57 protein-coding genes (2 of these 57 only partly in view) are annotated in these 53,856 nt (G+C 68.7%); 34 read left to right on the top strand and 23 right to left on the bottom strand.

The genetic code is table 11. The annotated features are described in order from the left end of the window. Positions 1–936: the 5' portion of a sodium:calcium antiporter gene (locus tag LOS8367_RS03795; RefSeq protein ID WP_085895121.1), read on the bottom strand. It extends 93 nt beyond the left edge of the window; 936 of the gene's 1,029 nt are visible here — the first part of the coding sequence; the start codon lies at positions 934–936; its stop codon lies off the left edge, out of view. A 60-nt stretch (positions 937–996) separates the two neighbouring features. Continuing rightward, positions 997–1,830 (bottom strand): 2,3,4,5-tetrahydropyridine-2,6-dicarboxylate N-succinyltransferase, encoded by an 834-nt coding sequence (gene dapD / locus LOS8367_RS03790; protein WP_085895120.1) that lies wholly within the window; start codon positions 1,828–1,830, stop codon positions 997–999. Between the two features lie 90 nt (positions 1,831–1,920). Here dapD and LOS8367_RS03785 point away from each other — a divergent pair, with 90 nt between their 5' ends. Further along, positions 1,921–2,772 (top strand): LOG family protein, encoded by an 852-nt coding sequence (locus tag LOS8367_RS03785; protein ID WP_085895119.1) that lies wholly within the window; start codon positions 1,921–1,923, stop codon positions 2,770–2,772. Positions 2,773–2,902: 130 nt separating this feature from the next. Here LOS8367_RS03785 and LOS8367_RS03780 read toward each other — a convergent pair whose 3' ends face one another. The 4 genes from LOS8367_RS03780 to LOS8367_RS03765 form a co-directional block, all read right to left on the bottom strand. Next, positions 2,903–3,115 (bottom strand): hypervirulence associated TUDOR domain-containing protein, encoded by a 213-nt coding sequence (locus tag LOS8367_RS03780; protein WP_085895118.1) that lies wholly within the window; start codon positions 3,113–3,115, stop codon positions 2,903–2,905. A gap of 59 nt (positions 3,116–3,174) precedes the next feature. Continuing rightward, entirely contained in the window at positions 3,175–3,975 is an 801-nt protein-coding gene (locus tag LOS8367_RS03775) for a hypothetical protein (RefSeq protein ID WP_085895117.1), read from the bottom strand. 36 nt (positions 3,976–4,011) lie between these two features. After that, positions 4,012–5,187 (bottom strand): dual-specificity RNA methyltransferase RlmN, encoded by a 1,176-nt coding sequence (gene rlmN / locus LOS8367_RS03770; RefSeq protein ID WP_085895116.1) that lies wholly within the window; start codon positions 5,185–5,187, stop codon positions 4,012–4,014. A gap of 111 nt (positions 5,188–5,298) precedes the next feature. Continuing rightward, complete coding sequence (locus tag LOS8367_RS03765) at positions 5,299–5,838, bottom strand: invasion associated locus B family protein (protein ID WP_085895115.1); 540 nt, start codon at positions 5,836–5,838, stop codon at positions 5,299–5,301. Between the two features lie 224 nt (positions 5,839–6,062). Between LOS8367_RS03765 and LOS8367_RS03760 the strand changes: the two genes are divergently transcribed. Further along, positions 6,063–7,100, top strand: a complete 1,038-nt coding sequence (locus LOS8367_RS03760) for an asparaginase (RefSeq protein WP_106534978.1) — start codon at positions 6,063–6,065, stop codon at positions 7,098–7,100. A 122-nt stretch (positions 7,101–7,222) separates the two neighbouring features. On the opposite strand, the gene LOS8367_RS03755 is transcribed toward LOS8367_RS03760, so the two are convergent. Together LOS8367_RS03755 and serB are read right to left on the bottom strand one after the other, a co-directional pair. Further along, a complete protein-coding gene (locus LOS8367_RS03755) occupies positions 7,223–7,549 on the bottom strand; it encodes a YciI family protein (protein ID WP_085895114.1) in 327 nt (108 codons plus the stop codon). Positions 7,550–7,695: 146 nt separating this feature from the next. Then, positions 7,696–8,568 carry a phosphoserine phosphatase SerB gene (gene serB / locus LOS8367_RS03750; RefSeq protein WP_085895113.1) on the bottom strand — a complete coding sequence of 291 codons (873 nt, stop codon included), beginning with the start codon at positions 8,566–8,568 and terminating at the stop codon, positions 7,696–7,698. 159 nt (positions 8,569–8,727) lie between these two features. On the opposite strand from serB, the gene LOS8367_RS03745 reads away from it, so the two are divergent. From LOS8367_RS03745 to LOS8367_RS03720, 6 genes are all read left to right on the top strand, one after another. After that, on the top strand, positions 8,728–9,882 hold the full coding sequence (locus tag LOS8367_RS03745; RefSeq protein ID WP_085895112.1) for a phosphoserine transaminase: 1,155 nt from the start codon (positions 8,728–8,730) through the stop codon (positions 9,880–9,882). Positions 9,883–9,967: 85 nt separating this feature from the next. Beyond that, positions 9,968–11,563 carry a phosphoglycerate dehydrogenase gene (gene serA, locus LOS8367_RS03740; RefSeq protein WP_085895111.1) on the top strand — a complete coding sequence of 532 codons (1,596 nt, stop codon included), beginning with the start codon at positions 9,968–9,970 and terminating at the stop codon, positions 11,561–11,563. A gap of 208 nt (positions 11,564–11,771) precedes the next feature. Next, positions 11,772–12,824 (top strand): tRNA 2-selenouridine(34) synthase MnmH, encoded by a 1,053-nt coding sequence (gene mnmH / locus LOS8367_RS03735; protein WP_085895110.1) that lies wholly within the window; start codon positions 11,772–11,774, stop codon positions 12,822–12,824. Between the two features lie 50 nt (positions 12,825–12,874). Then, on the top strand, positions 12,875–13,477 hold the full coding sequence (gene pncA / locus LOS8367_RS03730) for a bifunctional nicotinamidase/pyrazinamidase (RefSeq protein ID WP_085895109.1): 603 nt from the start codon (positions 12,875–12,877) through the stop codon (positions 13,475–13,477). Beyond that, positions 13,474–14,763 carry a nicotinate phosphoribosyltransferase gene (gene pncB, locus LOS8367_RS03725; RefSeq protein ID WP_085895108.1) on the top strand — a complete coding sequence of 430 codons (1,290 nt, stop codon included), beginning with the start codon at positions 13,474–13,476 and terminating at the stop codon, positions 14,761–14,763. Before pncA ends, pncB begins: the two co-directional genes overlap by 4 nt. Positions 14,764–14,771: 8 nt before the next feature. Further along, complete coding sequence (locus LOS8367_RS03720; RefSeq protein WP_085895107.1) at positions 14,772–15,011, top strand: Lrp/AsnC ligand binding domain-containing protein; 240 nt, start codon at positions 14,772–14,774, stop codon at positions 15,009–15,011. Between the two features lie 12 nt (positions 15,012–15,023). Here the strand turns inward: LOS8367_RS03720 and arfB are convergent, their stop codons facing one another. The 4 genes from arfB to LOS8367_RS03700 form a co-directional block, all read right to left on the bottom strand. Continuing rightward, the gene (gene arfB / locus LOS8367_RS03715; protein WP_085895106.1) at positions 15,024–15,434 is read right to left on the bottom strand and encodes an alternative ribosome rescue aminoacyl-tRNA hydrolase ArfB; all 411 of its coding nucleotides are present in this window, start codon (positions 15,432–15,434) and stop codon (positions 15,024–15,026) included. Positions 15,435–15,776: 342 nt separating this feature from the next. Next, positions 15,777–16,625 carry an esterase-like activity of phytase family protein gene (locus tag LOS8367_RS03710; RefSeq protein ID WP_242665491.1) on the bottom strand — a complete coding sequence of 283 codons (849 nt, stop codon included), beginning with the start codon at positions 16,623–16,625 and terminating at the stop codon, positions 15,777–15,779. A 4-nt stretch (positions 16,626–16,629) separates the two neighbouring features. Continuing rightward, entirely contained in the window at positions 16,630–17,547 is a 918-nt protein-coding gene (mepA, locus tag LOS8367_RS03705) for a penicillin-insensitive murein endopeptidase (RefSeq protein ID WP_106534979.1), read from the bottom strand. Further along, on the bottom strand, positions 17,544–18,905 hold the full coding sequence (locus LOS8367_RS03700) for an MFS transporter (protein ID WP_085895105.1): 1,362 nt from the start codon (positions 18,903–18,905) through the stop codon (positions 17,544–17,546). Before LOS8367_RS03700 ends, mepA begins: the two co-directional genes overlap by 4 nt. A 315-nt stretch (positions 18,906–19,220) precedes the next feature. Here LOS8367_RS03700 and LOS8367_RS19365 point away from each other — a divergent pair, with 315 nt between their 5' ends. After that, the gene (locus tag LOS8367_RS19365; RefSeq protein WP_021692379.1) at positions 19,221–19,352 is read left to right on the top strand and encodes a hypothetical protein; all 132 of its coding nucleotides are present in this window, start codon (positions 19,221–19,223) and stop codon (positions 19,350–19,352) included. A 46-nt stretch (positions 19,353–19,398) separates the two neighbouring features. Here LOS8367_RS19365 and LOS8367_RS03695 read toward each other — a convergent pair whose 3' ends face one another. After that, entirely contained in the window at positions 19,399–19,971 is a 573-nt protein-coding gene (locus tag LOS8367_RS03695; RefSeq protein ID WP_085895104.1) for an acyl-CoA thioesterase, read from the bottom strand. Between the two features lie 167 nt (positions 19,972–20,138). On the opposite strand from LOS8367_RS03695, the gene LOS8367_RS03690 reads away from it, so the two are divergent. The 7 genes from LOS8367_RS03690 (at position 20,139) to LOS8367_RS03660 (ending at position 27,600) form a co-directional block, all read left to right on the top strand. After that, on the top strand, positions 20,139–20,426 hold the full coding sequence (locus tag LOS8367_RS03690) for a YggT family protein (RefSeq protein WP_085895103.1): 288 nt from the start codon (positions 20,139–20,141) through the stop codon (positions 20,424–20,426). A gap of 106 nt (positions 20,427–20,532) precedes the next feature. After that, the gene (recQ, locus tag LOS8367_RS03685; RefSeq protein ID WP_085895102.1) at positions 20,533–22,581 is read left to right on the top strand and encodes a DNA helicase RecQ; all 2,049 of its coding nucleotides are present in this window, start codon (positions 20,533–20,535) and stop codon (positions 22,579–22,581) included. A gap of 79 nt (positions 22,582–22,660) precedes the next feature. After that, entirely contained in the window at positions 22,661–23,224 is a 564-nt protein-coding gene (locus LOS8367_RS03680; RefSeq protein ID WP_165761378.1) for a putative glycolipid-binding domain-containing protein, read from the top strand. 80 nt (positions 23,225–23,304) lie between these two features. Beyond that, a complete protein-coding gene (locus tag LOS8367_RS03675; protein WP_085895100.1) occupies positions 23,305–23,817 on the top strand; it encodes a 2Fe-2S iron-sulfur cluster-binding protein in 513 nt (170 codons plus the stop codon). Continuing rightward, a complete protein-coding gene (locus LOS8367_RS03670; RefSeq protein WP_085895099.1) occupies positions 23,814–24,797 on the top strand; it encodes an FAD binding domain-containing protein in 984 nt (327 codons plus the stop codon). Before LOS8367_RS03675 ends, LOS8367_RS03670 begins: the two co-directional genes overlap by 4 nt. Next, entirely contained in the window at positions 24,794–27,007 is a 2,214-nt protein-coding gene (locus LOS8367_RS03665) for a xanthine dehydrogenase family protein molybdopterin-binding subunit (RefSeq protein ID WP_085895098.1), read from the top strand. Before LOS8367_RS03670 ends, LOS8367_RS03665 begins: the two co-directional genes overlap by 4 nt. 140 nt (positions 27,008–27,147) lie before the next feature. Then, positions 27,148–27,600 (top strand): c-type cytochrome, encoded by a 453-nt coding sequence (locus LOS8367_RS03660; RefSeq protein WP_085895097.1) that lies wholly within the window; start codon positions 27,148–27,150, stop codon positions 27,598–27,600. Positions 27,601–27,606: 6 nt separating this feature from the next. Here LOS8367_RS03660 and idi read toward each other — a convergent pair whose 3' ends face one another. The 4 genes from idi to LOS8367_RS03640 form a co-directional block, all read right to left on the bottom strand. Then, entirely contained in the window at positions 27,607–28,131 is a 525-nt protein-coding gene (idi, locus tag LOS8367_RS03655; protein WP_085895096.1) for an isopentenyl-diphosphate Delta-isomerase, read from the bottom strand. Positions 28,132–28,189: 58 nt separating this feature from the next. Further along, complete coding sequence (locus tag LOS8367_RS03650; RefSeq protein ID WP_085895095.1) at positions 28,190–28,507, bottom strand: hypothetical protein; 318 nt, start codon at positions 28,505–28,507, stop codon at positions 28,190–28,192. Positions 28,508–28,574: 67 nt separating this feature from the next. Beyond that, positions 28,575–31,139, bottom strand: coding sequence for an HWE histidine kinase domain-containing protein (locus tag LOS8367_RS03645; protein ID WP_085895094.1), 2,565 nt, complete (start codon positions 31,137–31,139; stop codon positions 28,575–28,577). Continuing rightward, entirely contained in the window at positions 31,140–31,724 is a 585-nt protein-coding gene (locus LOS8367_RS03640) for a heme oxygenase-like domain-containing protein (protein ID WP_133056281.1), read from the bottom strand. A 170-nt stretch (positions 31,725–31,894) separates the two neighbouring features. Between LOS8367_RS03640 and LOS8367_RS03635 the strand changes: the two genes are divergently transcribed. From LOS8367_RS03635 to LOS8367_RS03605, 7 genes are all read left to right on the top strand, one after another. Further along, on the top strand, positions 31,895–32,551 hold the full coding sequence (locus LOS8367_RS03635) for an ABC transporter ATP-binding protein (protein ID WP_085895092.1): 657 nt from the start codon (positions 31,895–31,897) through the stop codon (positions 32,549–32,551). Continuing rightward, positions 32,548–34,929 carry an FtsX-like permease family protein gene (locus LOS8367_RS03630; protein WP_085895091.1) on the top strand — a complete coding sequence of 794 codons (2,382 nt, stop codon included), beginning with the start codon at positions 32,548–32,550 and terminating at the stop codon, positions 34,927–34,929. The genes LOS8367_RS03635 and LOS8367_RS03630 overlap by 4 nt, the downstream gene beginning before the upstream one ends. Further along, a complete protein-coding gene (locus LOS8367_RS03625; protein WP_085895090.1) occupies positions 34,919–35,953 on the top strand; it encodes a lipocalin-like domain-containing protein in 1,035 nt (344 codons plus the stop codon). Before LOS8367_RS03630 ends, LOS8367_RS03625 begins: the two co-directional genes overlap by 11 nt. After that, complete coding sequence (locus LOS8367_RS03620) at positions 35,946–36,500, top strand: pyridoxamine 5'-phosphate oxidase family protein (protein WP_085895089.1); 555 nt, start codon at positions 35,946–35,948, stop codon at positions 36,498–36,500. Before LOS8367_RS03625 ends, LOS8367_RS03620 begins: the two co-directional genes overlap by 8 nt. Positions 36,501–36,549: 49 nt before the next feature. Continuing rightward, complete coding sequence (gene selD, locus LOS8367_RS03615; protein WP_085895088.1) at positions 36,550–38,703, top strand: selenide, water dikinase SelD; 2,154 nt, start codon at positions 36,550–36,552, stop codon at positions 38,701–38,703. Positions 38,704–38,831: 128 nt separating this feature from the next. Then, on the top strand, positions 38,832–39,704 hold the full coding sequence (trhO, locus tag LOS8367_RS03610; RefSeq protein ID WP_085895453.1) for an oxygen-dependent tRNA uridine(34) hydroxylase TrhO: 873 nt from the start codon (positions 38,832–38,834) through the stop codon (positions 39,702–39,704). A 41-nt stretch (positions 39,705–39,745) separates the two neighbouring features. Further along, positions 39,746–40,852: an AbrB family transcriptional regulator gene (locus LOS8367_RS03605; protein WP_242665490.1), complete on the top strand. Its 1,107-nt coding sequence runs from the start codon at positions 39,746–39,748 to the stop codon at positions 40,850–40,852. On the opposite strand, the gene LOS8367_RS03600 is transcribed toward LOS8367_RS03605, so the two are convergent. Beyond that, on the bottom strand, positions 40,816–41,463 hold the full coding sequence (locus LOS8367_RS03600; protein ID WP_085895452.1) for a carbonic anhydrase: 648 nt from the start codon (positions 41,461–41,463) through the stop codon (positions 40,816–40,818). The two genes, LOS8367_RS03605 and LOS8367_RS03600, sit on opposite strands and share 37 nt — an antisense overlap. 112 nt (positions 41,464–41,575) lie before the next feature. Between LOS8367_RS03600 and LOS8367_RS03595 the strand changes: the two genes are divergently transcribed. From LOS8367_RS03595 to LOS8367_RS03585, 3 genes are all read left to right on the top strand, one after another. Next, positions 41,576–41,968, top strand: a complete 393-nt coding sequence (locus LOS8367_RS03595; RefSeq protein WP_133056280.1) for a hypothetical protein — start codon at positions 41,576–41,578, stop codon at positions 41,966–41,968. Positions 41,969–42,050: 82 nt separating this feature from the next. Beyond that, entirely contained in the window at positions 42,051–43,445 is a 1,395-nt protein-coding gene (locus LOS8367_RS03590; protein ID WP_085895085.1) for a leucyl aminopeptidase family protein, read from the top strand. Positions 43,446–43,450: 5 nt separating this feature from the next. Continuing rightward, a complete protein-coding gene (locus LOS8367_RS03585) occupies positions 43,451–44,266 on the top strand; it encodes a C40 family peptidase (RefSeq protein WP_085895084.1) in 816 nt (271 codons plus the stop codon). Between the two features lie 3 nt (positions 44,267–44,269). On the opposite strand, the gene LOS8367_RS03580 is transcribed toward LOS8367_RS03585, so the two are convergent. Beyond that, positions 44,270–44,611 carry a DUF2794 domain-containing protein gene (locus LOS8367_RS03580; RefSeq protein WP_085895083.1) on the bottom strand — a complete coding sequence of 114 codons (342 nt, stop codon included), beginning with the start codon at positions 44,609–44,611 and terminating at the stop codon, positions 44,270–44,272. Positions 44,612–44,914: 303 nt separating this feature from the next. After that, positions 44,915–45,196 (bottom strand): I78 family peptidase inhibitor, encoded by a 282-nt coding sequence (locus tag LOS8367_RS03575; RefSeq protein WP_085895082.1) that lies wholly within the window; start codon positions 45,194–45,196, stop codon positions 44,915–44,917. A 129-nt stretch (positions 45,197–45,325) separates the two neighbouring features. Between LOS8367_RS03575 and LOS8367_RS03570 the strand changes: the two genes are divergently transcribed. Together LOS8367_RS03570 and LOS8367_RS03565 are read left to right on the top strand one after the other, a co-directional pair. Continuing rightward, positions 45,326–46,456 (top strand): S-(hydroxymethyl)glutathione dehydrogenase/class III alcohol dehydrogenase, encoded by a 1,131-nt coding sequence (locus tag LOS8367_RS03570; RefSeq protein ID WP_085895081.1) that lies wholly within the window; start codon positions 45,326–45,328, stop codon positions 46,454–46,456. A gap of 111 nt (positions 46,457–46,567) precedes the next feature. Then, complete coding sequence (locus LOS8367_RS03565; protein ID WP_085895080.1) at positions 46,568–47,299, top strand: NYN domain-containing protein; 732 nt, start codon at positions 46,568–46,570, stop codon at positions 47,297–47,299. On the opposite strand, the gene LOS8367_RS03560 is transcribed toward LOS8367_RS03565, so the two are convergent. Next, positions 47,296–47,913, bottom strand: coding sequence for a TetR/AcrR family transcriptional regulator (locus LOS8367_RS03560; RefSeq protein ID WP_085895079.1), 618 nt, complete (start codon positions 47,911–47,913; stop codon positions 47,296–47,298). The two genes, LOS8367_RS03565 and LOS8367_RS03560, sit on opposite strands and share 4 nt — an antisense overlap. 125 nt (positions 47,914–48,038) lie before the next feature. On the opposite strand from LOS8367_RS03560, the gene mbfA reads away from it, so the two are divergent. From mbfA to LOS8367_RS03530, 6 genes are read left to right on the top strand one after another with little or no spacing between them, the layout of a single operon-like run. Next, complete coding sequence (mbfA, locus tag LOS8367_RS03555) at positions 48,039–49,016, top strand: iron exporter MbfA (protein WP_085895078.1); 978 nt, start codon at positions 48,039–48,041, stop codon at positions 49,014–49,016. Positions 49,017–49,075: 59 nt separating this feature from the next. Further along, entirely contained in the window at positions 49,076–49,783 is a 708-nt protein-coding gene (locus tag LOS8367_RS03550; RefSeq protein WP_085895077.1) for a nitroreductase family protein, read from the top strand. Then, positions 49,780–50,610: an S-formylglutathione hydrolase gene (gene fghA / locus LOS8367_RS03545; RefSeq protein ID WP_085895076.1), complete on the top strand. Its 831-nt coding sequence runs from the start codon at positions 49,780–49,782 to the stop codon at positions 50,608–50,610. Before LOS8367_RS03550 ends, fghA begins: the two co-directional genes overlap by 4 nt. Further along, entirely contained in the window at positions 50,607–51,065 is a 459-nt protein-coding gene (locus tag LOS8367_RS03540) for a YaiI/YqxD family protein (protein WP_207569214.1), read from the top strand. Before fghA ends, LOS8367_RS03540 begins: the two co-directional genes overlap by 4 nt. After that, positions 51,062–51,682 carry an HAD family hydrolase gene (locus LOS8367_RS03535; RefSeq protein WP_085895075.1) on the top strand — a complete coding sequence of 207 codons (621 nt, stop codon included), beginning with the start codon at positions 51,062–51,064 and terminating at the stop codon, positions 51,680–51,682. The genes LOS8367_RS03540 and LOS8367_RS03535 overlap by 4 nt, the downstream gene beginning before the upstream one ends. Continuing rightward, on the top strand, positions 51,679–52,578 hold the full coding sequence (locus LOS8367_RS03530) for an ornithine cyclodeaminase family protein (protein WP_085895074.1): 900 nt from the start codon (positions 51,679–51,681) through the stop codon (positions 52,576–52,578). The genes LOS8367_RS03535 and LOS8367_RS03530 overlap by 4 nt, the downstream gene beginning before the upstream one ends. Before the next feature lie 84 nt (positions 52,579–52,662). Here LOS8367_RS03530 and LOS8367_RS03525 read toward each other — a convergent pair whose 3' ends face one another. Together LOS8367_RS03525 and era are read right to left on the bottom strand one after the other, a co-directional pair. Continuing rightward, complete coding sequence (locus LOS8367_RS03525; RefSeq protein ID WP_085895073.1) at positions 52,663–53,001, bottom strand: DUF1491 family protein; 339 nt, start codon at positions 52,999–53,001, stop codon at positions 52,663–52,665. After that, positions 52,994–53,856, bottom strand: the 3' portion of a protein-coding gene (era, locus tag LOS8367_RS03520) for a GTPase Era (RefSeq protein WP_085895072.1). 169 nt of this gene lie beyond the right edge of the window; only the last 863 of its 1,032 coding nucleotides appear in the window; its start codon lies off the right edge, out of view — the gene reads right to left on this strand; it ends in the stop codon at positions 52,994–52,996. Before era ends, LOS8367_RS03525 begins: the two co-directional genes overlap by 8 nt.

Raw genomic sequence — 53,856 nt, 5'->3', positions numbered from 1 at the left:
GGCGATCAGGCCGGCCAGCAGGATCCCGGTCATCAGCAACCCGGTGCCGAGCCAGTAGAGATCGGTGGTGCCCACCGCGTGGTAGAGCGACCCTTCGCGGAAACTCAGATCGGAGGCCACGAGGAACAGCGTGTCGAAGGTGTTGCCGCCGATGATGCCGCCCACCGCGAGCTGCAAGGCGCCGCGCCGCACCGCGACGATCGTGGTGACGAACTCGGGCAGCGAGGTGACGACGGCGGTGATCAGCGACCCGACCAGGCTGGACCGCAGGCCGAAGCGTTCGATGAAGGCGCCGCCGACCTGGCTGATGACCCAGCCGCCGAGGCCCATCACCGCGACCAGCGCCGCGAAACGCAGCGCTGGCCCGGTGACGGAGCGGTTTGCCTCCTCCTCGTCCTCGGGCTCGTCGGTGCGGGTTTCGGAGGTCATCACCGGACGCCACATCGGGTGCTCCGACACCTGGGCCGAGAGCCGCACCCCGTAGAGATAGGCGAGGAACAGCGCCACCGAGACCGGGTGCACCCCGAGATAGGAGACGTCGGGCCCGGCGATGGCGCAAAGCGGCAGGCTGAGCAGGACCATCAGCATCACCGCCTGGATCAGGTTGGCGGGCTCGGCCGCTGCGTGCTCGAGATTGGCACGGCGATAGATCAGGTCGGCGATGGCGAGGAACAGGGTCTGCGCCGCGATCCCTCCGACCGCGTTCGAGAAGGCGAAGGAGGCGTCGCCATCCAGCGCGGCGTTGACCGAGACCACCACCCCTGCCAGCGAGGTTGCGCCGCCGAGGATGATGCCGCCGGCCATCGCCTCGCCCATGGAGGTGCGGTCGGCGATGATGTCGGCGAGCCGCGTGGCGCGGATCGATGAATAGATGACGGCCGCCCCCGCGAGAGCGAAGACGGCCAGCAGATAGGGCAGGGGCAGGTTCTGGATCATGCCTTCCCAAGGGTCGCGGCGGCGGCACGGTTCCACCCCACCGCCGCCGCGACCCCGGGATCAGTCGCGCAGCAACTCGTTGATGCCGGTTTTGGAGCGGGTCTGGGCATCGACCTTCTTGACGATCACGGCGCAGTAGAGGTTCACGCCGCCCTTCGAGGGCAGCGAGCCCGAGACCACGACCGAATAGGGTGGGATCTCGCCATAGGTGACCTCGCCGGTCTCGCGGTCGAAGATCTTGGTCGACTTGCCGATATAGACGCCCATGCCCAGCACCGAGCCCTCGCGCACGATGCAGCCCTCGACCACCTCGGAGCGCGCGCCGATGAAGCAGTTGTCCTCGATGATGGTCGGGTCGGCCTGCAGCGGCTCGAGCACGCCGCCGATGCCGACGCCGCCCGACAGGTGCACGTTCTTACCGATCTGCGCGCAGGAGCCGACCGTGGCCCAGGTGTCGACCATCGTGCCCGAATCGACATAGGCGCCGAGGTTCACGAAGGAGGGCATCAGCACAACGCCCGGCGCGATATAGGCGGATTTGCGGACCACGGCGTTGGGCACGGCGCGAAAGCCCGCATCGCGCCAGCGGTTCTCGCCCCAGCCGGCGAACTTGCTGTCGACCTTGTCCCACCAGCCGCCGCCCTGCGGACCGCCGGGCTGCATTTCCATGTCCTTGATGCGGAAGCCCAGGAGCACCGCCTTCTTGGCCCACTGGTTCACGTGCCAGTCGTCGCCGCGCTTTTCGGCAACCCGCAGCGTGCCCGAATCCAGCGCGTCGAGCGTGTCGAGGATGGCTTCGCGGGTCTCGCCGCCGGTCGCGGGGGTGATCGTGTCGCGCGCCTCCCAGGCGGCCTCGATCGCGGTTTCGAGCTGGGCAGTGTTCGTATCGGCCATGGGACGGGCTCCGGTTTGTGATGCGGCTCGGGGGCGGCTATAGACCGGATGCGGCAATCGGCGCAACGCGCCCCGGGGTAAGGGAACGGCATGACCAAGGACAGACGACACCTGATGCGCGACAGCCAGGAGGACCAGCGCACCGCAGGACAGGTGCCCCAGACGCCGCAGACCATGTCGCCCTCCTACCGCCTGGCCTTTGCCGACGAGCAGTTCCTGCTGCGCGACGACCTTCGCCCGGTGCGCTGGCAGCTCGAACTTCTGAAGCCCGAGCTGCTGATGAACGAGGCCGGGGTGAACTCGACCGTGGTGCTGTTCGGCGGCGCCCGCATTCCCGAGCCCGCGAAGAAGCACACCGCCCGCACCGAGACGCTGGCGGAACTGTCGGCCTTCTACGAGGAGGCGCGGCTATTCGCGCGCCGGGTCACCGAGTGGTCCCTGCAATCGGGCGGCACCGAGAACGTCATCGTCACGGGCGGCGGCCCCGGCGTGATGGAGGCGGGCAATCGCGGCGCGCAGGAGGCGGGGGGCCGTTCGGTCGGCCTCAACATCGTGCTGCCGCATGAGCAGGCGCCGAACCCCTATGTGACGCCGGAGCTAGCGTTCAACTTCCACTACTTCGCAATCCGCAAGATGCATTTCCTGATGCGCGCCAAGGCGGTCTGCGTGTTCCCCGGCGGCTTCGGCACGCTTGACGAGCTGTTCGAGGCGCTGACGTTGATCCAGACCGGGCGGATGAAGCGGGTGCCGTTCCTGCTGTTCGGCCGCGCCTTCTGGGAGAAGATCGTCGACTGGCAGGCGCTGGCCGATGCCGGCACCATCGCCGACGAGGACCTGCAGCTGTTCAAGTTCGTGGAAACCGCCGAAGAGGCCTTCGAGGCAATGCGCACATGGACCCATGCTGGCGAGCGTCGCGAACACATCCCGGGCCGGGACGAGTAGGAGCCAGCCGCAGGATTTGCGTATTTGAAGAAAGATGAAAGGGTGCGGCGCTCCCGGGGATAGGGCAGGGCCCCCCAAGTCCATCTTTCCGAAAATACGCATGGCGCCGCACCGGCCATGCGCGCGCCCCTCAGGCTTTGGAGACCTCGGAGTGGCCCTTGAGCACCTCGTCGCCATCCTCCTGCTCGATCAGGTAGGCGGGGTCGTCCTCGCTGGCGTTCCGGGTGATCTCGGCCCCCGAGATCGTCCTGGTGATCTTCTGATGGTAGACCTTGGTAATCTTGCCGGTCCCGGTGCCGTTGCCCCAGTTCCACTTCACCTTGTCGCCTTCGGAATAGCTCATGGCCGTGCCTCCTGTCGCGGATGCACGGCCAACGGCCCGGCGATAGGGATGTTCCCGCGTCAGGCGGTCGCGCGGCGCACCGGTTGCTGCCCGCCTTGGGCCCGCGCCTGCGCCGCCGCCTGCGACAGCATGCGCAATTCGGCCTGATTGCGGCCGATCCGCATGCGCAGCGCCTCGGGCAGCTCTTCCGGCGTCTTGCCCTGCGCCTGCGCGGCCAGCTCGCGGGTCTGCGCCATCAGCGCCGTGGCGCGCATCTCGCGATTGGCCTTGGAGCGAGCCGGGACGAGGAACAGCGGTGTCAGCGTCTTCAACTCGGGCTTTTCGGCCACCAGCGCGTCATAGCCCTCTTGGTCCTTGATCGCCGTGATCTCGTGGTGGAAACCGATCTGACCGGGCAGCAGCAGATAGGCCTGCAGGTTGCGGCTGGCATTGCGCAGCCGCAGCACCGAATGCTCCACATGCATTTTGAGCGCGTAGGAGGCCACCGGCTTGAGCGGGTCGAACTCCTTGGGCAGGGTCTTCTGCGGCATCCCCAGAAGCCGCGCCATCGCCTTGAGCACGTCGAGGGTCGATTTCACGCCGAGCGCCTTCAGGAATCGCTCGCCGGAGGTTTTCGACGCGCTCTCGTTCTTCTCGAGCCCGTCGCCGCGGGCCACGTAGAAGGAGATGCCGTTGGCAAGCGGGATCGCTCCGGTCTGGGTCACCGGGCCGGTGAACTTGCCCTCCTGCGCGCCTGCCTCCCAAGCGTAGACGTCGCGCCAGACCGCCTTGGCGATCACCGGGTCGGAGAGAATCGCCTCGCGCAGGCTCCCCTCCACCGCCGCCACCTCGAACTCGATCCCGTTGAGCTTGATCTGCACTGCTCTCTCCCCTCGTGGCGCGGTGTGTCCGGCGCCTTATCCCTGAACTTCGGCCGCGATCTCGGCGCGGCTCTTGCGGGCGCGCTCGGTCGCGGATTTGAGCTGGCCGCAAGCGGCCATGATGTCCTCGCCGCGCGGCGTGCGGATCGGGCTGGCATAGCCCGCCTTGTAGATGATGTCTGCGAAGGCGCGGATCCGGTTGTTGGACGAGCGCTCATAGGGCGAGCCGGGCCATTCGTTGAAGGGGATCAGGTTGATCTTGGCCGGGATGCCCTCGATCAGCGTCACCAGCCGCCGCGCATCCTCGTCGCTGTCATTCACGTCCTTGAGCATCACGTATTCGAAGGTGATGCGTTCGGAGTTCGACAGCTTGGGATAGGCGCGGAGCGCCTCCAGAAGCTTCTCAATGTTCCATTTCTTGTTGATCGGCACCAGCTTGTCGCGCACCTCGTCGGTGGTGGCGTGGAAGCTGACCGCGAGCATGCAGCCGATCTCTTCGGCAGTGCGGGCGATCTCGGGCACGACGCCGGAGGTCGACAGGGTGATCCGGCGGCGCGACAGGGCGATGCCCTCGCCATCCATGGCGATCTTCATCGCATCGCGCACGCCCTCGAAATTGTAGAGCGGCTCGCCCATGCCCATCAGCACGATGTTCGACAGAAGCCGCCGCTCTTCCTTGGGCACGCCGGGGCGCGGCCACTCGGCAAGGTCGTCGCGCACCAGCATCACCTGGCCAATGATCTCGCCGGGCGTCAGGTTGCGCACCAGCTTCTGGGTGCCGGTGTGGCAGAACGAGCAGGTCAGGGTGCAGCCCACCTGGGACGAGATGCACAGCGTGCCGCGCTCGTCCTCGGGGATGTAGACGGTCTCGACCTCGTGCCCCCCGGCAATCCGGACGAGGTATTTACGGGTGCCGTCAGTCGAAACCTGCTTCGAGACGATTTCGGGCAGCCCGATGGTGAAGTTGGCGGCCAGAAGCTCGCGATAGGGTTTGGCGAGGTTGGTCATCTCGTCGAAGCTGCGCACGCCCCAGTGATAGATCCACTGCCAGATCTGGTTCACCCGCATCTTCGCCTGTTTCTCGGGCGTGCCCGCCGCGATCAGCGCATCGCGCATCGCCTCGCGGCGCATGCCGACGAGGTTTGGCAGGCCTTCGGCGGCCTTGCGCGGGATGGTCATCACGTCCTGGGTGATCGGGGCGGTTGCGGTCATCGGGGTACCTCGGGGCCGGGGGTGCCCGGCTCATATGGGAAAGCGGGCCCGGTCATCAAGGAAAACCGGCCCCGCTTCTGTATATCATGCCATGCCCCGAAGGGCGCGGAATCAGCTGGTGCAGCGTTTCGCCGCCTCGTCCACCGCGGCGGTGAAGCCCAGGAGCGAGAAGGTGTCCTTGGTCTGGGTGCCACGGCCCGACACGCCGGTCAGCGTCGCCTCGGCACCGCGCTTCAGCGCCGCGACGATGGCCGCGTCGTCCTGCGGCGTCGCGGGCCAGGCCCAGTCGCCCTCGGTGAAGAGCTGGAAGTCCTGCCCGCCCACCTCGAGCGTCACGGTGGAGCCGGAGGCGAAGGGGTAACCACCGGTGAAGGTCACCTGCCCGTTCACGCCCTGCGCCGGACGGTAAAACACGAAGAGCAGCGTTTCGCCGCGATTCACGGTGACCGGCTGGCCATCCTTGGTGTTGAGCTGGCTCTTGGGGGCCGAGACGCCGAAGCACTCGACGGGATCGGTTTCCTGAAACACGCTCCAATCGGTTTCCGCGGCGACGCGGTTCGACGCCTCCTGCGCGACGGCGCTCGTGGCGGCGGCGCCGATGAGCGCACCTGCCGTCAGGGACCCGAACGCGCGGAAAAGTCGTGACATCATTTAGCAGCCTCCAGCTGTCTGGCCTCGTGGATGCCCCCGGCGCCTTTTCGACTGGAAGGGGCGGGTTCAACTCGATAGCCAGAGGCTTATCAAGATTCCCGTCCCGTGGGAAAGCCCCGCGCGGTCACATGTCTGCGCGGATCTCCGCCCAAACAGGGGCGCGGTCCTCCGCGGCCGGAACCGTGGCGTATTTGTCACGGGGTGGCTCATGGCCGGAGGACCAAATGCTTGGTACGGAACTGATCGACCACGAAATCGACAACCCTGCGCGGAACGACGCGGTCCTGGTGGAGGTCACGCGCGGCGACCGCGTCGAGAGCGTGCATCGCGGTCATGCGGTGATCTGCGACGCCGACGGCGAGGTGACGTGGTCGCTGGGCGACCCGCAGGCGATTATCTATCCGCGCTCGTCGTGCAAGATGATCCAGGCGCTGCCGCTGATCGAAAGCGGCGCGGCGAAGGCGGCGGGGCTGGGGCCGCGCGAACTGGCGCTGGCCTGCGCCAGCCATCAGGGCGCGGCGATCCATTCCGGGCCGATCTCGGAATGGCTGACGCGCCAGGGATTCGCGGATGAGGATTACCGCTGCGGCGCCGAGACGCCGCGCGACAAGCCGACTCGCGAAGCGCTGATCCGCGCCCATGGCGCGCCCCGGCAGATTCACAACAATTGTTCCGGCAAGCATGCAGGCTTTCTCACCCTGAACCGCCATCTCCGGGGCGGCCCGGATTACGAGCTGCCCGATCACCCGGTGCAGCAGGCGGTGCGCGCCGCCTTCGAGGAGGTGACCGGCGAGCCGAGCCCGTTCTACGGCATCGACGGTTGCTCGGCGCCGAACTTCGCCACGTCGATGACCGGGCTGGCGCGCGCCATGGCGCGATTTGCCGCCGCACGGCCCGATGGCGATGCCCGCGAGCGCGCAATGGTGCGGCTGCGCGAGGCGATGGTCGCGCATCCCGAACTGGTGGCGGGCGAGGGCCGCGCCTGCACCGAGCTGATGCGCGCGATGGACGGCGTGGCGATCAAGACCGGGGCCGAGGGGGTCTTCGTGGCGATTCTCCCGGCGCAGCGGCTCGGGGTCGCGGTGAAGATCACCGACGGCACCACACGGGCCAGCGAATGCGCCGTCGCGGCGCTGCTGGTGCGGCTCGGCGTGCTCGATCCCGCGCATCCGGCCACGGTCAGGCGGATGCGGCCGATGCTCAGGAACTGGCGCGGCACCGAGGTCGGCGCGATCCGCCCTGCGCCCGCGCTGCTTGGCTGACCCAGATCCCCCGGCGACAGCCCAAGGGGCCGTCGCCGGCAACTTTGTTTCAGAAATACGCAAACCCCGGCGGTCGAACCGCGCGCGGCCGGCCCCGTACAGCGCCGGGCCGGTCGCAAGGCTCACATCTGCATCGCCTCGCAGACCTCGATGCTGCCCCCGTCGAGCACCATCGGGCAGTCCTTCGCCATCGCGATCGCCTCGTCGATATCGGTGGCATTGACCAGCGTGTAGCCGAAGACCGGGTTCGGTCCGCCGTCATGGGCGACGCCGTCACGGCTGACCGTATGCGATTTGCCGGCCGGCGCGCCCTCGTCGGCGATATGGTCGCGGATGCCGTCCATCCAGCTTTGCCAGCGCGCCATCTCGGCGTTGCGGGCCTCGTCTGTCTCCGGCTGCCGCATGTCGCTGCCGCCGTGATAGATATACATGAAACGCTTGTCGGCCATGGCCGTGTCTCCCCCCTTGTGGTGGCTGCTGCCCGCCGATTTCGACGCCAGTTCCTGCCTCGCCCCCCAAGTCTCCGACGAGACGGCGATTCGAGCAAGATCAAAACGTGAACTAGGGCTGTGCGCTCGAGCGGAGAACCGTGCCCTCAGGCAGAGAACTCGGCGCGGCGATACCCTTGGATATAGAGCAGCGCCGTCAGGTCGCCGTGGTTCACCCGGACCTCGCATTGTTCGGCCACCACCGGCTTGGCGTGCAGCGCCACCCCGGTCCCGGCAAGGCCCAGCATGCCGAGATCATTGGCCCCGTCGCCTACGGCGATCACGTCCTCGGGGGTGATCCCGAGCCGTTCTGTGATCTCGTGCAGCGCCTGCACCTTGGCCTCGCGCCCGAGAATCGGGCGGGCCACATCGCCGGTGAGCTTGCCGCCTGCGGCAAGCAGCGTGTTGGCGCGATGCTCGTGGAAGCCCAGCGCCTCGGCCACCACTTCGGTAAAGGCCGTGAAGCCGCCGGAGACCAGTGCCGCGTGGCCGCCATGGGCCTTCATCGTCGCGATCAACTCGCGGCCGCCCGGCATGTGGGTGATACGGCTTTCCAGCACCCGGGCGATCACCGCCTCGTCGAGACCTTCAAGCAGGCCCACGCGCTCGATCAGCGCGCCTTCGAAATCGAGCTCGCCATTCATCGCCCGCTTGGTGATCTCGGCCACGCGCGCGCCGACGCCGGCCTCGGCGGCCAGTTCGTCGATGCATTCCTGCTGGATCATCGTGCTGTCCATGTCGGCGAGCAGCATCTTCTTGCGGCGGCCCTCGGTCTTCTGGAGCACCAGATCGACGCGCGACTGCTGCAGATCGGCCCAGACGTCCCAGCGATTGTCCGGCACCGCCGGGAGGCCGAACTCCACCGCCTCGCCTGGCGACAGCCAGTCGAGCGCGCTGCCGCCCCAGGCGCTGCGCAGGTTCTCGGCGAGAATCGGGTCGAGCTTGGTGCCGGGGGCGGAGAGGAGGAGCGCGGTGAACATGGGGAAAAGTTTCCGATAGTGGCGCGGGATGGCCCGCTTGCGACGTTTGGCGCTGCCTTAACGGCAATTTCCCCGTTGTGAAAGCGCATGAGGAGGCGTATCTGCGGCGGCGGGACACCTCTCCCCAACGAGAGGCGCTTATCTGCAAGGATACCAGCAATGGTCAAAACGACTCCGGACACCCGTCCGTCGAATCCGCGTTTTTCCTCCGGCCCCTGTGCCAAACCCCCCCATTGGAGCCTCGAGAAGCTCGCCGACGCGCCGCTCGGCCGCTCGCACCGCGCCGCCATCGGCAAGTCGAAGCTCGCCGCCGCGATCGAAGAAACGCGCGAGCTCCTCGGCATCCCCGCCGACTACCGGATCGGTATCGTGCCCGCCTCGGACACCGGCGCCGTCGAGATGGCGATGTGGTCGATGCTCGGCGCCCGCAAGGCCACGATGGTCGCCTGGGAAAGCTTCGGCGCGGGCTGGGTCACGGATGTCGTGAAACAGCTCAAGATCGACGCCGAGGTGAAGGCCGCCGAGTACGGCCAGATCGTCGACATGGCCTCGCTCGATTACGACACCGACGTCGTCTTTACCTGGAACGGCACTACCTCGGGTGTGCGCGTGGCCTCGGGCGACGCGATCCCGGCCGATCGCGCGGGCCTGACCATCTGCGACGCCACCTCGGCCGCCTTCGCGCAAGACCTGCCCTGGGACAAGCTCGATGTCATCACCTTCTCCTGGCAGAAGGTGATGGGCGGCGAGGCCGCGCATGGCATGCTGATCCTGAGCCCCCGCGCCGTCGAGCGGCTGGAGAGCTACACCCCCGCCTGGCCGCTGCCGAAGATCTTCCGCATGACCAAGGGCGGCAAGCTGATCGAGGGCATCTTCAAGGGCGAGACGATCAACACGCCGTCGATGCTCTGTGTCGAGGATTACCTCGTCGCGCTGGCCTGGGGCCGCGAGGTCGGCGGGCTGGAGGGGCTGAAGGCCCGCGCCGACGCCAATGCCAAAGTCATCTGGGATTTCTGCGACGCGCGTCCCTGGATCGCCAACCTCGCCGAGGACCCGGCCACCCGCTCGAACACCTCGGTCTGCTTGAAGTTCACCGATGAGCGCATCAAGGACGGGGCCGCCTTTGCCAAGGCCGTGGCCAAGCGGCTCGAGAAGGAGGGCGTGGCCCTCGACATCGGCGCCTATCGCGACGCGCCCGCGGGCCTGCGCATCTGGTGCGGCGCCACGGTCGAGACCGCCGATCTCGAAGCGTTGATGCCCTGGCTCGACTGGGCCTTCGAGGCCGAGATCGCGGCGCAGGCCGAAGCCGCCTGATCCCCTCCGGGGCGCGCGCGCGACGGCGCGCCCCGCTCCCCCATTTTCCCGGACGCCACCCGTCCGACCGCCACAGGAGCATTCCATGCCCAAGGTTCTCATCTCCGACGCCCTCTCCGACGCCGCCGTGCAGATCTTCCGCGATCGCGGCATCGAGGTCGATTTCCAGCCGAAGCTCGGCAAGGACAAGGAAAAGCTGGCCGAGATCATCGGCAATTACGATGGCCTCGCGATCCGTTCGGCCACCAAGGCCACCGAGAAGCTGATCGAGGCCGCGACCAACCTCAAGGTCATCGGCCGCGCCGGTATCGGCGTCGACAACGTCGACATCCCGGCCGCGTCGAAGAAGGGCATCATCGTGATGAACACGCCCTTCGGCAACTCGATCACCACCGCCGAGCACGCGATCTCGATGCTGATGGCCGTGGCGCGCCAGATCCCCGAGGCCAATGCCTCGACCCATGCGGGCAAGTGGGAGAAGTCGCGCTTCATGGGCGTCGAGGTCACCGGCAAGACGCTGGGCGTGATCGGCGCGGGCAATATCGGCTCGATCGTGATCGACCGCGCGCATGGCCTCAAGATGAAGGTCGTGGCCTATGACCCCTTCCTGTCGGAAGAGCGCGCCACCGAGATCGGCGTCGAGAAGCTGGAGCTGGACGAGCTGCTCAAGCGCGCCGACTTCATCACGCTGCACGTGCCGCTGACCGACCAGACGAAGAACATCCTGTCCAAGGAGAACATCGCCAAGCTCAAGCCCGGCGTGCGCATCGTCAACTGCGCCCGCGGCGGTCTCGTCGACGAGGCGGCTCTGGCCGAGGCGATCACCGAAGGCCGCGTCGCCGGCGCTGCCTTCGACGTCTTCGCCGAGGAGCCAGCGACGAATTCGCCGCTGTTCAACCTGCCCAACGTCGTCGTCACCCCGCATCTGGGGGCCGCCACCACCGAGGCGCAGGAGAACGTGGCGCTGCAGGTGGCCGAGCAGATGTCGGACTACCTGCTGACCGGTGCCGTCACCAACGCGATCAACATGCCCTCGATCACCGCCGAGGAGGCGAAGATCATGGGCCCGTGGATCGGTCTTTCGGGCCATCTGGGCAACTTCATCGGCCAGATGACCGATGAGCCGATCAAGGCGATCAACATCCTCTATGACGGTGTCGTCTCGGAGATGAACCTCGCCGCGCTGAACTCGGCGCTGGTCGCGGGCATCATGCGCAAGGTGAACCCGGACGTGAACATGGTCTCGGCCCCGGTGATCGCCAAGGAGCGCGGCATCCAGATCTCGACTACCAAGCAGGACCAGTCCGGCACCTTCGAGGGCTACGTCAAGGTCACGGTCGTCACCGAGAAGCGCGAGCGCTCGGTCGCGGGTACGGTGTTCTCGGACGGCAAGCCGCGCTTCATCCAGATCAAGGGCATCAACATCGACGCCGAGATCGGCCGCCACATGGTCTACACCACCAACCAGGACGTGCCGGGCATCATCGGCGTGCTGGGCACCATGATGGGCGAGAACGGCGTCAACATCGCCAACTTCACCCTCGGCCGGAACCAGCGCGCGGGCGAAGCCATCGCCATCCTCTACGCCGACGAGGCGGTCTCCGAGGAGGTGCTGCAGAAGCTGCGCGACACCGGCAAGTTCCAGCAGGTCAAGGCGCTGACCTTCGACGTCGAAGAATAATCCGCCCGCGAGGGACGGGGCAGGGGGCCGCGGTTGCACGCCGCGGCCCCTTCGTCGTTCCCGGCCCTGGCGTTTCGAATTGCGTATTTGAAGAAAGATGAAAGGGGAGGCGCGCTCCTTGGTTCATCTTTCTCCAAATACGCAGATCCCGCCCTCGCAGTCGGCGCGCCGCTTCCCGCCTGAACGCGAGGGCTGTAGAGAGACCCGCATGAGCACCCGCTTCGACACCATCCCCGCCTTTCTCGATCACGGCTTCGACGACGTGATCGACGTGCGCAGCCCCGCCGAGTTCGCCGAGGACCACGTGCCCGGCGCGATCAGCCTGCCGGTGCTGTCCAATGCCGAGCGGGCCGAAGTCGGCACGATCTACAAGCAGGTCTCGCCCTTCGACGCGCGCAAGAGCGGCGCGGCGATCGTGGCGCGCAACGCCGCCGCGCATATCGCGGGGCCGCTGGCGGACCGAGAATATCGCTGGAAGCCCTTGGTCTATTGCTGGCGCGGCGGGCAGCGGTCGAACTCCTTCGCCTCGATCCTGACCCAGATCGGCTGGCGCGCCGAGGTGGTCGAGGGCGGCTACCAGACATGGCGCAGGCTGGTGCACGAAGCGCTCTACGAGACGGCGCTGCCGCACCGGTTGGTGCTGCTCGACGGCTTCACCGGAACCGCCAAGACCGCGTTGTTGCCGCTGGTCGAGGCACGAGGCGGGCAGGTGCTCGACCTCGAGGGGCTGGCCAACCATCGCGGCTCGCTCCTCGGGGGCGATCCGGACGAGCAGCCGGCGCAGAAGGGTTTCGAGAGCGCGCTGGCGGCGCGTCTGGCCCGGCTCGACCCCGAACGCCCGGTGCTGGTCGAGGCCGAAAGCTCCAAGATCGGCCGCATCACCCTGCCGCCATCGCTCTGGGCGCTGATGACCCGCGCGCCGCGCATCGAGATCACCGCGCCGATCGGAGCGCGCGCCGAATTCCTCGCGCGGCAATACGAGGATGTCAGCGCCGACCCCGCGCGGCTGTCGCATCTGCTCGACCAACTACGCGCGCATCGCGGTCACGCGGTGGTCGATGGCTGGCAGAAGCTGCTGGCCGAGAGCCGCATGGTCGAACTGTCGGCGGCGCTGATGGTCGAGCATTACGACCCCGCCTATGCCCGCTCCCGGGCCGCGCATGCGCCGGTCTTCGCCGCCCATGTCGAGGCTGGGACGCTCGACGCCGAGGGGCTGGCACGCGCGGCCGACGCGATCGCGGCGGCGATGCGCGACATTTGACGCTGGGCGGCGGGGGGCTTACCTCGGATGAAAGACCGGAGGAAAAGCCCATGCGCCCCGCCAACGAGGCATTGATCGTCATCGACATGCAGAACGACTTCTGCCCCGGCGGCGCGCTGGCCGTGGCCGAGGGCGACACCGTCGTTCCCGGCATCAACGCGCTGATGGACGAGTTCCGTGCCGTGGTGCTGACGCAGGACTGGCATCCGGTCGATCACCTCTCCTTCGCGAGCCAGCACGAGGGCGCGGCGCCGATGTCGATGACCGAGATGCCCTATGGGCCACAGGTGCTCTGGCCCGACCACTGCGTGCAGGGCACGCAAGGTGCGGCCTTTCACCCCGACCTGCGGACCAACGCCGACCTGATCATCCGCAAGGGGTTCCGGCGCGAGATCGACAGCTACTCGGCCTTCTTCGAGAACGACCAAGCCACGCCGACCGGCCTGCACGGCTACCTGTCCGAGCGTGGCATCACCGCGATCACGCTGGTGGGCCTCGCCACCGATTTCTGCGTCAACTACTCCGCGCTCGACGGGGCGAAGCTGGGCTACGAGGTGACGGTAATCGAGAAGCTCTCGCGCGGGATCGACCTCGACGGCTCGATGGCGGCTGCGCGAAAGGCCATGCGCGACGCGGGCGTGGTGCTCGCCTGATGGACATCGCCACCCGCGTCTGGAACCACAAGTGGAAGATCGATCCGATCGTCCGCTCACTCATTGATACCGATTTCTACAAGCTGCTGATGTGCCAGTCGGTGTTTCGCAACAATCCGACCACGCAAGTCACCTTCAGCTTGATCAACCGCACCAAGTCGATCCGCCTCGCCGAGCTGATCGACGAGGGGGAGCTGCGCGAGCAGCTCGACCATATCCGCTCGCTCTCGCTCACCCGTGGCGAAAGCACCTGGCTCAGGGGCAACACCTTCTACGGCAAGCGGCAGATGTTCCGCCCCGACTTCATGGAGTGGTTCGAGGGGCTGCGCCTGCCGCCCTACCACCTCGAGAAGCGCGACGGGCAGTACGAGCTGACCTTCGAGGGGGACTGGCCCGAGGTCATGCTGTGGGAGATCCCGGCGCTGGCCGTGCTGATGGAGCTGCGCTCGCGCGCGGTCCTCAACGACATGGGCCGGTTCGAGCTTCAGGTGCTCTATGCCCGCGCCATGACCCGCACCTGGGAGAAGGTCGAGCGGCTGCGCGGCACCCAAGGCCTCAGGATCGCCGATTTCGGCACCCGCCGCCGCCACTCCTTCCTTTGGCAGGACTGGTGCGTGCAGGCGATGATCGAGGGCATGGGGTCGAGCTTCGCCGGCACCTCGAACTGCCTGATCGCCAAGAACCGCGACCTCGAGGCGATCGGCACCAACGCGCATGAGCTGCCGATGGTCTATGCCGCGCTGGCCGACAGCGACGCAGAGCTGGCCGAGGCGCCCTACAAGGTGCTGGCCGACTGGCATGACGAGCACGAGGGCAACCTGCGCATCATCCTGCCCGACACCTACGGCACCGAGGGCTTCCTGGAGCGCGCGCCCGACTGGCTTGCCGGCTGGACCGGCATCCGCATCGACAGCGGCGATCCCGCGACGGGGGCCGAGACGGCGATCCGCTGGTGGCAGGCGCGCGGCGAGGACCCGCGCGAGAAGCTGGTGATCTTCTCGGACGGGCTCGACGCCGAGAAGATCCTCGAACTGCATGCCCGCTTCTCGGACCGCGTGAAGGTGAGCTTCGGCTGGGGCACGATGCTGACCAACGACTTCAAGGGGCTGGCTGGCGACGCGCTGGCGCCCTTCAGCCTCGTCTGCAAGGCCGTCGCCGCCGAGGGCCGTCCTACCGTGAAGCTCTCCGACAACCCCGAGAAGGCGATGGGCCCGGCGGACGAGATCGCCCGCTACAAGCGCGTTTTCGGTGTCGGCCCGCAATCCCCCATCCCCGTCACCGTCTGAGGTCCGCCATGTCGCTCCCGCTTTTCGTCCAGATCCGCTGCAAGCCCGGCACCACCTACAAGGTGGCCGACGCCATCGCGCTCAAGGAAATCCATTCCGAGCTGTATTCGACCTCCGGTGCCTTCGACCTTCTGGTTAAGATCTATGTCCCCGAGGGCGAGGATATCGGCATGTATCTCAACGAGCATCTGATGGGCATCGAGGGGATCGAGCGCACCCTGACGACGCAGACGTTCCGGGTGTTCTAGGCCAAGGTCGAGCTAGGGGGCCTTCCTGAGCGCCTTCACCTCCCCCCGTTGCTTCTTTGCCTCCAGCCGCCGCCGCACAGAGCCTTTGGTCGGCTTGGTCGGAACCCGCCGCTTCGGCACCTCGGTGGCCTTGGCGATCAGCTCTGCGAGCCGCTCGCGAGCGATCTCGCGGTTGCGGGGCTGGTGGCGGGTGTCCTGCACGAAAATGATGACCGCGCCGTCATTGGTCCAGCGCCGACCCGCCAGCCGCTTCAGCCGCCGCTTGACCGGGTCGGGCAGGTTGGGCGAGCGCTCCGCCTCGAAGCGCAGCTCCACCGCCGTGCTCACCTTGTTGACGTTCTGGCCGCCGGGGCCGGACGCGCGGGTGAACTGCTCGGTCAGCTCCCAATCCTCGATGGTGATGCGGTCGTCGATCCTCAGCATGCCTGTCTCCAAAGCCCTGCGCCCCAGATAGCGCGGCACCGCGCGACATACAAAAAGGGTCGTCCCCGGCGAACTGGGAACGACCCTTCGAAGATCAGGAGGTGGGTCGGTTAGACCGTGATCCACCTGGGGGTGTGCGCCCGAGGGCTGCCTCAGCCGCGCGCCTCCCAAGCTGTCCCGACACATTTCTCCAATACCCTTCTCGACACTGGATCACCTCCTTTCAGTTGGTTTCGCCTGATCCAAAGCTGGCATGGGATCGGTAATCGTCAAACAGAAATTTATGTGACATTACGCGGGGGAAGCTTGAGTGTTGCCAATCTCCGACAGCTGCGCCGATTGTCATTCAGACAGCGCGTATTCCACGAACTCGGTGGTCTGGAAAAAGCGGAAATTGTCATCTGAGACCATGGTGAGCCGGATCCGGCCCAGATCGTCGCGCCAGACCGAGATCCCCTCGAGATTGTCATGCACCCCGACCGCGGTCTCGAGCAGCAGCTCCTCACCCGTGCCGTCGGCCTCAAAGCGGCGCACCCGGCTGCGGAAGCCGATGCCGACGAAATCGCGTTCGAGGATGTAGAGCTTGCCGTCCGGGCCGAAATCGGCGCCGGTCACCAGAAAGCTGTCGCGGCGTGGCAGGGTGAAGGGGACCGTCCAGCGTCCGTTCTTCCAGCGATAGACCGGGAACGGCGTGTCGAGCCGGCCCGAGCGTTCGGGGATCGTGTAGAGCGCGCCGGAGGCGTCCACCGCCAGCGCCTCGAGCGCGCTGTTGAGCTGCATCTTGCGGAACGCCTTGGGGCGCGGCAGCACTTCGGGGCCGTCGGGCCCGGTTTCCGAACGCACCCGCGCCCGCGCCTCGAACGAGACCCAGCGCCGCCCGTCGGCGCCGATTGCCAGCCCCTCGCTATCGGCCAGATGCCCGGTCATGATCCCCTCGCGACCCGAGCGCAGCGGCTCCGAGCGCAGGATCTCGACGCCGGTGATCTGGCCTTCCGCGTCGCGGATGAAGCGTCCGTCGACGATCCGCGCCCGGTCGCTGATCGCGACGAAGCCGGTGCCGTCGGTCTCGATCGCGGAGAACCCCCCGGCCTCGTGTTCGCTCTCGGGCCAGACGTGGCTGCCGATGTAGTCGGCGTGCTGCTGCGACGGGGCCCCGCCGGAAAGCAGGGCCGCGAGGATCATCGCCTTCATCGGTTCAGTCGCTCGCCAGCACGGCAGCGCATTGGCCGGGCAGGTCGGCCATGGTGATCTCGCGCTTTGGCTCGGGCTCCGGCGCGTCGGGATCTGCCGGCGGGGCCGGCTTGGGGTTCAGGATGTTGGCCTGCCATTCGCGCGCCTCGGCGCAGCCGTCGCCCGGCGGCGGCGGGTCTTGGGCTTCGCAGGCGGTGTCGCCGGGCAGGCAGTCCAGTCGCACGTGGAAATGGGTGTTGTGTCCGTACCAGGGCCGGACCTTCGACAGCCAGGACCGATCGCCGGTCTCGGCGTCGCACATCGCCACCTTGGCACCCGGAAAGATGAAGATCCGCGCGGTGCGCGGGTCCGAGGCCGCGGCCTTCACGAGCGCCATGTGCTGCGGCGTCCAGTTGGAATTGGTGTAGGCGCCACCGCGCGCCTGCATGTCGGTCGAGGAGATCGCCTCGCGCTCGGCCACCGACAGGTCCAGCCGGTCGGCGCGGCGCAGCCAGACGTCGATGTCGATCCCGGTCTGGTGGCTGGCATGGCCGGTGAGCATCGGGCCGCCGCGCGGCTGGCTCATGTCGCCCACATAGATGCCTTTCCAGCCCGGCAGGGCGGCGGCGGCGCGCGACAGGTCCTGCACGAAATCGATGGTTTCGGGCTGGGCCCAGTTGCGGTTGCGCGACAGCCGCATCGCCTGCCAGGTCGGCCCGGTCTCGGGCAGCTGCGCGGCGCCGGCCTGGCACCCCTTGGAATAGAAGCCGATCGATTCGGGCCGCTGTGCCGAGGCCGTCGGGACATGGCCGAAGAGCTTCTTGGCGACGCGGCTGTCGTTGGTGTTCTGCGACGACACCACGGCGCGGGGTGCCGGGGGCTCGCCTTCGCAGGCGGCGAGAAGGCCCAGGCCCAGCAGGGCGGCGGCGAGGGGGCGGATCATGCTGCTCGATCTCCGTTCTTGTTGACCCATCCTAGCAGAAACAGCCCCAGCGCGAACAGGGCGATCACCGGCAGAAGCCCGGCGCGCACCGATCCGCTCATCCAGGTGGCGAGGGTGATCGCCATGGGCGCGAGAAAGGCGGTGGCGCGGCCCGACAGCGCGAAAAGCCCGAAGGCCTCGGTGGCGCGCGCCGGGTCGGCATGGCGCACCATCAGGCTGCGCGAGGCCGAGTAAAGTGCGCCGCCGGCGCCGCCGATCAGCGCGCCGCAGACATAGAACAGAATGTCGGGAAGCCGCGAGCCGGGAGACAGGGCAAGTCCGAACAGGCTGTCGCGGGTCATCGAGACGACCAGCACCGAAACTGCGATCAGGATCCAGATCGAGGCCCGGATTACCGGCTTGGGCCCCAGCCGCGCATCCGCGAGGCCGCCGGCGAAGGTGAGGATCGCCGCCGAAATGGCGCCTATGATGCCGAACACGCCGATCTGGATCACCGACCATTCCAGCACCAGCGTCGCATAGATCCCGCCGAAGGCGTACACGGCGGCCAGCGCGTCGCGGTAGAGCATCGAGGCGCCGAGGAAGGCCGCGAGGCTGGGTCTGCGGGCCACGTCGCGCAGCGTTTCCCACAGCCGCGCGGCGACATTGCGGGCGGTCACGCGGGTGCGCGCCACCGGGCCCGTATCGCGCACCCAGACGAAGAAGGGGATGATGAACACCGCGTACCACAGCGCGATCACCGGCCCGACGGCGCGGGTACCCTCGCGTGCCTCCGGGTCGAGGCCGAAGGCGGGCGGCGTGCCCAAGAGCGTCATGCCGGCCTCGTTCTCGGCCAGAAACAGCAGCATCAGGATCAGCGACACCACACCGCCCCAATAGCCCAGCGCCGCGCCCGAGCCCGAGATCCGGCCGATCATCGGTCCGGTGGCCAGCGAGGGCAGCAACGCGTTGTTGACATTGGTGGCCGATTCGGCGGCGACGAAGCCCGCAAAGAATAGCACCAGCGCCGGGATCAGCATCGACCCGTCCGGCGTCAGCACCCACAGCCCTGCCGCGCAGGCCACGGTGATCACCGAGAAGGCGGCAATCCAGGGCATCCGCCGCCCCGAAGCATCGGCCAAGGCACCCAGCACCGGCGCCGTGAAGGCGATGAACAGGCCCGCGAGGGTCTGGCCCATGCCCCAGAGCGACTGCGCCGCCGCATCGGCCTCGGACGCGCCCATCCCCTCGCGGGCAAAACGCGCGGTGGCGACAGCGGCGAAATAGGGGCCGAAGATGAAAGTCAGGCCCAGCGTCGCATAGGGCTGCTGCGCGAGGTCGAAGATCATCCAACCCCAGATCCGCTTCTTCGTCGCCATACCGGTCCCCTCGCGCCTGTCGCGGCGGATCTGACAGGGCGGCGGGGGGCGGGGCAAGCGCGGCAGGCCATCGGCGGCGCATCGATGGCCGAGCGCGGCCCGAACGCCGCGTCGCGAGGCGGAGCAACACATGCGAGCGTGCTTGCGGGGCGCCGGGCGCGGGCGTAAATTCGACCTGCGCGCGACAAGGTCGGAGAGATCCAGCGCGCCCTGCCAGGATCACCGCCCTGACCGTTTTGTCAGGCAACCTTGATTTGAATCGGGACGATCCGTCCGGCCTGTCGCCGGGCGGTCCTTTCAGCCTGTGAGATCGTGATGGGAAAAGGCGACAACAAGCGCGGCAACCGCGAAGCGAAGAAACCCAAGCAGGAAAAGCCGAAGGTTCTGGCCACGGCGAATTCCGGCGCGGCCAAGCCGCTTTCGCTCGGAGAGAAGAAGGGCCGCTGAGCGGTCCGACCTAGCGGGTGGGCGCCCGGCGCCCGCCCGCTGCCGTTCAGGCGGCGAGAGTGTCGGTCGCGGAGCTGGCATCCGCCATCGGCGGCCAGGGCCGCTCGGCCTCGGCGCGCACCCAGTCGGCGATCCAGTCGGGCATCGGCGGCGAGGCCGGGTCCTGGCCCAGCACCTCCATCAGCCGCGCCGGGTTGACCACGCCACCGCGCTTGCGGTCGGTGATCGCCAAGCGAACCAAAGCATGGCTGGTGCATTCGCCGTCGCTGCGGAACATGCCCTGCTCGGTATAGACGTAGCGGTCGTCCCAGCAGATCGCGCGCGACCGCATGCTCAGCCGCGCGAAGCCCTGCACCCGGCGGCGGTAGCGCACCGAGACGCCGGCCACGGCCATGCCCCAGCCCTGCTTTCTCAGCGCGCCGATCACGCCGATCCGCTTCGAGAGCGGCATCCGGCCCAGATCGAACAGCGTCAGCGTCCGGCCGTTGTTCAGCTCGTTCCAGAAATCGAGATCCCACGGCATCACGACGTGGCGGCTCTCATGGGTGCCGGTGATCGGCAGAGGTGCGTCGTTGCGGTGACGCCAGAACTGCCAGAACATTCGGACAAAGGGATACATGCGGGACTCCGGAACCTGGATCGCCGCGCAAGTTGCGCGAGGGTGACGCGAAGGTCAACGGGTGACGCGGGGGTCACGACGCCGCATCCATGGCCTTCGGGATTGCTCTTAGGGGCTTCGCTCCTTACCTGTCTTGGCGACCCGAGACAGCCCCGAACGGACCGCCCATGACCTCGCTCTTCCAGATCCTGATGTTGATCCTCGACATTGCGACCTTCTTCATCTTCGCGCATTTCATCATGAGCTGGTTGATCAGCTTCCAGGTGCTGAACCTGCGCCAGCCGCTGGTGGCACAGATCTGGGACGGGCTGACCCGGCTGCTGGAGCCGCTCTACGCCCCGGTGCGGCGGATCCTGCCGCAGATGGGCGGGCTCGACCTCGCACCGCTCGTCGTGCTGGTCGGCATCTACGCGCTCGAGATCGTGCTGCGGAACAACGCGGCGCTGTTCTATTGAGGCTTGCCCCGGCTCTGGCGGTCGGAATTGCGTATTTTCAGAACAAAGTAACCATACGCCACGCCTCATGGGAGGCGTGGTCTCGCCCGAGCCGAGGTAATGCCCGATGAGCCCAGCGACCCATCTGCGCGAGGTCTTCGGCTTCGACGCCTTCCGTCCCGGCCAGGAGGAGATCGTCGACGCCGTGACCGCCGGGCACGACGTGTTGGCGATCATGCCCACGGGCGGCGGCAAATCGCTGTGCTACCAGCTGCCGGCGCTGGCGCGCGAGGGGGTCACGGTGGTGATCTCGCCGCTGATCGCACTGATGCGCGATCAGGTACGCGGCCTGCGCGAGGCCGGTGTCGAGGCGGGCGCGCTGACCTCCGGCAATACCCCCGAAGAGACCGACGCGGTGCTGGCGAGCCTGCGCGAGGGGCGGCTCAAGCTCCTCTACATGGCGCCCGAGCGGCTGGCCTCCGGCGCCACCGTGCCGCTCCTGAAGCGGGCGGGGGCGTCGCTCATCGCCGTCGACGAGGCGCATTGCGTGAGCCAGTGGGGCCATGATTTCCGCCCGGACTACCTGCGCATCGGCGATCTGAAGCGGCAGCTCGGCGTGCCGCTCGCGGCCTTTACCGCGACGGCGGATGCCGAAACCCGCGAGGAGATCGTCCGCAAGCTGTTCGAGGGACGCCAGCCCGAGACCTTCCTGCGCGGCTTCGACCGGCCCAACATCCATCTCGCCTTCGCGGTCAAGGACAGCCCGCGCCGCCAGATCCTCGATTTCGCCGATCGCAGGCGCGGCCAGTCCGGCATCGTCTATTGCGGCACCCGGGCCAAGACCGAGGCGCTGGCGGCGGCGCTGCGCGAGGCGGGGCATTCGGCGCTGCACTATCATGGCGGCATGGAGGCCGAGGACCGGCGGGTGGCCGAGACCCGGTTCCAGCGCGAGGACGGGCTCATAGTCGCCGCCACTGTCGCCTTCGGCATGGGCATCGACAAGCCCGACATCCGCTGGGTCGCGCATGCCGACCTGCCGAAATCCATCGAGGCCTATTACCAGGAGATCGGCCGTGCCGGCCGCGACGGCGCGCCGTCCGAGACGCTGACGCTCTACGGCCCCGACGACATCCGCTACCGGCGCCAGCAGATCGACGAGGGGCTGGCCCCGCCGGAACGCCGCGCCGCCGATCACGGGCGGCTTAACGCGCTTCTCGGTTTGGCGGAGGCGCTTGATTGCCGGCGCCGCGTGCTTCTGGGCTATTTCGGCGAGGCGCCGGAGGCGGCTTGCGGTCACTGCGATCTCTGCGACAAGCCACCCGAAACCTTCGACGCGACCCAACCGGTGCGCATGGCGCTTTCGGCGGCGCTTCGGACCGAGGAGCGGTTCGGCGCGGGGCATCTGATCGACATCGTCATGGGCAGTGCCACCGACAAGGTAAAGCAGCGTGGCCACGAGGATCTGCCGACCTTCGGCGTCGGCAAGGCCCATTCCAAGGCGCAGTGGCAGGCGATCTTCCGGCAGATCATGGGCCGCGACCTGATGCGCCCCGACCCCGAGCGTCACGGCGCGCTGAGGATGACCGAGGCGGCGCGCCCGATCCTGCGCGGCGAGGAGAGCATTACGCTGAGGAAAGATACCGTCAAATCGGCGCGTTTCGGTCCGAAAGTCCGCGAGATGGTGTCCGAGGAGGACGCGCCGCTCCTGTCGGCGCTCAAGGCCAAGCGCCGCGCGCTGGCCGAGGCGGCGGGCCTGCCCGCCTACATCATCTTCACCGACCGCACCTTGATCGAGATGGCCGAAAAGAAGCCCGCCAATCTCGACGAGATGGCCCGGATCGGCGGGGTCGGTGCCAAGAAGCTTGAAAGCTACGGGCGCGAGTTTCTCGCGGTGATCACCGGTGCCGCCGAGGACATCCACCCGGCGCGGCGCAAGCTTGCCACGCGTGGCGCGGGCTCGCTCTATGACCGTTTGATGGCGGTTCAGGCCGAGCTGATGCGGGGCGAAACCGGCCACGACAAGCCGATGAGCTGTTCGGCCAAGGAGTTGGCCCGGGTGGCGAGCGCGCGGCCGCGTGACATGGAGGCGATGGAGCGGCTGCTTGGGCCGCGCCATGCCGAACGCTTCGGCGCGGCCTTCCTGCAGGCGCTCGAGGAGGGCGAGGAGGCCGGCTGAGCCGCCGCAAGCCCCCAGAATCGTGGACAGGATGGCGAGCCGCGTGCCACCATCGGGCGAATGCGATGGGAGGTTCGCGATGACCGGCACCACCGTGGCCAGCGTGATCTGGCACAGGCTCGACCGTGACGGCACCGACCGCTGCCGTCTTGCCCGGCTCGATGCCGGTTGGCTGATCATGGGCCATGCGCGCTGGGACGAGGCGGGCCGGGGGGTCGCACTCGATTACGCGATCCGCTGCGATGCGGGCTGGTCCTGCCTCTCCGCCGATGTCACCGGCCTGCGCGGCGAGAGCCCGGTGGCCTACCGGATCACCCGCAGGGCCGAGGGCTTCGCGCTCGAGGGGCAGGACCCGGTGTCGGCCTGTGATCTCGATCTCGGCTTCACCCCAGCCTGGATGCTGGTGCCGCTGAACCGGCTCGACCTGCCCGAGGCGCGGCCCCGCCCGATCGAGACGGCGCGGCTCCACGCCGCCGATGGCGGTCGGCTGGAGCCGCTCGGCCACAGCTTCTGTCGGGTGCGGGGCGGCATGGACCACGCGATTCCCGCGTTGGGCCGAGATGCCCGGATCGCGTTGCATGAAACCGGCTTCGTCACCCAGGATCCGGGGCTGTGGCATGGCGCGGTGACGCTGGAGAGCTAGGCCGGAAAACCAAGCGGGAACTGCCTCGCATCGGCGCCGGTTGGGACCGTGTTGTCCGACCGGCCCGAAGGATCTCCCCCATGCAATTCCAGCTCGACGTCAATGGCGAGCGCCACGCGCTCGACCTCGACACCCGCACCTCGCTGCTCGACGCGCTGCGCGATCATCTCGGTCTCACCGGGTCGAAGAAGGGCTGCGACCACGGCCAGTGCGGCGCCTGCACCGTCATGGTCAACGGCCGCCGCATCAATTCCTGCCTGACGCTGGCCTGCATGCATGAGGGCGACGAGATCACCACCATCGAGGGTCTCGGCCGGCCCGACGACCTCTCGCCCCTGCAGCGCGCCTTCGTCGAGCATGACGGCTACCAGTGCGGCTACTGCACGCCGGGGCAGATCTGTTCGGCCACGGCGATGCTCGACGAGATCAAGGCCGGCTGGCCCAGCAACGTCACCGGCGATCTCGAAGCGCAGGTCGAGGCCTCGATCGAGGAGGTTTCCGAGCGGATGAGCGGCAATCTGTGCCGCTGCTCCTGCTACCCGGGCATCGTCGATGCGATCCGGCAGGTCGCGAAAGAGGAGGCACGGGCATGAGGGCCTTCGACTATGTTCGCGCGGGCGACACCGCCGAGGCAGTGCGCGAGGCGGGCGGCGCAGAGACCCGCTTCATCGCCGGCGGAACCAATCTTCTGGACTTGATGAAGCTGGAGGTGATGGCGCCGGGCAAGCTCGTCGATATCAACCGGCTCGATCTGGGCGGCATCGAGGCGACCGGGGAGGGCGGGCTCAGGATCGGCGCGCTGGTCACCAATTCCGACCTTGCCGCCGATGCGCGGGTGCGCCGCGACTGGCCGGTGCTGAGCCGGGCACTGCTCGCGGGGGCCAGCGGCCAACTCAGGAACAAGGCCACGACCGGGGGCAACCTGCTGCAACGCACGCGCTGCTACTACTTCTATGATCGAGGCGAGCCCTGCAACAAGCGCGAGCCCGGCTCGGGCTGCGCCGCGAAGGACGGCATGAACCGCATCCTCGCGATTCTGGGCACCTCCGAGCACTGCATCGCCACGCATCCCTCCGATATGGCCGTGGCGATGCGCGCGCTAGGCGCACGGGTGGAGGTCGAGGGGCAGGGCAGCGGGCGCGAGATCGCGCTCGAGGATTTCTACCGTCTGCCGGGCGACACCCCGCATATCGAGACGGTGTTGGAGCCGGGCGAGCTGATCACCGCCGTGATCCTGCCGCCACCGGCCGGGGGGCGGCAGATCTACCGCAAGGTCCGCGACCGTTCCTCCTATGCCTTCGCGCTGGTGTCCGTCGCCGCCGTGGTGGCGGTCGAAAACGGTCGCATCGCCAAGGCGCAGCTGGCCTTCGGTGGTCTTGGCCCGATGCCGTGGCGCGACGCGGATGTCGAGGATGCCCTCGTCGGAGAGACACCCTCGGCCGCCCTGTTCGACCGCGCCGGCGACATTCTTCTGGCCGAGGCCAAGGGCTATGGCGGCAATGACTTCAAGATCCCGCTGACGCGGCGCACCCTCGCGGCCGTGCTGACCCAGGCGACGGAGGACGATCAATGACGCTCGAAACCACGCGCCGTCTCAAGCATGACACCCCCGACACCGACCGCCGTCTCGACGGCATGGCCCAGGGCGTGCTCGGCACCGGCATGGACCGTCCCGAGGGGCCGCTGAAGGTCGCGGGCCGCGCCACCTACGCGGCCGAGGCGCACCCCGAAGCGATGGCCGAGGGCTATCTCGTGCGGGCCGCCACGATCGGCCGGATCACCGGCTCGAACGGCGATGCGATCCGGGCCATGCCCGGCGTGATCGAGGTGATCGAGGACGAGCGGATGATCCGCAATGCCGCGCAGGGCATGGCGGGGGAATCGCCGGTGCAGAAGCAGGGTCAGGTCTGGTATGTGGGCCAGCCCGTGGCCTGCGTCGTGGCCGAGAGCTTCGAGCAGGCGCGCCACGCGGCGCAGGCGATGCTGGTGACGATCGAGCCCGACGGTACCCATGTCTTCGACGCCGAGGACCCGGCGGCCGAGGTCGAGAAGCCCAAGCAGAAGCAGCTCGATCAGGGCGATCTCGAAGGCGCCATGTCGGCGGCCGCCTTCTCGCTCGACGCGACCTATCACACGCCGTCGATGTCGAGCGCGGCGATGGAGCCGCATGCCTCGGTCGCGCAATGGGACGAGGATGGCGCGCTGACGCTGCGCGGCTCCTACCAGCTATTGAAGTTCAACAAGGCCGAACTCGCCGACGTGCTGGGCGTGGCACCTGAAAAGGTCCGCATCCTGTCGCCCTATGTCGGCGGCGGTTTCGGCTCCAAGCTGGGCCTCGCTCCCGAGGCGGTCGCGGCGGCGCTGGCGGCGCAGGCGCTGGGCCGCCCGGTCCGCGTGGTGCTGCATCGCCGTCAGGTCTTCGAAACCGTCACCCGCCGCTCGGAGACACGGCAGCGGATCCGGCTCGCCTGCGACGCCGAGGGCAAGCTTTCGGCCATCGGCCACGAGAACCTCGTGAGCCAGCTTCCCGGTGAGGTCTTCTCCGAGCCGGTGGCGCAGGGCACGCATTTCCAATACGCCGCGCCGAACCGGGTGATCGGTCACGAGATCGCCCGCATCCGCCGCCCCGCCGCCGGATCGGTTCGGGCGCCGGGCGAGGCGGTGGGCGTCACCGCCTTCGAGATCGCGATCGACGAGCTGGCCAAGAAGGCCGGGATCGACCCGCTGGAGTTCCGGCTCAGGAACGTGCCCGACAAGCATCCCGAGAACGGCAAGCCGTTTTCCTCCTCCACCATGGAGGCGACGCTGCGCGAGGGGGCCAAGCGCTTCGGCTGGACCCACACGCCGCCGCGCCAGCGCCGCGACGGCGAATGGTGGATCGGCACCGGCATGGCGGGCGCGGTGCGCGTCAACATGATGATCGAGGCGATGGCACGGGTGGTGCTGACCGGGCAGGGCGCCCGAGTCGAGTGCGACATGACCGATATCGGCACCGGCTCCTACGCCATCCTGACGCAGGTGGCGGCCGAGATGCTGGGCTTCGCGCCCGACCGGGTCGAAACGGTGCTGGGCGACACCGACCTGCCGCCGGCCTCTGGCTCGGGCGGCAGTTTCGGCGCGGCCTCGACCTCCACGGCGGTCTATCTCGCTTGCATGGAGCTGCGCGAGCGGCTGGCCGCGAAGCTCGGGGTGAAGGAGACCGAGCTCACCCTCAAGGACGGTCTCGCGATCCACGAGAACCGGAAGACGCCGCTGGCCGAGCTCTTGGGCGAAGAGGAATGGCGGGCGCTGGGTCACCTGCAGCCGGGCAAGGCCGGTCAGGAGGTGCGGCAGGCCACTTGGGGCGCGATCTTCGCCGAGGTGGCGGTGAGCGACGTGACCGGCGAGACGCGGGTGCGCCGCATGGACGGCACTTTCGCAGCCGGTCGCATTCTCAACCTCAAGACCGCGCGCTCGCAATGCCATGGTGGCATGATCTGGGGTATCGGCTTGGCGTTGACCGAGGCGATGGAGCACGATCCGCGCGACGGCCACATGGTCAATCGCGACCTCGCCGAGTACCACCTGCCGGTCAATCTCGACGTGCCGCAGCTTGGGGTGCATTTCCTCGAGGAGCGCGACGACTGGGCCAACCCGCTGCAGGCCAAGGGGATCGGCGAGCTCGCGATCTGCGGCTCCGGTGCCGCGGTGATCAACGCGATCGAGAACGCCTGCGGCGTGCGGGTGCGCCGCCTGCCCGCCACGCTCGATCAGGTGATGGACGGGCTGATCGCCCAAGGCTGAAGCACCGGGAAAAACTTCGAAAGCCTCCATTTCGTCCCGACACGTCACCGTGTCGGGACAGGGATTGGATGCCTGTCTCTAAGCATATATCTGCTAGACTGACTGGGGCATCGGTCACTGACGGGTTCAAGGAGATCTCGATGAATTTGCTGTCACGAGGCACGGCGCTGGCCTTGGCCGGGCTGGGGCTTTGGTCGGCCCCCGCCACGGCGCAAGACGTCGCCAATGGAGAGGTCCAGTTCGGCCGCCAATGCGTGGCTTGCCACGTGGTGCGCGATCCCGAGGGCCGCGTTCTCGCGGGCCGCAATGCCCGCACCGGCCCGAATCTCTACGGGATCGAGGGTCGGGTGATCGGCTCGGTCGAGGATTTCCGCTATGGCGACGCGATGATCAGGCTACGCGACCGTGGCATGGAGTGGGATGAGGAGAGCTTCTTGGGCTACGTCACCGATCCCACGGCCTGGCTGCGCGCCACGCTCGACGATCGTCGGGCCCGCGGCAAGATGGCCTACCAGGTGCGCGATCCGCAGGATGCGGCCGACATCTATGCCTATATCGAGGGGCTTTCGACGCGCAGCGAAGCCGCGAACTGAACCGGCTCAGCCCAGAAGGCCAGCCTTTCCCATGTAGATCCTGAGCCAGGGCGTGTAGCGCTCTGGCCGTTTTGCCAGATCGGCGCGCAGCGCCTCGGGCGTGATCCAGGCCGTGTCCTGCACCTCTTCGGGGGCCGGGCGCGGCCGTGGCTCCTGCGCGGGTTCGGAGAGGAACACCTCGACCAGTTCGTGCTCGACGAGCCCGCCGCCGACATCGGCGCGGTATTCGATCTGCCCGGCCGGGCGCAATGGCAGGTCGGTAAGGCCAAGCTCTTCTTCCAGCCGCCGCCGCGCGCAATCCTCGGCCGCCTCACCCCAGAGCGGATGGGTGCAGCAGCTGTTCGCCCAGAGCCCCGGGGTGTGGTACTTGGCCGCGGCGCGTTGCTGCAAAAGCGTCCGGCCCCGCCACATCACGAAGACGCTGACCGCCGGATGGCGCAGCCCGCGTTCATGCACCGCGATCTTGTCGACCGGCCTCAGCTGGCCGTCCACCCAGGCCGGGATCTCGAAATTGTCCCTGTCGTCACGCATCAACCGCCCCTCCCCGGCAGTCCGGTTCGCACCGCGCGCCCCGGGGCACGCGGTGCCCTCAGAAGGCCGGTTCGGCCATGGGCGTCGGTGCCGGACGGGTCTGCACCACCATGCGATTGGCCAGAGCGTCGCAGGTCACCGTGACGATCTCGCCCTCATCGGTAAAGCGCACGATGCGGCTTTCGGAGGTCTCGGCCAGCACGGCCGGGCTCTGGCCGATCCGCGCCGCGGTCTCGTCGATCCGGGTCAGGCATTGCTGGAACGCCATCGGCACCGCCTGGTCGGCGGGGGCGGCGCTCGGCAGCGCGTCGCAACCGGCCAGCGCCGCGAGCCCGATCAATGCCAGGCCCGTCTTTCGTGCCGCTGCTGCCACCATGCCGTTTCTCCTGTCAATTCAATGCCGGCGCAGACTGCCGCGCCAATGCTGCCGCGTCCAGAGCCGATCAGCCGTTCCCGTCGCGCAGCAGTGCCATGAAGCCCGCGCGCATGCTGCGCTTGGTATAGGGCTTCTTCAGGGTCGGGGCGTCGGGATAGGCCGCGGTGATGTCCTCGGTCGCGCCATAGCCGGTAGCGAGCAGGAACGGCACGCCGCGCGCACGCAGCGTCTCGGCCACGGGCAGCGAGGTCTCGTTACCGAGATTGACGTCGAGCAGCGCGAGGTCGAATTGCTCGGCCTCGATCAGCCGCAGCGCCTCGCCGACGCCGTTCGCCATCGACACCGCCGCGCAGCCCAGCTCCGAAAGGATGTCGGACGCGTCCATGGCGATGATCATGTTGTCCTCGACCACCAGAGCTTTGCCCTCGAGCGTGAACGGCGCCTCGCCATCGTCCGTGGTCGCGTCGTCCCGCGCCGGGGCGGCCTCCGGCGCGGTCGCGACGAAGCGGGCGGGAATCCGGAAGCGGGCTTCGGCGCCGGTGAGCGCGAAGCGCAGCTCGGCCTCGCCGCCGAGCTCGAAGGGGATCGAGCGTTCGATCACCGTGGTCCCGAAGCCGCGCCCCTTGCTGGCCCGCAGCGGCGCGCCGCCGCGCTCGCGCCACTCGATGCGCAGATCGCCCTGCGCGTCGCGCGACAGCCCGACCTCGACCCAGCCATGCCCGTCCTTCAACGCACCATATTTGGCGGCGTTGGTGACCAGCTCGTGCAGCACCAGCGCCAACGTCGAAAAGGCCTCGGGCGTTAGGCCGACATCGGGCCCGGTGATCCGCACCCGGTCGCGCTGGGCCGCGATGAAGGCATCGATCTCGGTCTCGATCAACGTCTTGAGCGAGGCCGCTTCCCAGTCGGAACCGGTCAGCTGGTCATGCGCGCGCGCCAGCGCGTCGATCCGGCCATCGACGAGGCGGCTGTATTCCTCAACCGAGGTGACGCCGGAGCGGCTTTGCGACACCAGGCTGCGGATCAGGTTGAGGATGTTGCGCACCCGGTGGTTAAGCTCGGCGATCAGCAGCTCCTGCCGCTCCTGCGCGCGCTTGCGCTCGGCGATGGAATCATCGGCGATCTTCAGCACCACCTCGAGCAGCGTGATCCGCAGCGTCTCGGCGGCGGCGATCTCGCTGTCGGTCCAGGGCGCGCTTTGGTGGCGCACCGTCTCGGTCCAAGCCTCGAAACTCTTGCGCGGCGTCAATCGCAGCCCGTTCGGCCCGGTCGAGACCGGCTTGGCCGGATCGCCGGCCCAGGTGACCTCCTCGACCTGCTCGCGGCGAAACAGCACGATGTAGTCTCGCGGGCCCCGGCTGATCGGCAGCGCCAGGATCCCGGCGGCGCGGTTGGCAAAGCTCTCGGCCGCCGGATAGCGATCGATCAGCCGATCGGTGGCCCCGGCATGCCTGGCATGGGTGGAATGGAGGTGGCGCAACAGCCCCGCGAACTCCTCGCCGGTGGGGGTCGCGCCGATCGCGTGGTAGCGGTCATTGATCCAGATCGCGATGCCGTCGAAAGGGATTACCTCGCCGATCTCTTCGGCGATCTTCTTGAAATTGTCGGCGATGGCGGTGCTGTCGGTCATCCGCGCCAGAAGCGAGGTATGCAGCACCCGTGCCTTTGTGGCCTGCGCGCGCTCGGCCTCGTTCTCCAGCGCGGCGATCTCGTAGGAGAGCAGCTGCGTGAACAGCTCTACCGCCGAGCGCTTTTCGTAGTCGAGGTAATGCGGCGTGCCGTGGTGGCAGGCGATCAGCCCCCACAGCTTGCCGTCGCGCAGGATCGACACCGACATCGAGGCCGCGACGCCCATGTTGCGCAGGTATTCGAGATGGATCGGCGAGACCGCCCGGGTCACGGAATGCGACAGGTCGATCCGCTCGCCCTCCGCCTCGGGGGCGGAGAGGATCGGCTGCGGCGGCGCATCGACGTCGCGGATCAGCCGGATCGGGTTGCGCACGTAAAGCGCGCGCGCCTGCGGGGGAATGTCGCTCGCGGGGAAGCGCAGCCCGAGGAAGGGCGTCAGGCCCGGCGCGGCCGATTCGGCGATCACCTTGCCGCTGTCGTCGCGCTGGAACTGGTAGATCATCACCCGGTCGAAGCCGGTGAGCGCCTTCATCGCCCGCGCCGCTTCGCGCGCCATGCGGCCGATATCTGGTTGGCGGCGCAGCCGGGCCACCAGCGGCTGCACGAGCGACATCTCGTCCCGTGCGCCACCCTCGGTCTTGGGTTCGAACTCGAACAGGTAATGAGGCTCGGACAGATGCACCGAGACGTCGAAGGCCCGGCCGTCTTCGAACAGGTCGATCCCGTAGATCCGCGCCGCCCCGGCGCCGTGGCCCAGCATCTGCAGCCGACCGCGCAGATCATGCGTCACGTCCCGCGGGAACAGATCGGCCAGCGACGTCCCGATCATCGCCTGCGCCTCGTGGCCGAGCATCTCGCCGGTATTGGCCGAGGCATGCCGGACCATCCAGTCCCGCGAAACGGCGATCAGGCAGCCATAGGGCTGCACATGGCCGAGGAACTGGATCTGTTCCTTCTCGCAATTGCTGAGGTCGACCGGCGCATCGGCCAGGGAATCGGTCATTCAGGCGGTCCGTTCGGTCAGAGGGGCGGGCGTTGCCCGAGGAGGCAGGGCGGCATCCTGCCCCGCCGTCAGAAAGAGATCAAACAACCCACCGGCCTCGGCGATCACGCGGTCCGCTTCCGTACCGAGGCCGGGCTGCGCGCTCGCCCGCAAGCAGAAGGCGCGCCACTCTGCGGCCATCGGCGGTAACGACAGGTAGCTGCCGGCAGCGTGCAGCTCCGGATCGCCCCCTGCCTCCCAGCGCCGCCGCAAGATCTGGCTACCCAGCCGCGAGCCGAGCAGTACGTAGTCCTGCGCCATCGGCCGGCTCAGCCTATAGGGCGCAAGCACTGGCAAAGACTCGTGGCCGAGCCGGTCGAGATCGGCGTCGAGCGCCGCGATCATCCGGTCGAGCAGCGCCTCGCCGGTCAGGCCGCCGGGTGCGGGGCGGATCGCCGCGAAGGCGGCGCGATGCGCGGCGAGAAAGCCTGACAGGCCGGGCCGGGTCGTCAGGTCAAAGCGGGAGAAGCAGGCATCGAGCCGCTCGTGACGCGGGGCGAGATCCTCTCGCAACCGGCTTCGCAGCGGCTTCTGGTGCATCGTCAAGATCGGTGGTCCCTCGTCGGTGAACACGTCGAAAGCTCGTGTTTCACACCAGCAAACTTGTCAACGCCGGAGCAGATCAAGTGGTTCCGGCAGGTGAGGTTTTTTGTTTCCGATGCATTGCGGCGCGATGCCGCTGTTTCCGGCACCGCGGATCGGCTTAGCTTCGCCGCATGCTGTTGCGCTTGCGAGACCTGCACAAGAGTTTCACCGGAGCCGAAGGGCCAGTGCCGGTGCTGCGGGGCGTCGATCTCGATCTCGAGGCCGGCGAGAGCCTCGCCCTGACCGGTGAAAGCGGCTCCGGCAAGTCGACGCTGCTGCATCTCGTGGGCGGGCTTGACCGGCCCGATGCGGGCAGCATCGCGCTCGACGGCGCCCGGGTCGAGGCGCTCGACGATTCGGGGCGCGCGGCGCTCAGGCGCGGCACCGTGGGCGTGGTGTTCCAGCAGTTCAACCTGATCCCGTCGCTCAGCGTCGGCGACAATATCGCCTTCCAGGCGCGGCTTGCCGGTCGGCATGACGCAAGGCGGGCGATGATGCTGGCCGAGCGGCTCGGCCTCGCGCCGCACCTGTCGAAATACCCCGAACAGCTTTCGGGCGGGCAGCAGCAGCGCACCGCGATCGCCCGCACTCTTGCCGCGCGCCCGCGTCTCGTGCTGGCGGACGAACCCACCGGCAATCTCGACGAGACCACCGCCGAGGCGGTGCTGGGCGCGATGCTGGAGCTCGTCTCCGAGACCGGCGCGGCGCTGCTGATGGTCACCCATTCCGAGCATCATGCCGCCCGCATGGGGCGCCGGCTGCACCTGCATGCGGGGCGGATCGCGTGACCCGGGCGGTCCTGCTGGCGCTCCTGTCGCATTGGCACCGCGCGCCGCTGCAACTCTTCACCCTGATCGCCGGTCTGGCGCTGGCCACCGGGCTGTGGTCCGGGGTGCAGGCGATCAACGCCGAGGCCCGCGCGAGCTACGACGTCGCCGCCGCGACGCTGGGCGAGGGGCGCTATGCGCGGATCGAGGCGGCGGCGGGCGGCGAGATCGCTCTGGCGGATTACGTGACACTGCGCCGCGCCGGCTGGCAGGTGAGCCCGGTGGTGCAGGGACGGCTCGGCGGCGTCAGGCTGGTAGGGATCGAGCCGCTGACTGCGCCCGGCGGCATCGGCCCGGCGACTGAGAACGCCGACATCGCCGCTTTTCTCACCGGTGCCGGGCAGGTCTTCGGCCGGGCCGAGGCGCTGGAGGCGCTGCCCGGGATCGATGCCGAGAAGGTGGTCGCGCCTGACACCGCGCCGGGCACCGTGGTCACCGACGTCTCGGTCGCCCTCCGGCTTCTGGACCGGGTCGGCTTCGACGCGCTGATCGTTGCGCCCGAGCAGCCTCTGGGCCGCCCCGCGCTCGAGGAGATCGCCCCCGATCTGGCGCTGCGCCCGCCGCAGGCGGGCTCCGAGGTGGGCCGGCTCACCGACAGCTTCCACCTCAACCTCACCGCCTTCGGCCTGCTGTGCTTCGCGGTCGGCATCTTCATCGTGCATGGCGCGGTCGGCCTCGCCTTCGAGCAACGCCGCCCGGTGTTGCGCACGATGCGGGCGCTGGGCGTGCCGCTGCGCCGCCTCGTGGCGCTGATGATGGCCGAGCTTCTGGGCTTCGCGCTGATCGCGGGCACGCTTGGCGTCGGGCTCGGCTGGCTGCTGGCGGCGCAGCTTCTGCCCGACGTGGCGGCAACGCTGCGCGGGCTGTACGGGGCCGAGGTGACGGGCGGGCTGCGGCTGCGCCCGGTCTGGTGGCTCTCGGGGCTGGGCATCGCGGTTCTGGGCACCGGCTTCGCCGCCGGGGCGGCGCTGTGGCGGCTGGCGCGAATGCCGCTCTTGGCCGCAGGCGGACGCCGGGCCTGGGCCATGGCCGATGCGCGCTCCGCCCGCTGGCAGGGCGGCGCGGCGCTGGTGCTGATCGGCGTGGCGGTGGGGCTGGCGCTTTGGGGCGAAGGGCTGGTGGCGGGCTTCGGCCTTCTGGGCGCAGGGCTGGTCGGCGCGGCGCTGGCCTTGCCGGTGGTGCTGGGTGCGGGGCTTGCCATCGCGGCACGACTGGCACGCGGACCGCTGGCGCAGTGGTTCTGGGCCGATACGCGCCAGCAGCTTCCGGGGCTGTCGCTGGCGCTGATGGCGCTGCTTCTGGCGATGGCCGCCAATATCGGTGTCTCCACCATGGTCAGCTCGTTCCGCCAGACCTTTACCGGCTTTCTAGACCAGCGCCTCGCGCCGGAGCTCTACATCGAGACCGCCGACGACGACCAGGCCCGCGCGATCGAGGCCTTTCTCGAACCTCGCGTGCGCGCGGTCCTGCCGCTGGCCTCGGTCGAAACCGAGGTCGCGGGTTTGCCGGTGGAGCTGAATCTCGCGCGGCCGGACCCGACCTATCCGCAGAACTGGCGCTTCCTGCAGGCGGTGGACCGCCCTTGGGAGCGGCACGCCGCGGGGGAGGGGGTGCTCGTCAACGAGCAGCTCGCGCGCCGCGCCGGGCTGGGTCTGGGCGATCCGGTCCGGCTCGGGCCGGACACGGTGCTGCCGGTGCTGGGCATCCACGGAGATTACGGCAACCCGGTGGGTCAGGTGATCGTCACCGAGGCCCTATTCGCCGAGTTGCACCCGGAGGTGGTGCCCCGCCGCTTCGGCCTCCGGCTCGACCCGGACGAGGTGCCGGCGATCCGCGCCGCGCTGGTGGCCGAGGGGCTGCCGGAGGGCGCGATCACCGATCAGGCGGCGGTGAAGCGCTTTTCGATGCAGGTTTTCGAGCGCACCTTCGCCGTGACGGCGGCGCTCAACGTGCTGACACTCGCCGTCGCGGGCTTTGCGATCTTGATGTCGCTGCTGACGCTGGCGGCGCTGCGCCTGCCGCAGCTTGCTCCGGTCTGGGCGCTGGGCCTGACGCGGCGGCGGCTTGCGGGGCTGGAGATGGTCCGCGCGGTGCTGCTGGCGGCGCTGACCGCGCTGATGGCGCTGCCGCTCGGGCTGGCGCTGGCCTGGGTGCTGCTCTCGGTGGTCAATGTCGCGGCCTTCGGCTGGCGGCTGCCGATGTTCCTGTTCCCATGGGATTATGCGCGGCTCGGCCTGTTCGCGCTGGTCGCGGCCGGGCTTGCGGCGCTGTGGCCCGCGATTCGGCTGGCGCGCACGCCGCCCGCCGCCCTGCTGGGGGTCTTCGCCAATGAACGCTAGGGTTCTCGTTCTCCTCTGCCTGCCGGGCCTCGCCCATGCGCAGGGCTTCGCGGGCCTCGGCGGCGAGGCGGGCGGCTTCGCCCTGCCGGACCCCTCCGTCGCCCCGGCATTTCCCGACGATCACGGGGCCCATCCCGACTACCGGATCGAGTGGTGGTACGTCACCGCCAACCTCACCGGCCCCGACGGCACGCCCTACGGGCTGCAATGGACCCTGTTCCGCTCGGCGCTGGCCCCGCGCGAAGCCACGGGTTTCGCCAGCCCGCAGAACTGGCTCGGTCATGCCGCCGTCACCACGCCCGAGAGCCACCTCTTCACCCAGCGACTGGCGCGGGGCGGCATCGGTCAGGCGGGGGTCGAGGCTGCGCCCTTCGCCGCATGGATCGATGATTGGCGCATGGCGGGGCCGGATTTCGACAATCTCGACCTCGCGGCCAGCGGTCCGGACTTCGCCTATGATCTGTCGATGTCCGCCACCGGGCCCTTGGTCCTGCATGGCGAGGCGGGCTACTCGGTGAAGTCCGGCAAGGGGCAGGCCTCCTATTACTACTCGCAGCCCTTCTTCGCGGTAGAGGGGGTGCTGAGGCTGCCCGACGGCGCGGTCGAGGTCAGCGGCCATGCCTGGTTCGACCATGAGTGGTCCTCGCAGCCGCTGTCGGATCGCCAGACCGGCTGGGACTGGTTCTCCCTTTCCTTCGAGGGCGGTGCCAAGTTGATGGGCTTCCAGCTTCGCGAAAACGATGCGGCAGGCTACAGTTACGCCAGTTGGATCGCGCCGGACGGAACGCTCACCCCCTATGTGGGCGACTTCGAGGCCGAACCGCTGGAGATGGCGTCGCTCGACGGCGTGGAGGTGCCGGTGCGCTGGGCGGTGCGGTTGCCGCAAAGGGAGGTCGCGGTCGATGTGACCGCGCTGAACCCGGCGGCATGGAACGCGCTGTCGCCCCCTTACTGGGAGGGGCCGGTGACGATAACGGGAAGCCATGAGGGCAGGGGATATCTGGAGATGACGGGTTATGAGTGACATCACGACGCTTTCGGGGTTGCTCGATCTGGTGCGCGCGCGCATCGGGGCGGGTCTCGTGGACCGCGACGCGGCGGCGCGGCTGCCGGTGCTGGCGACGCGCGACGCGCAGGGCTGGCCCTCGGCGCGCACCATGGTGCTGCGCGGCTTCGACGCGGCCGACTGGACGCTCGACCTGCATTCCGATGCCGACGCCGCCAAGGTGCTGCAGCTGACCGACGGACCGCGTGCGGCGCTGCATGTCTGGGACGCCGAAGCGTCGTTGCAGGTGCGGATGCGGGCGCATGTCGTGAGGCTGCCGCATGAGGAGGAGAAGACGCTCTGGGAAGAGGTCCCCGAGGAGGCCCGCGCCCGCTACGGCACGGTACCGCCGCCCGGCACGCCGATCGCCTCGGCCGAGGCCTGGCATCCGAACCCGCGCCCGGCGCGCTTCGCGGTGCTGCGCGCGCGGGTGCTCCGGATCGAGGCACTGCATCTGGGCGACATCCACCGCCGCGCCCGCTACGAGCGCGAGGAGGGCTGGCAGGGCAGCTGGCTGGTGCCGTGAGCACGGGCGGCTCTGGCGCGAAGATGGGCGGGGCGATAGATCCCCGCGCATGACGCCGCTCATCCCCCTGACCCGCGACCTCGTTCTGATCGGCGGCGGCCACGCCCATGCGCTGGTGCTCAAGCGGTGGGGCATGGACCCGCTGCCGGGCGTGCGCCTGACACTGATCGATCCCGGCCCGCTCACCGCCTATTCCGGCATGCTGCCGGGCTATGTGGCTGGGCATTACGACGCCGACACCCCGCAGATCGATCTGGTGCGACTGGCGCGCTTCGCGGGGGCGCGGCTGATCCTCGGCCGGGCCGAAGGGCTGGATTTCGCCGCGCGCGAAGTGATTGTCGGCGCGCGGCGTATCGGTTTCGACGCGGCCTCCTTCGATGTCGGCGTGACCAGCCAGATGCCGCAGGTGGCGGGCTTTGCCGAACACGGTGTGCCGGCCAAGCCGCTGGGGCGGCTGGCCCGCGACTGGGGTGTCTTTCGGGCGGGCGATGGACCGGCCCGCGTCGCGGTGATCGGCGGCGGCGTCGCCGGGGCCGAGCTGACCATGGCGGCCGCCTTCGGGCTGCGGCACCGCGAGGCGCAGGTGACGGTGATCGACAAGGACCGGTTGCTTTCGGAGACCTCCGACGGCGCCCGCCGCCTCGTGCTTGACCGGATGGCGCGGCTCGGCATCGAGGTGATCGAGAATGCCGGCGTCGCGCGGATCGAAGCGGACCGGGTGCTGCTCGAAGACGGGCGCGAGATCGCCTCCGACTTTACCATCGGCGCCGCCGGGGCGCGGCCGCAGGGCTGGCTGGCCGGGACCGGGCTGGCGCTCGATGACGGCTTCATCCGGGTCGCGCCGACGCTGGAGACCAGCGCGGCCGGTGTCTTCGCGGTGGGCGACTGCGCGCATATGGCCCGGACCCCGCGTCCCAAGGCCGGGGTCTATGCGGTGCGGCAGGCACCGATCCTGCACCACAACCTGCGCGCCGCGCTCTCGGGCGGGACGATGCGCGATTACCGGCCGCAGAAGGACTATCTCAAGCTGGTCTCGCTGGGCGGCAAATCCGCGATGGCCGAGAAATGGGGGCGCGCCGTGGCGCATCCGGTGCTCTGGCTCTGGAAGGACCGGATCGACCGCAAGTTCATGAACAAGCTGTCCGAGTTGCCGGAGATGGGCGCGCCGAAGCTGCCCGACCCCTTGGCCGAAGGGGTGGTCGAGGCGCTGGGGGACAAGCCGATGTGCGGCGGCTGCGGTGCCAAAGTCGGGCGCGGCGCGCTGCGCGAGGCGCTGGCCGGTCTGCCCATGCGCGCCTGCGAAGACGTGCTGCCGCTGCCCGGCGACGATGCCGGGCTGATCGTCACCGGCGGCGCGAAGCAGGTGATCTCAACCGACCACCTGCGCGCCATGGTCGAGGATCCCGATCTGATGACCCGGATCGCGGCGATCCACGCGCTGGGCGATGTCTGGGCCATGGCCGCGAAGCCGCAGGCCGCGACGGTGAGCCTGATCCTGCCGCGCATGAGCGCCGAGATGCAGCGCCGCACCATGGCCGAGATCATGGCCGCGACGCGCGAGGTGATGGATGCGGCCGGCGCGCATATCCTCGGCGGCCACAGCTCGCTCGGCTCGGAGCTGACCGTGGGGTTTACCGTCACCGGCCTCTGCGAGGGCGAGCCGGTGACGCTGGCGGGCGCGCGGCCCGGCGCCGCGCTGATCCTCACCAAGCCGGTGGGCTCGGGTACGATCATGGCCGCCGAAATGGCGCGCGCCGCGCCGGGGCGCGTCGTAGTCGGGGCATGGGAGGCGATGCTGCAGCCGCAGGGCCGGGCCTCGGCGATCCTTGCAGGCGCGCAGGCGATGACCGACGTGACCGGCTTCGGCCTCGCGGGCCATCTCTCGGGGATTTGCGAGGCGAGCGGCTGCGGCGCCGAACTGCGCGTCGCCGATGTGCCGCTGATGGAGGGGGCGCTGGAGCTGGCCGAGACGGGCACGCGCTCGACGCTCTTCGCCGACAACATGGCCGGGGCGGGGGCGGTCATCATCGGCGCAGGCGGTCCGCGCGTCGACCTGATGTTCGACCCGCAGACCGCCGGGGGGCTGCTCGCCGCCGTCGATGCGGCGCAGGCCGAGCGGCTGCTCGCCGAGCTGCGCGCGGCGGGCTACCCGGCGGCGCTGATCGGGCGGATGACCGAAGGGCAGGGGCTGCGGCTGGTCTGAACCGATGCGGCGACCTGCCCTGCGGGGTGCATGGGTGAGCCGGCGGATTGCGTATTTGTCGAACAAAGTTGCCCATGGCGCGCGCCCCGGCTTGCGCAGGCGCCGTCCCCGGCGTAATGCCGCGCGCCATGTTCACCGTCGCCGCCCTCTATCATTTCGCGCCCCTCGGGGACGCGCCCGAGCGCCGCGAGGCGCTGCTCGAATTCTGCGCCGCGCGCGGGATCATCGGCACGCTGATCCTCGCGGCCGAGGGGATCAACGGCACCGTCGCTGCCCCGGACCGCGACGCGATCCTCGAACTGATCGCGCATCTGCGTGGCTGGCCGGGATTCGCGGGGCTCGAATGGAAGGAGAGCGACGCCGAGATCGCCCCCTTCCGCCGTCTCAAGGTCCGGCTCAAACGAGAGATCGTCACAATGGGCCAGCCCGGCGTCGACCCGCTGGGGCAGGTCGGCACCCATGTCGATCCAGCCGAGTGGAACGCGCTGATCTCCGCCCCCGATGTCGCGGTGATCGACACCCGCAACGGCTACGAGGTCGCGGTGGGTAGCTTCGAGGGCGCGGTGGATCCGGGTACCGCGAGCTTCCGCGAGTTTCCCGACTGGTGGGAGGCCAACCGCGAGGCGCTCGCGGGCAAGCGCATCGCCATGTTCTGCACCGGCGGCATCCGCTGCGAGAAATCGACCTCTTTTCTCAAGGCGCAGGGGGTGGAGGACGTCTTTCACCTCAAGGGCGGTATCCTGAAATACCTCGAGGAGGTGCCCGCCGAGCAGAGCCTGTGGCGCGGCGAATGCTTCGTCTTCGACGAGCGGGTCGCGGTGGGCCACGGGCTGGAGCCCGGCTCCCACGTGCTGTGCCGGGCCTGCCGGATGCCGGTCTCGCCGCGGGCGATGCAGGACCCGGCTTATGTGGAGGGCATCTCCTGTCCCGGCTGCATCGACGAGCGGAGCGATGCCGACCGGGCCCGCTATGCCGAGCGGCAGCGGCAACTGCACCGCTGATCCCCCTACACCTCCACCCGCCGCGACGTTAAGCAGGCGGTATGGATGATGTCGTCATGTATCTGCGCGGCCTCGTGCCGGGGCGCCGCGCCGTCTTTGCCTTGGCCATCGGCGCACTGTCGGGCTGGCTTGCGAGTCTCGCGGGCATGCCGCTGCCCTGGATGCTGGGGCCGATGATCGGCAACACGTTGGCGGCGGTTCTGTCGCTGCCGGTGCGGGGGCCGGATCGGCTGCGGCCCTTTGTGATCCCGGTCATCGGCGTGATGCTCGGCTCGGCGATGCGGCCCGAGATGTTCGCCGCCGCCTCGCGCTATGCCGCGAGCTTCGCGCTGCTGCTGCCGTTCCTCGCGCTGACGGCGCTGGCCTCCTATGCGGTCTATCGCCGGATCGGGCGCTACGACCCGGTCACCGCCTTCTTCTCGGCGATGCCGGGTGGGCTCAACGACATGCTGATCCTCGGCGGCGCGGCGGGCGGCAATGAGAAGCGGATCGCGCTGGCCCATGCCGCGCGGGTGCTGCTCGTCATCCTCTTCGTGGTTCTGTTTTACGGCTACGCGCTCGATGTCAGCTCGGGCGAGGTAGCGCGCGGCACTGCCGCCTCGTCGCTGTCGCCGCTCGACTGGGCGCTTCTGGGGGCCGCTGCCGTGGCCGGGGTGCCGCTGGGCAAGTCGCTGCGGCTGCCGGCGCCGCAGATCACCGGGCCGATGCTGCTGAGCGGGGCGCTGCATCTTGCCGGGCTCGTCACCGTGGCGCCGCCGGGATTTCTGATCGTGGTGGCGCAGTTGGTGATCGGCACGGTGATCGGCTGCCGCTTCATCGGGGTCAGCGCCCGCCAGATCGGCCGCGACCTGTCGCTGGGAGCGCTGTCATCGGTGGTGATGATCGGTGTCGCGGTGATTTTCGCCTGGGGGCTGACCGCGATCACCGGGCTGCCGCTGTCGCTCAGCTTCCTGGGCTACTCGCCGGGCGGGCTCACTGAGATGAGCCTGCTGGCGCTGGCGATGGGGCAGGACGTGGCCTATGTCTCGGTCCTGCACTTGGTGCGGATCATGCTGGTGATCTTCGCCGCGCAGCCGGTGTTCCGGCTGACGCGGCCCAGATCGGAGAGGGATCAGACCGGGACGAAATCGCCGCGATCGGAATCGTAGCATTCGAGCCCGCCGGCGCCGATGTCGGTCCAGAGCCCGTGCAGCGTCAGCTTGCCCTGCTCGACCGCCTCCTTTACGTAGGGAAAGCTCATCAGGTTCTCGAGCGAGACCAGCACTGCCTGCTTTTCCAGCGCCGCGACGCGCTCGGCCTCGGTGCCCTCGGGCAGCCGCGCATAGCCGGGACGCAGCAGGTCCATCCAGCGGCCCACGAAGCTCGACTTCTCCTCGAGCGCCGGGGCGTGGCCCTCGCACATGTCGAAGCAGCCCCGCACGCCGCCGCAGCTGGAATGGCCGATCACGATGAGATGCGGCACCTTGAGCGCGGTCACCGCGTATTCGATCGCCGCCGAGGTGCCGTGCTGATTGCCGTCGGGGGCAAAGGGCGGCACGAGGTTGGCGATGTTGCGGTGAATGAAGAATTCGCCCGGATCCGCGCCGAAGATCGAGGTGACATGCACCCGGCTGTCGCAGCACGAGATCACCATGGCGCGCGGATGCTGGCCGTCATCGGCCAGCTTGCGGTACCAGGCGCTGTTCTCCGCATAGGCGGTCGCCTTCCAGCCGTGATAGCGTTTCACGAGATAGTCGGGGAGGGGTCTGGCGATGGTCATCAGCGTCTCCATGCGTCGTCCCGTTGCAAATAGGCGGAATTGAACTCGGATTCGAGACATATCTCGCGGTCCGGGCAACGCTTTCCACATTGGGTGGCGTCAGACTCGACGCATGAGAGATGTCGACCGATCCCTTGCCCCGCCATGCGCGCTCGCGCCGCGCCTGCCGCTGCCGGAGCCACCGCCGGAGGCGCTGATGCGGGCACGACGGCTGGGCGCGGCGGGATCGGGCCGGCGGCGCGGGCTGTCGCCAGCACGCGACCTGTCGGTGCGGCTGAGCCGGATCGAGGCGCAGCTCGCCGCCTGCGCCTTTGGTCGGCTGCGCATCGAGGCGCGGGGGCTGCACCGGCTGGCGCTGCGGCTCGGCCTGTCCGAAATGTCCCGCGTCGCGGCCAGCGTCGAGGATTGCGCCGCCTCCGGCGACGCGGCGGCGCTCGGGGCGGTGGTGGCGCGGCTGTGGCGCATCGGCGCCGGGGCGCTGGCGGCGCTGCGCCGCCCGGGCTGAGCCGCGATCCCGGTTGCGGCTGCGGCGGGGCGGGCTAGTCTCGCCCCGACACCGCCGCCCAAGCCGCCCAAGGAGCACGCCCATGCCCATGCCCGATTTCGCCGCCCCCGACCCGTCCGCCCTGCCGCTGCGCCTCGTGACGCCCGAGGGACTGGACGGGGCACTGGCCGATCTGCCCGAGACCGCGCGCGGCTGGGCCGTGGCGCAGGGCTTCAACGCCGGGGCGGGCGCGGTGCTGCCGCTGCCCGACGCCACGGGCGGGCTGTGGGGGGCGCTGGTGGGCCTGGGCGACGACAAGGCACGGGCGCGAGGCCGCTTCGTCGCGGGGGGTGCCGCCTCGAAACTGCCCGAGGGGACCTATGCGCTCGACGCCGCCACCGATCCCGATCTCGCCCGGGAAACCGCCTTGGGATGGCTTCTGGAGAGCTACCGCTTCGACCGCTATGCCAAGCAGGCCGCGCCGAAGGCGCGGCTGGTGTCGCCGAAGGGCGTCGATGCGGAGCGGCTGCGCGCCATCGCGGCGGGCGAGGTGCTGACCCGCGACCTGATCAACACCCCCGCTTCGGATATGGGTCCGGCCGAACTGCAGGCTGCCGCCGCCGCTCTGGCGGAGCGCTTTGGCGCGCGGATGGCGGTGACCACCGGCGAGGAGCTTCTGGCGCGCAACCTGCCGCTGATCCATGCCGTAGGCCGGGCCGCAGCCGCCGATCGCGCGCCCCGGCTGATTGACATGCGCTGGGGCGAGAGCGGCCCGACATTGACGCTGGTCGGCAAGGGGGTCTGCTTCGACACCGGCGGGCTCAATCTCAAACCGGGCAGCTCCATGGGGCTGATGAAGAAAGACATGGGCGGCGCCGCCACCGTGCTGGGGCTCGCGCAGATGATCATGGCGCTGGGGCTGAAGCTGCGGCTGCGGGTGCTGATCCCGGCGGTCGAGAATTCGGTTTCGGCCGATGCCTTCCGCCCAGGCGATATCCTCGCCTCGCGCAAGGGGCTCAGCGTCGAGGTCAACAACACCGATGCCGAGGGGCGGCTGGTGCTGGCCGATGCGCTGGCCATGGGGGCCGAGGAGAGCCCCGATCTGATGATCTCGATGGCGACGCTCACCGGGGCGGCGCGGGTCGCGGTCGGCCCCGACCTCGCGCCGTTCTATACCGATGCGGATGCCGACGCGGCGGCGATCTCGCGCGGCGCGGCGAAAGCGGCCGACCCGGTCTGGCGGATGCCGTTCCACGCCCCCTACGAGGCGATGATCGAGCCGGGCATTGCCGATCTCGACAACGCGCCCTCGGGCGGCATGGCGGGCTCGATCACCGCCGCGCTGTTCCTGCGTCGCTTTGCCGAACCCACGCGCTATGCGCATTTCGATATCTACGGCTGGAACCCCAAACCGGCCCCGGCGCGGCCCAAGGGCGGCGTCGGCATGGGCGCGCGGGCGCTGCTCGAGGCGATGCCCGATCTCCTCGGGCTGGAATGACTGCCATGGACCGCCGACTGACCCCGGCCAACGGCCGTGTCGCGGCGCTGGAACTGGCGGGCAAGATCGACGCCGAGCGCTATGTCCCGGCCGAGGGGGCGCGGGTGACGCGTCCTGTGCTCGACCTGCTGGCCGCACCCGGCGGCGCGCGCGAGCGGCAGCTGCTGCTGGGCGAAGGCGTCGAGGTCTACGAGCGGCGCGATGGCTGGGCCTTCATCCGCGCCGGGCGCGATGGCTATTGCGGCTATGTCGAAGAGCCGGGCCTCGGCGCGCCCCGCGCGGCGACCCATATCGTCGCGACGCCGGCCACCCATCTTTATGCCGAGGAGAGCATCAAGTCGCCTGACCTCGCACATCTGAGCTTCGGCAGCCGGGTCACCGTGCTGCACGAGCGGCGCGAACTGTTCGAGACGCCCGAGGGCTTCATCCCCAAGAAGCACCTGCGCGAGATCGACCGGCCCTTTTCGGATCCGGTGACGGTGGCGCAGATGTTCTTCGGCACGCCCTATCTCTGGGGCGGAAACTCGCGGCTGGGCATCGATTGCTCGGGGCTGGTGCAGGCGGCGCTACTGGCCTGCGGCGTGGCCTGCCCCGGTGACAGCGACCTGCAGCAGGCGCTGGGCCGTGATGTCGAAGGCAAGGCGCCGCAGCGCGGCGACCTGTGGTTCTGGAAGGGGCACGTGGCGCTGATGGTGGATGCCGAGACGATCATCCATGCCAATGGTCATGCCATGGCCGTGACCTATGAGGGCGCGACCAAGGCCGCGCTTCGGATCGAGGCGCAAGGCGGCGGACCGGTGACGCATCGCCGCAGGCTCTGAAGGCTATTCGATCACCCGGAAGCGGCGCGTGTCGAAGACCTTGAGCACTTGGGCCAGCTCGTCGCCCCGGCGCAGCACCTGCCCCTCGGGGCCAAGCACCGAGAACTGTCCTTGCCGGTGCCGCAACTTCGGACGTTTCTCGATGCGGTAGAGCGGCGTTTCGGCGGTGCGGCGAAACACCGAGAACACCGCTATCTCGCGCAGGGAGGAGATCGCGTAGTCGCGCCATTCGCCCGCCGCGACCATGCGCCCGTATACGGAGAGGATGGGCCCCAGCTCGGTCCGGTGAAATGCGACCTGTTCTGGCAGGCGGCCGGGAAACGGCGTGGGGGGCTGAAGCGTCATGCCCTCAGAGTTACGCGGGCGGGGCCTCTTTTCAAGCCCGGCCGCCGTCACGGGACGGTGCGCCATGCGAATGCCGCGAAATCACCCTTCCCTTGGCCACCGCGCACCCCACCCGTGCCGCGGATCATCGGCACAAAGGGTTCAGCGGCAGGCCAACCGTCCCTTCGTGGCGATAATAGCCCCCACCTGACCCGCGATGGGGCGGGGCCTGTTTGCAGATCCGACACGGCCCGGGGGCAGCAACCTTGCCTCCGGGCCGTCCTCGTCTCCGGGACGGGGCGAGGCGAGCCCGGCCACGGCCATTCAGCCGCAATAGACCCGGGCGATCCGCTCCATGGCGTCGATCTCGAAATTAATCCGGTCGGGGCGGAAATCCATCGTCACCACGTCTCCGGGCCGGATGATCCGCACCGGACCGAGGATCAGCTCGCGCTCGAGCGCGGTGACCGGCGCACCGACAAGTCTCTGCCGCTCGGCGGCGCCGCAGGCGCCGGGCTCCGCCGCCGGCGGGGAAGGGACCGGTTCGGGCGCCGGAGGATAGGCGGCGCAGGCCGCGAGGAGTAGGGGCAGGATCAGGTATCGCATGGGGCCGAGCCTGACCCGGCGCACGGTCCCGCGCAAGAGGCTGCGGCATTGATCTCAGCCCCGCTTTCCGCGACCTTGACGCGCGAAGCGCGTCGCCTCCCCGGCGCGTGCCAACACGGAGGTCATCCCATGCGCACACGTGCCGCAGTCGCCACCCAGGCCGGTAAGCCGCTCGAGATCATGGAGGTCAATCTCGAAGGCCCCAAGGCGGGAGAGGTCCTCGTCGAGATCAAGGCCACGGGCATCTGCCATACCGATGAATTCACCCTGTCGGGCGCCGATCCCGAGGGGCTGTTCCCGGCGATCCTCGGGCATGAGGGCGCGGGCGTGGTGGTCGAGGTCGGCGAAGGCGTGACCTCGCTCAAGCCCGGCGATCACGTGATCCCGCTCTACACCCCCGAATGCCGGCAATGCCCGTCCTGCCTGAGCCAGAAGACCAATCTGTGCACCTCGATCCGCGCCACCCAAGGTCAAGGGCTGATGCCCGATGGCAGCTCGCGCTTCTCGACGCTCGATGGCGACCCGATCCTGCACTACATGGGCTGCTCGACCTTCTCGAACCACACCGTGCTGCCCGAGATCGCGCTCGCCAAGGTGCGCGAGGACGCGCCCTTCGACAAGATCTGCTACATCGGCTGCGGCGTCACCACCGGCGTCGGCGCGGTGATCAACACCGCGCAGGTCGAGGTGGGCTCCACGGCGGTGGTGTTCGGGCTGGGCGGCATCGGCCTCAACGTGATCCAGGGGCTGCGGCTGGCCGGCGCCGACATGATCATCGGCGTCGATCTCAACAACGACAAGAAGGAATGGGGCGAGCGCTTCGGCATGACCCATTTCGTGAACCCCAAGGAGATCGACGGCGACATCGTCCCTCATCTGGTGAACATGACCAAGCGGCGCGGCGACCTGATCGGCGGTGCGGACTACACCTTCGACTGCACCGGCAACGTCACGGTGATGCGGCAGGCGCTGGAATCGGCGCATCGCGGCTGGGGCGTCTCGGTGGTGATCGGCGTGGCGCCAGCGGGAGCCGAGATCTCGACCCGGCCGTTCCAGCTGGTCACCGGCCGCACCTGGAAGGGCACCGCTTTCGGCGGCGCGCGCGGCCGCACCGACGTGCCGAAGATCGTCGACTGGTACATGGAAGGAAAGATCGAGATCGACCCGATGATCACCCATCAGCTGAAGCTCAAGGAGATCAACAAAGGCTTCGACCTGATGAATGCGGGTGAAAGCATCCGCTCGGTCGTGGTCTACTGAGACAAGGATCTTCGAAGATCCTTGCCAAAACTCTTGCAAGAGTTTTGCCCCCGCCCGGCTTGACGCCGCGGGGCGGGGGCGCGATGGGCGAGTGAAACCCAGGAGGACCAGATGCCCGAGACCCGCCCGCTCTATGCCGTGCTGATCGACGCCGACAACATCCCGGCGCGCTTCGCCAAGCCGATCCTCAAGGAGATCACCTCCTTCGGCGAGCCGGCGCTGCGCCGCGTCTATGGCGACTGGTCGGCCGAGCGGCTGCGTGGCTGGGCCGACAATGTCCGGGCGCTCGGGCTCGTGGCGCATCAGGAAACCGCCAATACCAAGGGCAAGAACGCCTCCGATATCGGCCTGGTGATCGATGCCATGGACATCCTGCATACGGGCCGTTTCGACGGCTTCGTGCTGGTGTCCTCGGACAGCGATTTCACCGCCCTGGCCAACCGCATCCGCGAGCAGGGGCTCGACGTGATCGGCATCGGCGAGGCCAAGGCGCCCGAGAGCCTGCGCAACGTCTGCAACCGCTTTGTGCTGATCGAGAACATCGTGGACGAGCCGCCGGCCACCAAGCCCGACGCCGCGCCGGGCGAGACGCCGGCCGCGCCGGCGGGCAAGAAGTCGCCGCTCGAGGCGGTGCCGTTGATCCTGCGGGCGATGGACAAGATCGAGCAGGATGACGACGAGTGGTACCCGCTCGGGCCGATCGGCCAATATATCACCGCCGACAACCCCGATTTCGACGTCCGCAGCTACGGCAAGCGCAAGCTGTCCGAGCTGGTGCAGGAGCTCAAGCGCTTCGAGACCCGCAAGCAGGGCAACCAGCTGCAGGTGCGGCGCAAGGACTAGGCGCCGTAGCGGGCCAAAAAGGTATCGACCGCGCCATCCGCGACGCGGTCGCACTCCTCGGTGGTGAACTGGTCGGTGACGCTGAAGATCGCGCGGTAGAACAGGTCGGCGCGGCACAGTTCGTGGAACTGGTCGGCCGCCAGTTCGAAATCCTCGATCACCAGTTCGCCGCGCTCCACCGCCTCACGGAAGTAATCCACGAGCAGCGCGCGGCCCATCTCCGGACCGCTGCGATAGAAGGCGCGACCGATATCGGGAAAACGCGCGCTTTCGGCGACGAAGACGCGGAAGACCCGCAGCCCGAAATCGGAGGTGTAGAAGGCGATCATCCGCCGCGCCGTCATGCGCAGCACCTTGTCCGGCGGGCCCGAACCCTTGACCTCGGACAGCGCATTGTCGGCATGGCGCCGGCACTCGTTGCGCGTCACTTCCAGGAACAACAGCCGCTTGTCGGGGAAATAGCTGTAGAGCGTCGCCTTCGAGACGCCCGCCGCGCGGGCGATGTCGTCGACGCTGGCGCCTTCGAAACCTTCTCCGAGAAACACCTCGCGTGCCCCTTCAAGCACCTGGTCGTATTTGCGGCCCTTGCGGATCTCTTGCGCCTCGGCGGTCATCTCGTCTCCTGTGGATCATCGACAGCATAGGCATCCCGCCGGGCGACGGCCAGCCATGCCGTGACGCCGGGTTGCGTCACCCGGATGCCGCGATAGATTGGAATCGTTCTAAAGAAGGTGCGGTTATGATTCCCGGATTCTCCTCCCGACGCCGTTTCAACGATCTCAGCGAACAGGAGGTCCTCGCGCTGGCGATCTCCTCCGAGGAGGACGATGCACGGATCTACAGGCTCTATGCCGAGCGACTGCGCACGGGCTACCCGGCCACGGCCGCGATATTCGACGGCATGGCGGCCGAGGAGGACGACCATCGCCGGCAGCTGATCGAGTTGCACCGCGACCGTTTCGGCGAAGTGATCCCACTGCTCCGCCGCGAGCACGTGGCCGGGTTCCACGCCCGCCGTCCGGTCTGGCTGGTCGAGAATCTCGGGCTCGAGACGATCCGCGCCCAGGCCGCTGAGATGGAGCGCGAGGCCGGGGCCTTCTACGCGCGCGCTGCCGCCAATGCGCGCGACGCCGCGACCCGCACGCTTTTGGGCGATCTCGCCGCCGCCGAAGCGGGGCACCAGAACACCGCGCAGACGCTGGCGGCGGAGCATTTGCACCACGAGGCCCGTGCCGACGAGGACCACGCGGCGCGGCGGCAGTTCGTGCTGACCTACGTGCAGCCGGGGCTGGCGGGGCTGATGGATGGCTCGGTCTCGACCCTGGCGCCGATCTTCGCCACCGCCTTTGCCACCCAGGACACCCACACCACTTTCCTCGTCGGACTTGCCGCCAGCGTCGGCGCGGGCATCTCGATGGGCTTCACCGAAGCCGCCTCGGATGACGGGCAGCTCTCGGGGCGCGGCTCCCCGGTCAAGCGCGGCTTCGCCACGGGGATCATGACCACGATCGGCGGGTTGGGCCACGCGTTGCCCTACCTGATCCCGCATTTCTGGACCGCGACGATCACCGCCATCGTGATCGTCTTTATCGAGCTCTGGGCCATCGCCTGGATCCAGAGCCGCTACATGGACACGCCGTTCTTCCGCGCTGCCTTCCAAGTGGTGCTGGGCGGCTCGCTGGTCTTCGCGGCGGGGGTGCTGATCGGCGGCGGCTGAGGCGGGTTGCGCCCGGCAGGGGCATTGGAGAGACTGCCCACTCGCAAGGGGAGGGCGCGATGAGCTTCGAGACGACGAATTACAGGCCCACGCCATTGCCGGACCGGCGCGAGATGTCCGACGCGGCGATGATCGAGGCCGCCCGCGTGCATTTCGACGCGATGGCGACGCGCCACAGCGTGCGGGAATTCTGCGACCGCCCCGTGCCGCGCGAGGTGATCGAGACGGCGATCGCCACGGCCGGGCGTGCGCCCTCGGGCGCGAACCAGCAGCCTTGGCATTTCGTCGCGATCTCGGACCCGGACATGAAGTCGCGGATCCGCGCCGCGGCCGAGGAGGAAGAGCGCGCCTTCTACGGCGGTGGCGCGCCCGACGAATGGATCGCCGCGCTGGAGCCGATCGGCACCGGGGCCTCGAAGCCGCATCTCGAAGTGGCGCCCTGGCTTATCGTGGTCTTCGCGCAGCGCTGGGGCACCCGGTCCGACGGCTCGCGCTACAAGCACTACTACGTGCCCGAAAGCGTCGGCCTCGCCACCGGCTTCCTGATCGGCGCGCTGCATCTCTCGGGGCTCTCGGTGCTCACCCATACGCCGAGCCCGATGAAGTTCCTCACCGAGCTTTGCGACCGCCCGGTGGCCGAAAAACCGGTGATGATCCTCGCCGTCGGCCACCCCGCGGGTGACGCCACCGTGCCGGCGGCGGCATTGAACAAGAAACCGCTCGAAGAGATCCTGACGGTGATCGGGGCGCAGACGGAGACGACATGAAGACGATCAGCGAGAACACCTGTTTCGGGGGCGTGCAGGGGGTCTATTCCCATGCCAGCGAGGCGACCGGCACCGAGATGACCTTCGGGCTGTTCCTCCCGAGCGAGGCGCAGGAGGGGCCGGTGCCGGTGCTGTGGTTCCTCTCGGGTCTCACCTGCACCCACGAGAACGCGATGACCAAGTCGGGCGCGCAGCGCTGGGCCGCCGAACAGGGCATCGCGCTGGTGTTTCCCGACACCTCGCCCCGTGGAGCGGGTGTGGCCGACGATGACGGCTTCGACATGGGGCAGGGGGCGGGGTTCTACCTCAACGCCACCGAAGATCCTTGGGCCGAGCACTACCAGATGTGGGACTACGTGACCGAGGAACTACCCGGCCTGCTCGAAGGGCAGTTCGCCATCGACGAGGGGCGCCAGTCGATCACCGGCCATTCGATGGGCGGGCATGGCGCGCTGACCATGGCGATGCGGCTGCCGGGACGATACCGCTCGGTCTCGGCCTTCGCGCCGATCTGCCACCCGACGCAGAGCGAGTGGGGACGGCGGCAGTTCGCGGCCTATCTCGGCGAGGACGAGGCCGCCTGGGCGCGGCACGACGCGACCCTGCTGATGACCAAGACCGGCTTCGACGGGCCGCTTCTGGTGGACACTGGCACCGCCGACCAGTTCGGCGACAAGCTCGGTACCGAGCATTTCGCCCGCGCCATGGCCGAGCGGCGCCAGCCCGGCACGCTGCGGCTCCAGCGCGGCTACGACCACAGCTATTTCTTCGTGTCGTCCTTCATCGAGGACCATGTCGATTTCCACGCCGCGGCGCTCTGGTCATGATCTATGTCGATGCCGATGCCTGCCCGGTGAAGGCCGAATGCGAGACGGTGGGTACGCGCCACAAGGTCAAGGTGGCCATCGTCTCGAATGGCGGGCTGCGCCCGTCGCAGAACCCCTATGTCGAGACGGTGATCGTATCCGAGGGGCCGGACGTGGCCGACATGTGGATCGCCGACCGCGCCAAGGCGGGCGACGTGGTCATCACCAACGACATCCCGCTCGCCGCGAAATGCGTCGAGGCGGGGGCGCAGGTGCTCAAGCACAATGGCGAGCCACTGACGCAGGCCAATATCGGCAACGTGCTGGCGACGCGCGACCTGATGGCCGATCTGCGCGCCGCCGATCCGTTCCGGCAGGGCGGCGGCAAGGGCTTCACCAAATCCGACCGCTCGCGGTTTCTCGACGCGCTGGAGCGGGCCCTGCGCAAGGCCAAGACGGAAGGGATGGGTTCGTGAATATCGATGCGGTGGTCTTCGACATCGGCAACGTGCTGATCGAGTGGAACCCAGAGCGGGTCTATGACGCGGTGATCGAGCCCGAGCGGCGGGCCGAACTCTTCGCCGAGGTCGACCTGCACGGGATGAACGAGCGCGTCGATCTGGGCGAGAGCTTCCACGGGCAGGTCTCGGCTCTGGTCGAGGCACACCCGGAGCGCGCGGCCGAGATCATGCTTTGGCACGACCGCTGGATCGAGATGGCGAGCCCGGAGATCCCGCGCTCGGGGCGGCTTCTCAGGGCGCTGAAGGCGCGCGGCGTCCCGGTCTTCGCGCTGTCGAATTTCGGGGTCGAGACCTTCGAGATCGCCCGCGCCCATTACCCGGTCTTCGCCGAGTTCGACGCGCTCTTCGTTTCCGGGCACCTGCGCATGGCCAAGCCCGACGCGCCGATCTACGAGCGGCTGGAGCGCGACACCGGCATGGCGCCGGAGCGGCTCCTGTTCACCGACGACCGCGCCGACAACATCGCCGCTGCCCATGCGCGCGGCTGGCACACCCATCATTTCACCGGACCCGAGGGGCTGGCCGATAGGCTGGTGGCCGAGGGGCTGCTCAGCGAGGCGGAGGCCGCATGACCGAGATCGTCCCCTTCGAGGCCGAAGCGAAGCTCGACTGGATCGCCATGGCCCGCGCGATCGAGGCGGGGCACGACCTGCCGCCCGCTCAGGTCACCGACACCTTCCTCTACCGGGGCGAGGATACGCTGTTGAACCGCTCCGCCTGGATCGAGGGGCTGGGGATCGCGGTGAAGGTCGCGACGATCTTTCCGGGCAATGACGGCCCCAGCATCAATGGCGCGGTGAACCTGCTCTCGGATGCTGACGGCACGCTGGAGGCGGTGGTGGACTTCCACCTCGTCACCAAGTGGAAGACCGCCGCCGACAGCCTGCTAGGCGCGATGAAGCTCGCGCGGCCCGACAGCCGCGAGATCCTGATCGTCGGGGCAGGCAACGTCGCCTCGTCGCTGCGCGAGGCTTACGGGGCGGCCTTCCCCGAAGCCCGTTTCACGGTCTGGAACCGCTCGCGCGAGGGGGCGGAGCGGCTCAAGGCGCAGCATCCGGATATCGAGATCGCCGAGGATCTTGAGCGGGCCGTGGGCCAAGCTGATATCGTTACCTGCGCGACCATGGCGAAGGCGCCGGTGGTGCGGGGCGACTGGCTGCGCCCCGGCACGCATCTCGACCTGATCGGGGCCTTCACCCCGCATATGCGCGAGGCCGACGACCGGGCGTTGCAGCGGGCGCGGATCTTCGTCGATGCGCGCGCCACCACGCTCGACCATATCGGCGAGCTGAAGATCCCGCTGGGGACAGGTGCCATCGCGCGCGAGGATGTGGTGGCCGAGTTCTCGGAGCCGGAGCTGTTCCGGCGCGAGAGCGAGGAGGAGATCACGCTGTTCAAGAACGGCGGCGGCGCGCATCTCGACTTGATGGTTGCGCGCCACATCCTTGAGCGCTGGCGGTCGGCCTGAGCCGGGCTCGGGAGGCGGGACATCGACAGGTAATGAGATCGCCCCGCCGCCCGCATGAGCGGTCGGAGGCCGGGACGGCCTCGCCTAGTCGGCCAGCCCCGGCTCGTCCAGAAGCGTCCGGCCCGCGCGGTCCTCGACTTCGATCACCCACAGGTCGGGGTCGAAGCGTTTCTGCTTCTCGATGCTCGCATCGACCTCAGGCTCCGGCCCCTCGGCCAGCGTGATCCAAGCCCGAGCACCGGTCATCAGGTCGAGGCTGCGCTGGTGGAGCCGCGCCTGCCCGTCGAGCGTGTTGGACTTGATCAGCACCGCACCTGCCGTCTCGTCGCCCTTTGCGGTGACGAAGGCGGGGATGTCGTGCAGCCTGAGGCGGGCCAGATAGGCGGAAACCCAGATGCCCGAGGCAAGCCGCGGCTCAGCCATTCCCGTCGCGGAAATCGAGGCCCATCTCGGAATAGCGTTCCTTTTCCTCGAGCCAGTTCGGTCGCACCTTCACCTGCAGGAACAGGTGCACCTTGCGCCCGAGAAACTCCGCCAGCTCCTCGCGTGCGGCCTTGGAGACGGCCTTGATCGTCTCGCCGCCCTTGCCCAGAACGATGCCCTTGTGGCCCTCGCGGGCGACATAGATCATCTGGTCGATACGGGCCGAGCCGTCCTCGCGCTCCTGCCAACTCTCGGTTTCGACCGTGAGCTCGTAAGGCAGCTCTTGGTGCAGCCTGAGCGTCAGCTTTTCGCGCGTCATCTCGGCGGCGATCATCCGCAACGGCAGGTCGGCGAGCTGGTCCTCGGGATAAAGCCAGGGGCTTTCGGGCATTTCGGTGCCAAGCCATTCCTTCAGGTCGGCGGCACCGTGGCCGCGCTCGGCCGAGATCATGAAGGTCTTCACGAAGGGATGCGCGGCGTTGCAGTCCTGCGCGAGCTTCAGCAGCACCTCAGACTTCACCTTGTCGATCTTGTTGATGGCGAGCGCCACCGGCTTGCGACCGAGCCGCTCGGGCAGGGAGTCGAGGATCGCCCTCACGCCGTCGGTAATGCCGCGATGCGCCTCGATCAGCAGAACCACCATGTCGGCATCGGCAACACCGCTCCAGGCGGCGGCGACCATTGCGCGGTCGAGCCTGCGGCGCGGCCGGAACAGCCCCGGCGTGTCGACGAAGACGATCTGCGAGCGCCCCTCCATCGCGACGCCGCGGATGCGGGCGCGGGTGGTCTGCACCTTGTGAGTGACGATCGACACCTTGGCGCCGACCATGCGGTTCAACAGCGTCGATTTCCCGG

Source organism: Limimaricola soesokkakensis (assembly GCF_900172345.1).
Classification (GTDB): Bacteria; Pseudomonadota; Alphaproteobacteria; order Rhodobacterales; family Rhodobacteraceae; genus Limimaricola; species Limimaricola soesokkakensis.
This window is presented reverse-complemented; position numbering and strand designations above follow the sequence as displayed.

Coding starts and splice junctions, on each gene's coding strand:
- dapD (WP_085895120.1), bottom strand. CDS start 1,830: ATGGCCGATACGAACACTGCCCAGCTCGAAACCGCGATCGAGGCCGCC.
- LOS8367_RS03785 (WP_085895119.1), top strand. CDS start 1,921: ATGACCAAGGACAGACGACACCTGATGCGCGACAGCCAGGAGGACCAG.
- LOS8367_RS03780 (WP_085895118.1), bottom strand. CDS start 3,115: ATGAGCTATTCCGAAGGCGACAAGGTGAAGTGGAACTGGGGCAACGGC.
- rlmN (WP_085895116.1), bottom strand. CDS start 5,187: ATGACCGCAACCGCCCCGATCACCCAGGACGTGATGACCATCCCGCGC.
- LOS8367_RS03765 (WP_085895115.1), bottom strand. CDS start 5,838: ATGATGTCACGACTTTTCCGCGCGTTCGGGTCCCTGACGGCAGGTGCG.
- LOS8367_RS03760 (WP_106534978.1), top strand. CDS start 6,063: ATGCTTGGTACGGAACTGATCGACCACGAAATCGACAACCCTGCGCGG.
- LOS8367_RS03755 (WP_085895114.1), bottom strand. CDS start 7,549: ATGGCCGACAAGCGTTTCATGTATATCTATCACGGCGGCAGCGACATG.
- serB (WP_085895113.1), bottom strand. CDS start 8,568: ATGTTCACCGCGCTCCTCCTCTCCGCCCCCGGCACCAAGCTCGACCCG.
- LOS8367_RS03745 (WP_085895112.1), top strand. CDS start 8,728: ATGGTCAAAACGACTCCGGACACCCGTCCGTCGAATCCGCGTTTTTCC.
- serA (WP_085895111.1), top strand. CDS start 9,968: ATGCCCAAGGTTCTCATCTCCGACGCCCTCTCCGACGCCGCCGTGCAG.
- mnmH (WP_085895110.1), top strand. CDS start 11,772: ATGAGCACCCGCTTCGACACCATCCCCGCCTTTCTCGATCACGGCTTC.
- pncA (WP_085895109.1), top strand. CDS start 12,875: ATGCGCCCCGCCAACGAGGCATTGATCGTCATCGACATGCAGAACGAC.
- LOS8367_RS03720 (WP_085895107.1), top strand. CDS start 14,772: ATGTCGCTCCCGCTTTTCGTCCAGATCCGCTGCAAGCCCGGCACCACC.
- arfB (WP_085895106.1), bottom strand. CDS start 15,434: ATGCTGAGGATCGACGACCGCATCACCATCGAGGATTGGGAGCTGACC.
- LOS8367_RS03710 (WP_242665491.1), bottom strand. CDS start 16,625: ATGAAGGCGATGATCCTCGCGGCCCTGCTTTCCGGCGGGGCCCCGTCG.
- mepA (WP_106534979.1), bottom strand. CDS start 17,547: ATGATCCGCCCCCTCGCCGCCGCCCTGCTGGGCCTGGGCCTTCTCGCC.
- LOS8367_RS03700 (WP_085895105.1), bottom strand. CDS start 18,905: ATGGCGACGAAGAAGCGGATCTGGGGTTGGATGATCTTCGACCTCGCG.
- LOS8367_RS19365 (WP_021692379.1), top strand. CDS start 19,221: ATGGGAAAAGGCGACAACAAGCGCGGCAACCGCGAAGCGAAGAAACCC.
- LOS8367_RS03695 (WP_085895104.1), bottom strand. CDS start 19,971: ATGTATCCCTTTGTCCGAATGTTCTGGCAGTTCTGGCGTCACCGCAAC.
- LOS8367_RS03690 (WP_085895103.1), top strand. CDS start 20,139: ATGACCTCGCTCTTCCAGATCCTGATGTTGATCCTCGACATTGCGACC.
- recQ (WP_085895102.1), top strand. CDS start 20,533: ATGAGCCCAGCGACCCATCTGCGCGAGGTCTTCGGCTTCGACGCCTTC.
- LOS8367_RS03680 (WP_165761378.1), top strand. CDS start 22,661: ATGACCGGCACCACCGTGGCCAGCGTGATCTGGCACAGGCTCGACCGT.
- LOS8367_RS03675 (WP_085895100.1), top strand. CDS start 23,305: ATGCAATTCCAGCTCGACGTCAATGGCGAGCGCCACGCGCTCGACCTC.
- LOS8367_RS03670 (WP_085895099.1), top strand. CDS start 23,814: ATGAGGGCCTTCGACTATGTTCGCGCGGGCGACACCGCCGAGGCAGTG.
- LOS8367_RS03665 (WP_085895098.1), top strand. CDS start 24,794: ATGACGCTCGAAACCACGCGCCGTCTCAAGCATGACACCCCCGACACC.
- LOS8367_RS03660 (WP_085895097.1), top strand. CDS start 27,148: ATGAATTTGCTGTCACGAGGCACGGCGCTGGCCTTGGCCGGGCTGGGG.
- idi (WP_085895096.1), bottom strand. CDS start 28,131: ATGCGTGACGACAGGGACAATTTCGAGATCCCGGCCTGGGTGGACGGC.
- LOS8367_RS03650 (WP_085895095.1), bottom strand. CDS start 28,507: ATGGTGGCAGCAGCGGCACGAAAGACGGGCCTGGCATTGATCGGGCTC.
- LOS8367_RS03645 (WP_085895094.1), bottom strand. CDS start 31,139: ATGACCGATTCCCTGGCCGATGCGCCGGTCGACCTCAGCAATTGCGAG.
- LOS8367_RS03635 (WP_085895092.1), top strand. CDS start 31,895: ATGCTGTTGCGCTTGCGAGACCTGCACAAGAGTTTCACCGGAGCCGAA.
- LOS8367_RS03625 (WP_085895090.1), top strand. CDS start 34,919: ATGAACGCTAGGGTTCTCGTTCTCCTCTGCCTGCCGGGCCTCGCCCAT.
- LOS8367_RS03620 (WP_085895089.1), top strand. CDS start 35,946: ATGAGTGACATCACGACGCTTTCGGGGTTGCTCGATCTGGTGCGCGCG.
- selD (WP_085895088.1), top strand. CDS start 36,550: ATGACGCCGCTCATCCCCCTGACCCGCGACCTCGTTCTGATCGGCGGC.
- trhO (WP_085895453.1), top strand. CDS start 38,832: ATGTTCACCGTCGCCGCCCTCTATCATTTCGCGCCCCTCGGGGACGCG.
- LOS8367_RS03605 (WP_242665490.1), top strand. CDS start 39,746: ATGGATGATGTCGTCATGTATCTGCGCGGCCTCGTGCCGGGGCGCCGC.
- LOS8367_RS03600 (WP_085895452.1), bottom strand. CDS start 41,463: ATGACCATCGCCAGACCCCTCCCCGACTATCTCGTGAAACGCTATCAC.
- LOS8367_RS03595 (WP_133056280.1), top strand. CDS start 41,576: ATGAGAGATGTCGACCGATCCCTTGCCCCGCCATGCGCGCTCGCGCCG.
- LOS8367_RS03590 (WP_085895085.1), top strand. CDS start 42,051: ATGCCCATGCCCGATTTCGCCGCCCCCGACCCGTCCGCCCTGCCGCTG.
- LOS8367_RS03585 (WP_085895084.1), top strand. CDS start 43,451: ATGGACCGCCGACTGACCCCGGCCAACGGCCGTGTCGCGGCGCTGGAA.
- LOS8367_RS03580 (WP_085895083.1), bottom strand. CDS start 44,611: ATGACGCTTCAGCCCCCCACGCCGTTTCCCGGCCGCCTGCCAGAACAG.
- LOS8367_RS03575 (WP_085895082.1), bottom strand. CDS start 45,196: ATGCGATACCTGATCCTGCCCCTACTCCTCGCGGCCTGCGCCGCCTAT.
- LOS8367_RS03570 (WP_085895081.1), top strand. CDS start 45,326: ATGCGCACACGTGCCGCAGTCGCCACCCAGGCCGGTAAGCCGCTCGAG.
- LOS8367_RS03565 (WP_085895080.1), top strand. CDS start 46,568: ATGCCCGAGACCCGCCCGCTCTATGCCGTGCTGATCGACGCCGACAAC.
- LOS8367_RS03560 (WP_085895079.1), bottom strand. CDS start 47,913: ATGACCGCCGAGGCGCAAGAGATCCGCAAGGGCCGCAAATACGACCAG.
- mbfA (WP_085895078.1), top strand. CDS start 48,039: ATGATTCCCGGATTCTCCTCCCGACGCCGTTTCAACGATCTCAGCGAA.
- LOS8367_RS03550 (WP_085895077.1), top strand. CDS start 49,076: ATGAGCTTCGAGACGACGAATTACAGGCCCACGCCATTGCCGGACCGG.
- fghA (WP_085895076.1), top strand. CDS start 49,780: ATGAAGACGATCAGCGAGAACACCTGTTTCGGGGGCGTGCAGGGGGTC.
- LOS8367_RS03540 (WP_207569214.1), top strand. CDS start 50,607: ATGATCTATGTCGATGCCGATGCCTGCCCGGTGAAGGCCGAATGCGAG.
- LOS8367_RS03530 (WP_085895074.1), top strand. CDS start 51,679: ATGACCGAGATCGTCCCCTTCGAGGCCGAAGCGAAGCTCGACTGGATC.
- LOS8367_RS03525 (WP_085895073.1), bottom strand. CDS start 53,001: ATGGCTGAGCCGCGGCTTGCCTCGGGCATCTGGGTTTCCGCCTATCTG.